Origin of the sequence: Amycolatopsis sp. GM8 (assembly GCF_021653975.1) — a bacterium.
GTDB lineage: Bacteria > Actinomycetota > Actinomycetes > Mycobacteriales > Pseudonocardiaceae > Amycolatopsis_E.
On sequence record NZ_JAJKFK010000006.1, the window covers coordinates 224,027 to 280,938 of the forward strand.

Annotated in this window: 52 protein-coding genes (2 of these 52 running past the window's edge); 33 read left to right on the forward strand and 19 right to left on the reverse strand. The window is 71.1% G+C overall.

Annotated elements, in window-relative coordinates; translation table 11 throughout:
- A protein-coding gene (locus LOZ83_RS27445) for a proteasome assembly chaperone family protein (protein ID WP_236794584.1) crosses the window boundary here: on the forward strand, positions 1-589 show its 3' portion. It extends 320 nt beyond the left edge of the window; 589 of the gene's 909 nt are visible here — the last part of the coding sequence; the start codon falls outside the window, past its left edge; the stop codon is at positions 587-589.
- Positions 590-649: 60 nt separating this feature from the next.
- Here the strand turns inward: LOZ83_RS27445 and LOZ83_RS27450 are convergent, their stop codons facing one another.
- Both LOZ83_RS27450 and LOZ83_RS40550 read right to left on the reverse strand, forming a co-directional pair.
- Positions 650-1,735 carry a glycoside hydrolase family 3 N-terminal domain-containing protein gene (locus LOZ83_RS27450; RefSeq protein WP_236794585.1) on the reverse strand — a complete coding sequence of 362 codons (1,086 nt, stop codon included), beginning with the start codon at positions 1,733-1,735 and terminating at the stop codon, positions 650-652.
- A 25-nt stretch (positions 1,736-1,760) separates the two neighbouring features.
- Complete coding sequence (locus tag LOZ83_RS40550) at positions 1,761-3,134, reverse strand: carboxylesterase/lipase family protein (RefSeq protein ID WP_236794586.1); 1,374 nt, start codon at positions 3,132-3,134, stop codon at positions 1,761-1,763.
- Between the two features lie 64 nt (positions 3,135-3,198).
- Here LOZ83_RS40550 and hmgA point away from each other — a divergent pair, with 64 nt between their 5' ends.
- A complete protein-coding gene (gene hmgA, locus LOZ83_RS27460) occupies positions 3,199-4,509 on the forward strand; it encodes a homogentisate 1,2-dioxygenase (protein WP_236794587.1) in 1,311 nt (436 codons plus the stop codon).
- A gap of 119 nt (positions 4,510-4,628) precedes the next feature.
- Here hmgA and LOZ83_RS27465 read toward each other — a convergent pair whose 3' ends face one another.
- Positions 4,629-5,261, reverse strand: coding sequence for a type IV toxin-antitoxin system AbiEi family antitoxin (locus LOZ83_RS27465; RefSeq protein ID WP_236794588.1), 633 nt, complete (start codon positions 5,259-5,261; stop codon positions 4,629-4,631).
- A gap of 257 nt (positions 5,262-5,518) precedes the next feature.
- On the opposite strand from LOZ83_RS27465, the gene LOZ83_RS27470 reads away from it, so the two are divergent.
- Together LOZ83_RS27470 and LOZ83_RS27475 are read left to right on the forward strand one after the other, a co-directional pair.
- Positions 5,519-6,295, forward strand: coding sequence for a VOC family protein (locus tag LOZ83_RS27470; protein ID WP_236794589.1), 777 nt, complete (start codon positions 5,519-5,521; stop codon positions 6,293-6,295).
- A gap of 2 nt (positions 6,296-6,297) precedes the next feature.
- Complete coding sequence (locus tag LOZ83_RS27475; RefSeq protein ID WP_236794840.1) at positions 6,298-6,804, forward strand: sigma factor-like helix-turn-helix DNA-binding protein; 507 nt, start codon at positions 6,298-6,300, stop codon at positions 6,802-6,804.
- Here LOZ83_RS27475 and LOZ83_RS27480 read toward each other — a convergent pair whose 3' ends face one another.
- Together LOZ83_RS27480 and LOZ83_RS27485 are read right to left on the reverse strand one after the other, a co-directional pair.
- The gene (locus LOZ83_RS27480; RefSeq protein ID WP_236794590.1) at positions 6,805-6,990 is read right to left on the reverse strand and encodes a hypothetical protein; all 186 of its coding nucleotides are present in this window, start codon (positions 6,988-6,990) and stop codon (positions 6,805-6,807) included.
- Positions 6,987-8,819: an amidase gene (locus tag LOZ83_RS27485; RefSeq protein WP_236794591.1), complete on the reverse strand. Its 1,833-nt coding sequence runs from the start codon at positions 8,817-8,819 to the stop codon at positions 6,987-6,989. The genes LOZ83_RS27480 and LOZ83_RS27485 overlap by 4 nt, the downstream gene beginning before the upstream one ends.
- 245 nt (positions 8,820-9,064) lie before the next feature.
- Between LOZ83_RS27485 and LOZ83_RS27490 the strand changes: the two genes are divergently transcribed.
- The 8 genes from LOZ83_RS27490 to LOZ83_RS27525 all read left to right on the forward strand — a co-directional run bounded on the left by LOZ83_RS27490 (position 9,065) and on the right by LOZ83_RS27525 (position 20,157).
- Positions 9,065-11,383, forward strand: coding sequence for a hypothetical protein (locus LOZ83_RS27490; RefSeq protein WP_236794592.1), 2,319 nt, complete (start codon positions 9,065-9,067; stop codon positions 11,381-11,383).
- 243 nt (positions 11,384-11,626) lie between these two features.
- Positions 11,627-12,925, forward strand: coding sequence for a hypothetical protein (locus LOZ83_RS27495; protein WP_236794593.1), 1,299 nt, complete (start codon positions 11,627-11,629; stop codon positions 12,923-12,925).
- Positions 12,922-13,890, forward strand: coding sequence for a glutamate ABC transporter substrate-binding protein (locus LOZ83_RS27500; protein ID WP_236794594.1), 969 nt, complete (start codon positions 12,922-12,924; stop codon positions 13,888-13,890). The genes LOZ83_RS27495 and LOZ83_RS27500 overlap by 4 nt, the downstream gene beginning before the upstream one ends.
- 4 nt (positions 13,891-13,894) lie before the next feature.
- On the forward strand, positions 13,895-15,004 hold the full coding sequence (locus LOZ83_RS27505) for a hypothetical protein (protein ID WP_236794595.1): 1,110 nt from the start codon (positions 13,895-13,897) through the stop codon (positions 15,002-15,004).
- The gene (locus LOZ83_RS27510) at positions 15,001-17,190 is read left to right on the forward strand and encodes a serine/threonine-protein kinase (RefSeq protein ID WP_236794596.1); all 2,190 of its coding nucleotides are present in this window, start codon (positions 15,001-15,003) and stop codon (positions 17,188-17,190) included. The genes LOZ83_RS27505 and LOZ83_RS27510 overlap by 4 nt, the downstream gene beginning before the upstream one ends.
- Positions 17,190-18,170, forward strand: coding sequence for a PP2C family serine/threonine-protein phosphatase (locus LOZ83_RS27515; RefSeq protein ID WP_236794597.1), 981 nt, complete (start codon positions 17,190-17,192; stop codon positions 18,168-18,170). The genes LOZ83_RS27510 and LOZ83_RS27515 overlap by 1 nt, the downstream gene beginning before the upstream one ends.
- Positions 18,167-19,495, forward strand: a complete 1,329-nt coding sequence (locus tag LOZ83_RS27520) for a VWA domain-containing protein (protein WP_236794598.1) — start codon at positions 18,167-18,169, stop codon at positions 19,493-19,495. The genes LOZ83_RS27515 and LOZ83_RS27520 overlap by 4 nt, the downstream gene beginning before the upstream one ends.
- Positions 19,495-20,157: an FHA domain-containing protein gene (locus LOZ83_RS27525; protein ID WP_236794599.1), complete on the forward strand. Its 663-nt coding sequence runs from the start codon at positions 19,495-19,497 to the stop codon at positions 20,155-20,157. Before LOZ83_RS27520 ends, LOZ83_RS27525 begins: the two co-directional genes overlap by 1 nt.
- Before the next feature lie 145 nt (positions 20,158-20,302).
- Here the strand turns inward: LOZ83_RS27525 and LOZ83_RS27530 are convergent, their stop codons facing one another.
- Positions 20,303-20,995, reverse strand: a complete 693-nt coding sequence (locus LOZ83_RS27530; protein ID WP_236794600.1) for a MerR family transcriptional regulator — start codon at positions 20,993-20,995, stop codon at positions 20,303-20,305.
- A gap of 36 nt (positions 20,996-21,031) precedes the next feature.
- The gene (locus LOZ83_RS27535; RefSeq protein WP_236794601.1) at positions 21,032-21,919 is read right to left on the reverse strand and encodes a LysR family transcriptional regulator; all 888 of its coding nucleotides are present in this window, start codon (positions 21,917-21,919) and stop codon (positions 21,032-21,034) included.
- A gap of 79 nt (positions 21,920-21,998) precedes the next feature.
- Between LOZ83_RS27535 and LOZ83_RS27540 the strand changes: the two genes are divergently transcribed.
- Both LOZ83_RS27540 and LOZ83_RS27545 read left to right on the forward strand, forming a co-directional pair.
- On the forward strand, positions 21,999-23,225 hold the full coding sequence (locus LOZ83_RS27540; protein ID WP_236794602.1) for an MFS transporter: 1,227 nt from the start codon (positions 21,999-22,001) through the stop codon (positions 23,223-23,225).
- 89 nt (positions 23,226-23,314) lie between these two features.
- Positions 23,315-25,057 carry a hypothetical protein gene (locus LOZ83_RS27545; RefSeq protein WP_236794603.1) on the forward strand — a complete coding sequence of 581 codons (1,743 nt, stop codon included), beginning with the start codon at positions 23,315-23,317 and terminating at the stop codon, positions 25,055-25,057.
- Here LOZ83_RS27545 and LOZ83_RS27550 read toward each other — a convergent pair.
- Positions 25,030-25,986: a hypothetical protein gene (locus tag LOZ83_RS27550; RefSeq protein ID WP_236794604.1), complete on the reverse strand. Its 957-nt coding sequence runs from the start codon at positions 25,984-25,986 to the stop codon at positions 25,030-25,032. The genes LOZ83_RS27545 and LOZ83_RS27550 overlap by 28 nt on opposite strands.
- Positions 25,987-26,350: 364 nt before the next feature.
- Here LOZ83_RS27550 and LOZ83_RS27555 point away from each other — a divergent pair, with 364 nt between their 5' ends.
- Positions 26,351-28,489, forward strand: a complete 2,139-nt coding sequence (locus tag LOZ83_RS27555; protein ID WP_236794605.1) for a tetratricopeptide repeat protein — start codon at positions 26,351-26,353, stop codon at positions 28,487-28,489.
- Between the two features lie 396 nt (positions 28,490-28,885).
- On the opposite strand, the gene LOZ83_RS27560 is transcribed toward LOZ83_RS27555, so the two are convergent.
- Both LOZ83_RS27560 and LOZ83_RS27565 read right to left on the reverse strand, forming a co-directional pair.
- Entirely contained in the window at positions 28,886-29,305 is a 420-nt protein-coding gene (locus LOZ83_RS27560; RefSeq protein ID WP_236794606.1) for a hypothetical protein, read from the reverse strand.
- A gap of 239 nt (positions 29,306-29,544) precedes the next feature.
- The gene (locus LOZ83_RS27565) at positions 29,545-29,994 is read right to left on the reverse strand and encodes a MarR family transcriptional regulator (RefSeq protein WP_236794607.1); all 450 of its coding nucleotides are present in this window, start codon (positions 29,992-29,994) and stop codon (positions 29,545-29,547) included.
- Between the two features lie 82 nt (positions 29,995-30,076).
- Between LOZ83_RS27565 and LOZ83_RS27570 the strand changes: the two genes are divergently transcribed.
- From LOZ83_RS27570 to LOZ83_RS27580, 3 genes are read left to right on the forward strand one after another with little or no spacing between them, the layout of a single operon-like run.
- Positions 30,077-30,661, forward strand: coding sequence for a class I SAM-dependent methyltransferase (locus LOZ83_RS27570; protein WP_236794608.1), 585 nt, complete (start codon positions 30,077-30,079; stop codon positions 30,659-30,661).
- 22 nt (positions 30,662-30,683) lie between these two features.
- Positions 30,684-31,328 carry a GntR family transcriptional regulator gene (locus tag LOZ83_RS27575; RefSeq protein WP_236794609.1) on the forward strand — a complete coding sequence of 215 codons (645 nt, stop codon included), beginning with the start codon at positions 30,684-30,686 and terminating at the stop codon, positions 31,326-31,328.
- Between the two features lie 17 nt (positions 31,329-31,345).
- Complete coding sequence (locus LOZ83_RS27580; RefSeq protein ID WP_236794610.1) at positions 31,346-32,356, forward strand: 1-aminocyclopropane-1-carboxylate deaminase; 1,011 nt, start codon at positions 31,346-31,348, stop codon at positions 32,354-32,356.
- Positions 32,357-32,360: 4 nt separating this feature from the next.
- On the opposite strand, the gene LOZ83_RS27585 is transcribed toward LOZ83_RS27580, so the two are convergent.
- A complete protein-coding gene (locus tag LOZ83_RS27585) occupies positions 32,361-33,296 on the reverse strand; it encodes an SEFIR domain-containing protein (RefSeq protein WP_236794611.1) in 936 nt (311 codons plus the stop codon).
- Between the two features lie 39 nt (positions 33,297-33,335).
- Here LOZ83_RS27585 and LOZ83_RS27590 point away from each other — a divergent pair, with 39 nt between their 5' ends.
- The 5 genes from LOZ83_RS27590 (at position 33,336) to LOZ83_RS27610 (ending at position 40,476) form a co-directional block, all read left to right on the forward strand.
- Positions 33,336-34,055, forward strand: a complete 720-nt coding sequence (locus tag LOZ83_RS27590; RefSeq protein WP_236794612.1) for a toll/interleukin-1 receptor domain-containing protein — start codon at positions 33,336-33,338, stop codon at positions 34,053-34,055.
- A gap of 4 nt (positions 34,056-34,059) precedes the next feature.
- Entirely contained in the window at positions 34,060-35,643 is a 1,584-nt protein-coding gene (locus tag LOZ83_RS27595; protein WP_236794613.1) for a KGGVGR-motif variant AAA ATPase, read from the forward strand.
- Positions 35,640-36,287: a hypothetical protein gene (locus LOZ83_RS27600; RefSeq protein WP_236794614.1), complete on the forward strand. Its 648-nt coding sequence runs from the start codon at positions 35,640-35,642 to the stop codon at positions 36,285-36,287. Before LOZ83_RS27595 ends, LOZ83_RS27600 begins: the two co-directional genes overlap by 4 nt.
- On the forward strand, positions 36,287-39,346 hold the full coding sequence (locus LOZ83_RS27605) for an ATP-binding protein (RefSeq protein ID WP_236794615.1): 3,060 nt from the start codon (positions 36,287-36,289) through the stop codon (positions 39,344-39,346). The genes LOZ83_RS27600 and LOZ83_RS27605 overlap by 1 nt, the downstream gene beginning before the upstream one ends.
- Before the next feature lie 167 nt (positions 39,347-39,513).
- Positions 39,514-40,476 (forward strand): GlxA family transcriptional regulator, encoded by a 963-nt coding sequence (locus tag LOZ83_RS27610; RefSeq protein ID WP_236794616.1) that lies wholly within the window; start codon positions 39,514-39,516, stop codon positions 40,474-40,476.
- A gap of 14 nt (positions 40,477-40,490) precedes the next feature.
- On the opposite strand, the gene LOZ83_RS27615 is transcribed toward LOZ83_RS27610, so the two are convergent.
- Positions 40,491-40,889: a hypothetical protein gene (locus tag LOZ83_RS27615; RefSeq protein ID WP_236794617.1), complete on the reverse strand. Its 399-nt coding sequence runs from the start codon at positions 40,887-40,889 to the stop codon at positions 40,491-40,493.
- A 415-nt stretch (positions 40,890-41,304) separates the two neighbouring features.
- On the opposite strand from LOZ83_RS27615, the gene LOZ83_RS27625 reads away from it, so the two are divergent.
- Together LOZ83_RS27625 and LOZ83_RS27630 are read left to right on the forward strand one after the other, a co-directional pair.
- A complete protein-coding gene (locus LOZ83_RS27625; RefSeq protein ID WP_236794845.1) occupies positions 41,305-41,478 on the forward strand; it encodes a hypothetical protein in 174 nt (57 codons plus the stop codon).
- Between the two features lie 129 nt (positions 41,479-41,607).
- Positions 41,608-42,045 (forward strand): cupin, encoded by a 438-nt coding sequence (locus LOZ83_RS27630; protein ID WP_236794618.1) that lies wholly within the window; start codon positions 41,608-41,610, stop codon positions 42,043-42,045.
- A gap of 3 nt (positions 42,046-42,048) precedes the next feature.
- Here LOZ83_RS27630 and LOZ83_RS27635 read toward each other — a convergent pair whose 3' ends face one another.
- The 5 genes from LOZ83_RS27635 to LOZ83_RS40555 are packed head-to-tail and all read right to left on the reverse strand — an operon-like array spanning position 42,049 to position 48,065.
- A complete protein-coding gene (locus LOZ83_RS27635) occupies positions 42,049-43,062 on the reverse strand; it encodes a nitronate monooxygenase family protein (RefSeq protein ID WP_236794841.1) in 1,014 nt (337 codons plus the stop codon).
- A gap of 24 nt (positions 43,063-43,086) precedes the next feature.
- Complete coding sequence (locus tag LOZ83_RS27640) at positions 43,087-43,974, reverse strand: Gfo/Idh/MocA family protein (protein WP_236794619.1); 888 nt, start codon at positions 43,972-43,974, stop codon at positions 43,087-43,089.
- 21 nt (positions 43,975-43,995) lie between these two features.
- Positions 43,996-45,672, reverse strand: a complete 1,677-nt coding sequence (locus LOZ83_RS27645) for a cytochrome P450 (protein WP_236794620.1) — start codon at positions 45,670-45,672, stop codon at positions 43,996-43,998.
- Between the two features lie 9 nt (positions 45,673-45,681).
- Positions 45,682-46,869 (reverse strand): cytochrome P450, encoded by a 1,188-nt coding sequence (locus LOZ83_RS27650; protein ID WP_236794621.1) that lies wholly within the window; start codon positions 46,867-46,869, stop codon positions 45,682-45,684.
- Complete coding sequence (locus tag LOZ83_RS40555; RefSeq protein ID WP_236794622.1) at positions 46,866-48,065, reverse strand: cytochrome P450; 1,200 nt, start codon at positions 48,063-48,065, stop codon at positions 46,866-46,868. Before LOZ83_RS40555 ends, LOZ83_RS27650 begins: the two co-directional genes overlap by 4 nt.
- A 250-nt stretch (positions 48,066-48,315) precedes the next feature.
- Between LOZ83_RS40555 and LOZ83_RS27660 the strand changes: the two genes are divergently transcribed.
- Complete coding sequence (locus LOZ83_RS27660; RefSeq protein ID WP_236794623.1) at positions 48,316-49,086, forward strand: class I SAM-dependent methyltransferase; 771 nt, start codon at positions 48,316-48,318, stop codon at positions 49,084-49,086.
- Here LOZ83_RS27660 and LOZ83_RS27665 read toward each other — a convergent pair.
- Positions 49,076-50,242, reverse strand: a complete 1,167-nt coding sequence (locus LOZ83_RS27665) for a cytochrome P450 (protein WP_236794624.1) — start codon at positions 50,240-50,242, stop codon at positions 49,076-49,078. The two genes, LOZ83_RS27660 and LOZ83_RS27665, sit on opposite strands and share 11 nt — an antisense overlap.
- A 183-nt stretch (positions 50,243-50,425) precedes the next feature.
- Here LOZ83_RS27665 and LOZ83_RS27670 point away from each other — a divergent pair, with 183 nt between their 5' ends.
- From LOZ83_RS27670 to LOZ83_RS27700, 7 genes are all read left to right on the forward strand, one after another.
- Complete coding sequence (locus LOZ83_RS27670; RefSeq protein WP_236794625.1) at positions 50,426-52,018, forward strand: AMP-binding protein; 1,593 nt, start codon at positions 50,426-50,428, stop codon at positions 52,016-52,018.
- Positions 52,015-52,830: a ferritin-like domain-containing protein gene (locus LOZ83_RS27675; RefSeq protein ID WP_236794626.1), complete on the forward strand. Its 816-nt coding sequence runs from the start codon at positions 52,015-52,017 to the stop codon at positions 52,828-52,830. The genes LOZ83_RS27670 and LOZ83_RS27675 overlap by 4 nt, the downstream gene beginning before the upstream one ends.
- Positions 52,827-53,243, forward strand: a complete 417-nt coding sequence (locus LOZ83_RS27680) for a PaaI family thioesterase (RefSeq protein WP_236794627.1) — start codon at positions 52,827-52,829, stop codon at positions 53,241-53,243. Before LOZ83_RS27675 ends, LOZ83_RS27680 begins: the two co-directional genes overlap by 4 nt.
- Complete coding sequence (locus LOZ83_RS27685; protein WP_236794628.1) at positions 53,240-53,497, forward strand: acyl carrier protein; 258 nt, start codon at positions 53,240-53,242, stop codon at positions 53,495-53,497. The genes LOZ83_RS27680 and LOZ83_RS27685 overlap by 4 nt, the downstream gene beginning before the upstream one ends.
- Positions 53,494-54,303, forward strand: a complete 810-nt coding sequence (locus tag LOZ83_RS27690; RefSeq protein WP_236794629.1) for a cyclopropane-fatty-acyl-phospholipid synthase family protein — start codon at positions 53,494-53,496, stop codon at positions 54,301-54,303. The genes LOZ83_RS27685 and LOZ83_RS27690 overlap by 4 nt, the downstream gene beginning before the upstream one ends.
- A 129-nt stretch (positions 54,304-54,432) precedes the next feature.
- Positions 54,433-55,263, forward strand: coding sequence for an acyl-ACP desaturase (locus LOZ83_RS27695; RefSeq protein WP_236794630.1), 831 nt, complete (start codon positions 54,433-54,435; stop codon positions 55,261-55,263).
- Positions 55,264-55,346: 83 nt separating this feature from the next.
- A complete protein-coding gene (locus tag LOZ83_RS27700) occupies positions 55,347-56,300 on the forward strand; it encodes a LysR family transcriptional regulator (protein ID WP_236794631.1) in 954 nt (317 codons plus the stop codon).
- A 10-nt stretch (positions 56,301-56,310) separates the two neighbouring features.
- Here LOZ83_RS27700 and LOZ83_RS27705 read toward each other — a convergent pair whose 3' ends face one another.
- On the reverse strand, positions 56,311-56,912 hold the 3' portion of the coding sequence (locus LOZ83_RS27705) for an alpha/beta fold hydrolase (RefSeq protein ID WP_236794632.1). The gene runs 202 nt beyond the window's last position; only the last 602 of its 804 coding nucleotides appear in the window; its start codon lies off the right edge, out of view; the stop codon is at positions 56,311-56,313.

Below are 56,912 nucleotides of genomic sequence, written 5' to 3' on the forward strand. Positions count from 1 at the left end.
TCACGAGTGGGAGCGCTACGCGTCCGCGGTGCGGAGCCTCGTGGAACGGTGGCAGCTGCGGATGGTGGTGCACTTCCACGGGATCCCGATGGGCGCCCCGCACACCCGGCCGCTGGGCGTCACGGCGCACGCGACCCGCGCGGAACTGATCGGCGACTACCAGGCGGTGTTCAACCGGCTGCAGGTGCCGGGCAGCGCGGCCTCGCTGGTGGAGCTGCGGCTCGGTGAGTCCGGCCACGACGCGGGCGGGTTCGCCGCGCACGTGCCGCATTACCTCGCGCAGTCACGCTATCCCGCCGCGGGCCTGACCCTGCTGGGCTCGATTTCGCGGATGACCGGCCTGTCCATCCCGGACGAGGCGCTGGTCGAGTCGGCGCGCCGCACCGACGCCGAGATCGCGCGCCAGGTGGCGGAGTCGAGCGAGGTCGCCGAGGTGGTGGAGGCGCTGGAACGGCAGTACGACGCGTTCGTCGACGCCATGGACAAGAAGAACCTGCTCGCCGAGGAGGTCACGCAGATGCCGACGGCCGAGGAGCTGGGCGCCGAGTTCGAGCGTTTCCTCGCCGAGCAACAGGAGCGTGGCGAGTAGCGAGCGTCGGACTCGGCGTCTCCGACGTCGGACTCGGCGTCTCGGGTGTCGGACTCGCGGTCAGAGGCCCGTGCGCAGGGTGGTGACCCGGTTGACCGACGCGGTGAAGTCGGCCTGGTCCAGCTGGCCGGACTGGACCGCGCTGACGAGAGCGTCGGACGCCGCGTCGCCCTGGGTGGCGTCGCGCGCCGAGCACAGGATGAGGTCCATACCGGCCGCGGCGGCCGACACCGCGCGCTGCCCCGTCGTGCCCTGCAGCGCACCGGCTTCCAGCGCGTCGGTGATCGTCACGCCCGCGAAACCCAGCCGCTGCCGCAGTTCCTGCCGCACGACCGGGCCCGACAAGCCCGCCGGGTGGCTCGCGTCGAGCGCCGGGTACGTCGCCCACGACACCATCACGAGCTTGACCCCGGCGGAAAACGCCGCCGGGTAAGGCGCTTCGTCGACATCCCGCAGCGTCGGCAGCGGCACGTCGAGGGTCACCGGGGCGGCATCGGTGTTCTGGTCCCGGGTCGCCGAGCCGAGGCCGGGGAAGTGCTTGGCCGTCGCCGCCACCCCGGTCCGCTGCTGCGCGCCGATGAACGCCTGGCCCAGCCGCGCGGCCACCGCCGGGTCCTTGCTGTACGAGCGGCCGAAGTGGTCCAGGAAATCACCGTCGGCGCGGTACACGTCCAGCACCGGCGCGAGGTTGACGTTCATCCCGACACCGGCGAGGTTCTGCCCCGCGCCCGTACCGGCCTGGGTCGCGGCCGCGACCGGATCGGCCGCCTGCCCGACCTGCTTCTCCGACAGCGTGGGCTCGCCGGGCAGCCGCCGCACCTGGCCGCCTTCCTGGTCGGTCATCAGCAGCAGCGGCGCCTTGACCGGGCTCTGCGCGTTCGCGTCGTCGAGTTGCCGGATCACGGCGGAGATCTGGGCGGTGCCGGAGATGTTCTCCCCGAAGAAGATCACGCCGGCGGCCTCGCCGGCGCGGATGCGGTCGAGCAGGCTCTGCGGCGGCGTGAGCCCCGGGTACGAGTAGATGACGCGCTGACCGGCCTCCTGGCGCGGCGAAAGTCCTTGCGCGTGCGACGTTCCGCTCAGTGCGAACACCCCGCCCAGCGCGATGGCCAGCATGAGCTGCAGCGAACGGCCAGGAATTCGCATGGCACCCCCCGAAGATCGGCGGCCGTCACCTTACACCGGCGGTGTGACCGGCGCGAGCCCCGCGGTCCGGACCACTGCCCGCCCAGGTGCGACCGAACGAAGCGCGGGGCGAATGTCGTTGCCAGCCAAGGGAAGGAGCGCCGGTCTTGGCGAACGACACCCACGCACCACGGATTTTCCGGCCCAGTTCCGACATTTCGTCCCAATCGGCGCCACCCAGCATGGGCGCGGACATCCAGGAATCCCGGTCGCCCAGCAGGAACGGCAGCTCGATGCAGTGGCACGCGCCGAAGCCCGACGCGGGCGCCGCCCAGTCGAACCGGTAGGTGAACACCCGGCCGCCCGCGGCGGCGAGCGCGTCCGCGAACCGCCGCGACGGCGAGTCGAACATCCAGCGGGTGATAGCGGTCTTCGTCGCGGTCATCCCGGCGCGGCCGAAGGGAATCGCTTCGAGCTGGGCGATTCCGGGCTTGCCGTTGAGGAATGTGTTCATCTCCTCCTTGGCGGTGCCGACGATGACGTCGACCTCGCGGGCCCGGCGCACGGCGGTGGGCAGCCAGCCCGCGACCGTGGGCAGTGGATCGGTTTCCGCGACGGGACAGAAGGGCGGCACCGAGTACAGCCCGCCGGGCCCGGCCGCACGCACGAGTGTTTTCTCTTGCGCGGCAAGGATTTCCGCGATGCTCGCGGTACGCGGGTCGGTGCCGAGGGCGGCGGTGAACAGCCGGGCGACGCGGGCCGCGCGGGCCGGTTTCGCGATCTTCATCGCCATCGGCGTGCTCTGCAGGATCGCCCGGCGGAACAGCCCGTCCGCGGCGGGCGCGGCCATCAGGCAGGCGATCGAATGCGCGCCCGCGGACTGCCCGAACACCGTGACCTGGTCCGGATCTCCGCCGAACGCGGCGATGTTGTCCCGCACCCAGCGCAGCGCGGCGATCTGGTCGAGCAGCCCCAGGTTGCCGGGAGAAACGCCGTCGAGCGTGAGGTAGCCCAGCGCGCCGAGCCGGTAGTTCACCCCGACGACCACGACGTCACCCTCGGCCGCGAGCCGCTGCCCGTCGTAGATGTCGAGCGAACCGGCGCCGGTGACGTACGAGCCGCCGGGCAGCCATACCAGCACCGGCCGCTTCCCATCGTCCGCGCCGGGGGTGACGATCGTCAGGTTCAGGCAGTCCTCACCCTGGCGCTCCACGCGGGGCAGGCCCATCACCGCACCGACGCGGGCCGGCGGCTGCGGGCTCATCTCGCCGTGCTCGGTCGCGTCGCGCACCCCGGCCCACGGCTCGGCGGGCTCCGGCGGCGCGAACCGGCCGGCGCGGGCGTAGGGGACGCCGCGGAACACGGTCAGCCCGGACGGCATGGTCAGTCCGCGGAGCTCACCACTGCTGATCCTCACCACGTCAACACTCTAGATCGCCCCGGGTTGACCGGGCTGGCACGCTGGACCGAGACGAGGAGGGGCGATGACCGGCACGATCGAGACCCCGGCGGGGACGAAACTCGAGTATTCGTCGGGCTTCGGCAACGAACATCACAGCGAGGCCGTGCCGGGCGCCCTGCCCGCCGGGCGCAACTCGCCGCAGCGCGCGCCGCTCGGCCTGTACGCCGAGCAGCACAGCGCGACCGCGTTCACCGAACCTCGCGCGCACAACCGCCGCAGCTGGGTGTACCGGATCCGCCCGTCGGCCGCGCACCCGCCGTTCCGGCCGTACCACGGCGGGCTGCTGCGCAGCGCGCCGATCGAGGACGGGGTGGCGGACCCGAACCGGCTGCGCTGGAACGCGCCGCCGCTGCCGGAGTCGCCGACCGATTTCGTCGACGGCCTGTACACGGTGGGCGCCAACGGAAACGTCCTGCAGCGCACCGGGATCGCCGTCCACTGGTACCTCGCCACGAAGTCGATGGAAGACCGCTACTTCGCCGACGCCGACGGCGAGCTGCTGCTCGTCCCGCAGCTGGGCGGGCTGCTGCTGGCCACCGAGTATGGCAGGCTGCGCGTGGACCCGGGTGAGGTCGCGGTGATCGGCCGCGGCGTGCGGTTCCGCGTCGCGCTGCTGGACGAGCAGGCCCGCGGGTACGTCTGCGAGAACTACGGCCAGGCGTTCACCCTGCCGGAGCTGGGGCCGATCGGGGCGAACGGGCTCGCCAACGCGCGTGACTTCCTGTACCCGGTTGCCGCGTTCGAGGACCGCGAGGAGCCGGTGCAGGTCGTGCAGAAGTTCGGTGGCCGCTTGTGGGCCGCGGACTACGATCACTCGCCGCTGGATGTCGTGGCGTGGCACGGAAATCACGCCGCGTACAAGTACGACACCGCGCGGTTCAACGTCATGGGCACGGTCAGCTTCGACCACCCGGACCCGTCGATCTACACTGTGCTGACCTCGCCGACGGACACCCCGGGCCAGGCGAACGCCGACTTCGTGATCTTCGCGCCGCGCTGGCTGGTCGGCGAGGACACCTTCCGGCCGCCCTGGTACCACCGCAACGTGATGAGCGAGTTCATGGGCCTGGTCAAGGGTGTCTACGACGCGAAGGCGGAGGGCTTCGTGCCGGGCGGGGCGAGCCTGCACAACATGTGGTCCGCGCACGGCCCGGACGCCGAGACGTTCGAGAAGGCCAGCGCGCAGGAGCTGGCGCCGCAGAAGATCGAGGACACGCTGGCCTTCATGTTCGAGACCCGCTGGCCCCTGGTCACCACGGAAGCCGCGCGTTCGGCCGCGCAGCCCCACTACGACGACGTATGGCGCGGCCTCCGCCGCACCTTCACCGGCTAGCCCCGGCGTGTTTGCCCCTCACGTCGGCGTGTTTGCTCGCGGCGTCGGTGAGTTTGCCGCTCCCGTCGCCGGGTTGCGCGCAGCGGGCCAACTCAGCGACGTGGCGGGCCAACACGGCGTCAGATCTGCAGCAGGATGCGGTCCAGGGCACCGAGCCGGCGCTGGGCGCTGGCCAGGCTGTACAGGATGTGCGGGTCGGCCTTGTCGATCAGCGCGGTGATGCCCTCGTCGGCGAGGTCGGGGCGGCCACCGAGCTGGGGGTACGCCGCCAGGTCCAGCAGGGTCTGCTCGATCGTGGTCACCCAGCCGGCGCCGAGCGAGCAGGTGTACCGCTCGATCTTCAGCCGGCGCGCGTCCCGGCGGACGAACGACACCGTGGCCGGGCGGTCGACCAGCCGCAGCGACGGGCGGTTGCGGGTGGTGGCGACGACCCCGACGCCCGGCGAGTCCTCGAAGGCGCCGTGCGCCTGCGCCGCCGACAGGCCCATCAGCGCGACCGAGCGCGGCCCGTCGTCCGCGGCGGCGATGCCCCACGCCGCCGCTTCGAGGTCCGGCTGCCAGCCCTGGCCGATCTTGTCGCTGGCCACGAGCGCGTAGTAGCCGGGCGTCAGCCGGTGCAGCACGCCGCCTGCGACCAGGCGGGCCAGCCCCGCGTGCACCGGTGCGCCGTCGTCGTCCTCCTGTGCGGGCACTACCCGGACCGCCCGGCGCAGGAGGGCGGGCAGCAGGTCAACCATCACTTCTCGTGCCATGTCCATCACCCTCGGTTGAGGTTACGGACGGGCCGGCGACGCTGACAAGTCATCGGATGGACGAACTTGCCGTCACTTCCCGCTGTCACAGCACGGTTTTCGCCACCCACCAAGTCCACAGTGGAGCGATCGGGCGGCACGGGCCGGGTCCGCCTGCGGATCGGGATAGGGGCCTTTAGGCCCTAACCGGGAGCGGGCCCGAAACGCGATTCTCGACGGGGAGGGTGTGCCTGGAAGCGGAAGAGGGTGTTTCTGAGGTGGAGAAGACGGCGTACGAGCCCGGCACCCCGTGCTGGGTCGACCTGGCCACATCCGACGTCGAGGGGGCGTCGCGGTTCTACGCGGAGCTGTTCGGCTGGGAGGTGATCGACCAGGGCGAGCAGTACGGCGGGTACCGGATGGCCCAGCTGCGGGGCAAGGCGGTGGCGGGCATCGCGCCGCTGCCGCGGCCCGGCATGCCGCCGGCCTGGAACAACTACGTGTCGGTCACCGACGCCGACGTGACCACGAAGGCGGTCACCGCCGCCGGGGGACAGGTGCTGATGGAGCCCATGGAGGTTCCCGGCACGGGCCGGACGGCGATGTACGCCGACCCGGGCGGCGCCGCGTTCGGCGTGTGGCAGGCCGGTCCGTTCATCGGTGCCGCGCTGGTCGACGAGCCCGGCTCGCTGGACTGGAACGAGCTGGTCACCCGGCATCCGGACGCGGCGGCGAGCTTCTACCACGCGGTTTTCGGGTGGGACGCCAGCCGGCAGCCGATGGGCGACACCGAGTACACGATCTGGCAGATCGGCGAGGCGGGCGTGGCCGGCATGTTCCCGATGGGCGACCAGTTCCCGGCCGACATGCCGCCGTTCTGGCTCCCGTACTTCGCGGTCTCCGACGCCGATGCCACCGCCGCGGCCACGTCGCGGCTCGGTGGCCGGGTGATGATGGAGCCGGCGGACATGGAGGTGGGCCGGTTCGCCGTGCTGGGCGACCCGGCCGGTGCGTCGTTCGGGGTGATCAGGCTGAACCCGACGGCCGCCCCTTGACCGTGAGTGATGAGTCGAGGGGTGACGCGGTGGCGGCGGCGCCGCAGGCCGAGTCCCGGCTGGACCGGATCGCGCGTGACGCCGCCACCGGCGACCCCGAGCTCGTCGCCAGGCTGCTGGCGGAGATCGCGCCGCTGCTCGTCCGGTACTGCCGGGCGCGGCTGGGGCGGCGCGGCACCTCGTACCGGGAGGCCGACGAGGTCGCCGCGGACGCCGGGCGCGCGGTGCTCGCGGCCGTGCCCGGCTATCACGGCGGCCCGTTCCTGCGGCTGCTGTACGACGTCCTGACCCGGACGGTCGAGGAGCTCGCACCGAGCGGGCTGCCGGCGACCGGGTCCGATCTCACCGGGCTGCTGCCGACGCTGCCCCCGCTGGACCGGGACATCGTGCTGCTGCGCGTGGCCACCGGGCTGTCGGCCGACGAGACCGCGTCGGTGCTCGGGCTCAGTCTCGGGCAGGTGCGGGTGGCGCAGCACCGCGCGCTGAGCAAGCTGCGCGCGATGCTGTGATCACGGCTTGCCGATCTCTTCGTCCGCCGGGTCGTAGGGCAGGAACGAGGTGCCGAGCTTGGCGTGCCAGCCGACGGTGAGCAGTTCACCCTCCGCACCCGTGGGATTCTGCGGGAGGAACCCGATGTCGGCGGGCGTGCCGAAGGCGACGGTGAGGAACCGGGCAGGTTCTTGGACTCCGCTCATCGGCCCAGCGCCTCCCGGACCGCCTGCTCACCGAGCACCGGGTCGTTCGACGGGCCCTCGTCCGGGACCGCGCGCGGCGCGAGCTTCGGGGTCGCCGGGAACGCGGGGTCGGCCGGGGCCGCCGTGTGGTACTCGGGGTAGCGGGCCTGGTAGTCGATCATGGCCTGGACGATCTCCGGCTCGGAGAACCGCGGGCCCCAGAACTGCGCCGACACCGGCAGCCCTCCCGCGGAGCCCGCCGGGAAGCTGACCATCGGCCAGCCCAGCGCGTTCGGCACCTGGTAGTAGGCGCGGAACACCGGGAACCCGGTGCCGCCACTGCGCTTGCCGATCACGTCGCCGAGGGTGAACACGAGCATGAAGTCCACACCCGAGTCCCGCAATGCCTTGGTGTAGTTGGCGATCAGCTTCCGGCGCCGCTGCTCGCCCTCGTATCGCACGGATGCCGGGATCCCGCCGTTGAACCGGTTCGCGGCGGCGAAGCTCGCCGTGGTCTCGCCGGGCGCGCGCCGGCCGTACTGGTTCGTGAGCGTGGCGATCGCGTCCGCCGACGGGATGCCGCTCGCGCAGAAGTCCGCGATCGCGTCGACGTACCGGACCTCGTACCGGTTCGCGTTGACCACCGCCGCCGACGGGGACACCGGTGAACCGTCCACTGTGGCCAGTACATCGGCCGAGGAGTAGTACGGATTCTGTGCCGGGTCGGTCATGTCGAGGCCGGGGAACTGGATCACCTTCGCGCCGAGACCGGTCAGCTGGGACACCAGCCGGTCGAACACCTGCCGGTGCCCGGCGCCGTAGACCGACTGCGGCGCGACGCCTGTCTTGATGCTGCCGCCGACGTTCATCCAGTCCGTCTGCGGGATGCCGATCGTCAAGCCCTGCAAGGGTTTCCGGCTCGTTCGCGGGACGAGCGGGAGCGCCGGGAACGGGTTCGGCGCGGACAGCGTCTGCGGGTCGTTGACCCCGTCCGGGCCGAGGATCGTGCTCAGGATCAGCGCCGAGTCGCGCGCCGACCGGGAGATCGGGCCGAGCACGTCGTAGCCGGGGGAGAGCGGCATCAGCCCGGCGATCGACACCGTGCCGAGGGAAGGCTTGATGCCGCTCGCGCCGTTGGCCGCCGACGGGCAGATGATGCTCCCGCCGGTCTCCTCGCCGATGCACGCCGCGGCGAGCCGGGCCACGGGTGCGACTCCCGAGCCCTGGCTGGAGCCGCCGGGCACGTAATCGGGGTTCCAGGCATTCCCGGCGAACGTGCCGGTGATCGAACCCGAGAACGCCGAGCAGATCGTGCTGCCCAGCAGGACGACCCCGGCGGCACGCAGCCGGCCGACCGCGGTGGCGTCCTGGAGCGCGAGGTTGCCCGCGAACGCGGGGCTGCCATCCTGCGCCGCGAGTCCCTTGATCCCGACGGAATCCTTGATGCCCATGGGAATCCCGCACAGCGGCGAGATCGCGTCGCCGTGGCGGCGGTAGGCGTTCAGCTGCTGGTCGGCCGCCCGTGCGGCGGCCAGCGCGCCGGCGGCGTCGATCCGCACGAACGCGTTGTACCCGCCGTTGTCGCCGTAGACCTCGAACGGGCCGTTGAGCCGCGCGATGCGGTCCAGGTAGGCGCGGGTGAGCTCGACACTCGAGGTCCGGCCGGTGCGCAGCATCGCGGCCAGCTCGGTGATCTCGTAGTCGACCAGCCGGGGCCGGTGCGGGATCTGGCCGGGGGCGGGCAGGAACGACGGGTCGGCGGCGGCCGTGCCACCGGGGGCCAGGGTCAGTGCGGTGCCGGCCACGGCCGTGCCGAGCACGGCCCGCCGGGTCAGTCTCGCGGATTCCACCAGAACGCCTCATTTCACTCCGGGACGCGGGGAAAAACAGGCCGAACGCTAAGCGGAATTCATTACGGCCACGTTTCTCCCGCTTACGATCAGATTTCCGGATCGGTCATGATCGTTACGCCGTTCGGCCGAATCTTGTTTTGCTGCAAGGATCCGGCGTAGGGTGGCGGTCGGATGATGAAGATCGCCATTGTTTCCCGGCAACCATTTCTCCCGTTCCCCCGTTGTTTCGGACAGGAGTGCTGATGCGTCGATTAGTGCTGCCCGGAGTGCTGCTTTCGGCACTGCTGGGGCTCGCCGTCGTGCAGCCCGCGCGGGCGGCCGAGCCGTGGTCGGTCACGCCCGTCGCGGGCGGGTACCGGGTCACGCTGAACCTCGCGGCGCCGCTCGAGACGCGGGACGCGCTGCCGGAACTGGCGATCGACGGCGTCTCGGCCGGGTTCGCCCAGGAGTCGCCGGACGGGCGCGCGCTGACGGTCGTCACGACCGATCCCGCCGCGGCCGACCCGGCATCGGTGCAGGTCGCGTGGAACGGCGAAGTGCCGGGCACGCAGCCGGCCACGACGTCGCGCGGCGGCGGGAAGCCGCGGCCGGGCACCCCGGTGCCGGCCGACCCGTCCGCACCGGGCCGGTTCCCGGTGAGCCGCGCGGACTACGACTTCGGCGACAGCGCGGTCACCCTGCCCGGTCTCGGCGGCCGGGTCGCGGAGGAGCGTGCCGCCGTCTGGGTGCCGTCCGCGCCCGGGCCGCGCCCGGTGGTGCTTTTCTTGCACGGCAGGCATTCCGCGTGCTGGAACCCCGAGACGAGGGCGACCGACAACACACATTGGCCGTGTATCACCGGTTTCCAGCCGATCCCTAGCTTCCACGGCTACGACCAGTCCGCGCAGGTGCTCGCGAGCCACGGCTACGTCGTCGTGTCGATCAGCGCCGACGGCATCAACGCGCAGGACAACCCGTACAGCGACGACGCGGGCACGACAGCGCGCGGCCAGCTCGTGCTCGACCATCTCGACCTGCTGGCGAAGGCGAACCTCGGGATCGCGCCCGGGATGAGCAAGCTGTTGCGCGGCAAGCTCGACCTCGGCGACGTCGGCCTGATGGGGCACTCGCGCGGCGGCGAAGGGGTGGTGAAGGCCGCGCTGCTGAACGCGGCGCGCCCGCATCCGTACGGCGTCCGGGCGGTGCTGCCGCTCGCGCCCATCGACTTCGGCCGCGAGACGCTGCCGGACGTGCCGATGGCCGTGATTCTCCCGTACTGCGACGGGGATGTGTCCAACCAGCAGGGCCAGCACTTCTACGACGACTCGCGCTACGCCGACACCGATGACGGCGTGATGCGCTCGTCGGTCATGGTGCTGGGCGCGGACCACAACTTCTTCAACACCGAGTGGACGCCGGGTGTCGCGGTCGCCCCGGCGAACGACGACTGGTCGAACCAGAGCGACCCGACGTGCGGCACCGCCTCACCGACCACGACCCGGCTGGCCGCGGCCGACCAGTACCAGGTCGGCGTCGACTACATCGCGGGCTTCTTCCGGCTGGTGATGGGGCACGAGACCGCGTTCTCGCCGATGTTCGGCGGTGGCACCGCGACCGTCGGCGCGGCCACCGTGCTGCAGGAGAGCCAGTCCCCGCGGCGCTTGGACGTGGCGCCGTTGCAGGGCCCGGCGTCCGGCGTGCACACGCCGTTCGGCGAGTACTGCGCGAGCATGGCCGGAAGGTCGCCGCAGAGCGGGCTGCCCTCGTGCACACAGTCCACGTCCACCGCGCGCTTCCCGTCGTTCACCGCGGCCAACTACGGGCCGAACGTGACCGCCACCCCGTTGCTGCACCTGAGCTGGACCGCGCCGCGGTCGATGACCATCGATGTCCCAAGAGGACAGTCCGATGTGGCCGGTTACGACGCGCTGACCGTCCGGGCCGCGCTCGACGACGTGAGTGCCTCGGCGGACCTGACGCTGACCGTGGTGGACGGCTTCGGCCGCAGCCAGTCGGTGGCGGTGTCGGAACTCGGCGGCGCGCTGGATCCCCTGCCCGGCACCGCGACCGCGCTGCTGCCGAAGACCTGGCTGCTGACCGTGCGCTGGCCGCTCTCGCAGCTGAAGCGGGTGAACACGCACGACATCCGGAAGATCGTGGTGTCCACGGCGAGCCCGGCGGGCGGGGTCTTCCTGTCCGACCTGGCGTTCCAGAGCTTCGCGGTGGGCGCGGGCGGGCCGAGCCGGCTGCCGCAGGTGTCCATCGCGGACGCGGCGGCCGGTGAACACGACGGCACCGCGACGGTGACGCTGCGGCTTTCGGATCGCAGCCGGGAGCCGGTGGTCGTGAACGTGCAGGCGCTGGCCGGGACCGGCACGCAGGTCGTGAACGGCGCGCAACAGGTCGTCATCCCGCCGGGGCGGACGAGCGCGCAGGTCCGGATCCCTGTGGTCGACGACGCGGTCACCGAGCCGGCGGCCGACACTGTGTACAAAGTGTTCGCCGTGGACCCGGTGAACGCCGTGGTGGGCCAGAACTTCGCCCACCTCACCGTGCGCGACGACGAGGCACCCGCGGCCTAGCGCCGGTTGTGCGGGCCGGCCGGGAGGGCTCCCGGCCGGCCCGCAATACGCTGCGTACATGAGGCCCGTGGCCGATCAGGATCCGCCGAATCGACTAATTCGATTACATATAGGCACCAATGTCGCCGCAAACTGGGCTCAGTCCCTAGCGCGATCGGGTGAGTCGACGATTGTTGCGGGCACAGTTTGGTTTCGCGGGGAGGGTGGGGTTGTGGCGAGCCGAGGCAAGTCGAAGGGCCGCGGATGACCGCGATTCTCACCAGCAGGCCGGTCCGGGAAGCGAGTGCGCTCGCGCGGACCACGCCGGGGGTGCTGACCGCGCTCGCGCTGCTCCTCGTCGTGGTCGCGTTGCTGGCCGGGTTGTTCACCTCACTGAGCGTGCTCGCGCGGGGGAGGGCGATCGACGATCTCGCGACCCGTAGCGGCCCGCTCACCGCGGCCGCGCAGGAGATCTACCGTTCGCTGTCGGACGCCGACGCGACCGCCACCGGCGCCTTCCTCACCGGCGGGCTCGAACCCGTCGCGACCCGCCAGCGCTACGAGGCGGACGTCGCGCAGGCGGGCAACGCGCTCGCGATCGCCATCGCGGCACGGGATCCGGCGGACGTCACGGCGCAGGACAGCCCGCTGGGCACCCTCGCCCGGCAGTTGCCGGTCTACACCGGACTGGTCGAGACGGCGCGTGCCGACAACCGGCAGGGCCTGCCGCTCGGCGCCGCCTACCAGCGCGAAGCGTCGAACCTCATGCGCACCCAGCTGCTGCCCGCGGCACAGACGCTCTACCGCGGTGAGGCCGACCAGCTCGCGGCCGACCAGGACAGCGCGACCGCCGTGCCGTGGGCGGAGATCCTGCTGGCGCTCATCGTGATCGCGCTTCTCGTTGTCGCACAAGGGTTCCTGCGGCGGCGCACGAACCGGGTGTTCAACGCCGGGCTGCTGGTCGCCAGCGCGGCCGCGGTCGTGTCCCTGGTGTGGGTGCTGGTCGCGACGGTGTCCGCGACGAACAACACCTCCGACAGCCGCACGAACGGTTCCGGGCAGGTGGATGTGCTGGCACAGGCCAGGATCGCGACGCTGAACGCCCGCGCGGACGAGACGCTGACGCTCGTCGCGCGCGGCGCTGGAAGCGCTTACCAGGATGACTACGTGAAGGTCACCGGGCAGCTGACCGGCCTGCTCGACCGGGCCGGCGCGCTGGCCACCGATCCCGAGGTGGACCGCGACGTCCAGGCCGCCAAGGCGGACGCGCAGACGTGGGCCGGGGCGCACGCGGGCATCCGCGCCGCCGACGACCAGGGCGACTACGTGACCGCCGTGCAGCGCGCCACGGACGCCGGACCCGCCGGCGCGGCCGGCGTCTTCGACCGGCTCGACCGGGATCTGCAGGGCGCCATCGACCGCACCCGCGACACGTTCGGCGCCGAGGTGAACGACGCCAGCCGCAGCCTCGCCGGTGCGATGGCCGCGGTGACGGTGCTCGCGGTCGTCGTCGCGGCTGGCTCCGCGCTGGGCATCTGGCGACGGCTGAGGGACTACCGATGAAACGTCTGCTTGCCCTGGCACTCGCCGCGCTGGTCCTCAGCGGCTGCGCCGTGTCCACGACGACGTCCGTGCCGACCGTGCCCGCGCAGGTGCCGACGCCCGGCGGTGCCGCCACCGCCGCGGCCGGTGCGCCGCCCGCCGCCGAGCAGTGCCCCGACCTGCTCGCCAGCCCGCGCCCGCTCACCCCGATGCCCGCGCCGGGCCAGATGCCGGCCGGGTCGACGATGGCCAAGATCGCCCAGCGCGGCAAGCTCGTCGTCGGTGTCGACCAGAACACCCTCAACATGGGTTTCCGCGACCCGTTCAGCGGGCAGATCCAGGGCTTCGACATCGACATGGCGCGCGCGGTCGCGCAGGCGCTGTTCGGCAACCCGGACGCGATCCAGTTGCGGGCGCTCACCTCGGACCAGCGGATCCCCGCGCTGCAGCACGGTGACGTGGACATGGTGGTGCGCACCATGACGATCACCTGCGACCGCCGCCAGCAGGTGACGTTCTCCTCGGAGTATTACGAGGCGCAGCAACGGATCCTGGTCAAGAAGAACTCCGGGATCAGCGGGCCGGATCAGCTCGCCGGGAAACGGGTGTGCGCCACGAAGGGCTCGACGTCGCTCGCCACCCTGCAGGCGTTGCCGCAGAAGCCGGTGACGGTTTCGGTCGCGGACTGGACCGACTGCCTCGTGCTGCTGCAGCAGGGCCAGCTGGACGCTGTGTCGACCGACGACGTGATCCTCGCCGGGATGGCCGCACAGGACCGCTACACCGAGGTCGTCGGCGCGTCACTGGCGGCGGAGCCGTACGGGATCGCGCTGCCGAAGGGCGACGTCGAGATGGCGCGGTTCGTCAACGGCGTGCTGGACCGGGTCCGCGCGAGCGGCACCTGGGCGGCGTCCTATCAGCACTGGCTGTTCGGGCTGCTGCCCGGCCCGGTGCCCGCCCCGCCCGCACCGCAATACCAGGACTGATGCCGTGCTGGACACCGATGAAGCCGATCGTGCGCTGGCGGAACTGGGCGCGGACAGCGACCGGATGGCCGAAGCGCTGGTCGCGATGGACGGCCATGCCGGTCACCGGTTGCTCAAGGGCGCGGACCTGACCGGTGTGACAGCCCGCCGCTGGGCGGAGGCCAGCGCGGCGATGAGCGTGCTGTGGGAACAGTTCGCGCGCCATCGTGACCTCGTCGAGCACGCCCGCGAGATCCGGGCCCGCAAGGCACGGCCCGGTCCGCCGGAGCTGACCGAGCTGACCACGGCGCTGGGTGGCGAGCTGGCCGAACTGGCGACGAGCATGAAGAAGTCGCTGTCGACGATCACCCAAGTCCTCGACGCGGCGGAGAAATCCTGGCAGGAGACCGCCGAGCGGCTCGATCCGCTGGACACGCGGGTCCGCTCGGCGCAGGCGCTCGCCGAGTCGCTCGGCGTCGAGGAGCCCCGGCTCGCCCGGCTGATCGCGGAACTCGCCGGGCTGCGGCAGAGCGCGCTGTCCGATCCGCTCGCCGCCGACGTGCGGGTGCCCGAGCGGCTCGCCGCTGAGCTGGCGGACGTCCAGGCCACGCTGGACGATCTGGTCGCCGTCCGCGACGATTTCGCGGACCGGCAACAGGAACTGGAGGCCGTCGTCGACCGCATCGCGGCCGTCGAAGCCGAGGTCCGCACCGTCCAGGCGACGGTGCTGGAGAAGATCGCGTCGCCGGATCTCACCCCGCCGGGCAAGGCGATCCCGGCCCTGCGGGCCCGGCTGACGGAGCTGGCCGACATCTGGCAGGCCCGCCGCTGGCAGGCATTGTCCCGCAAGATGTCCACATTGGACCGTGACGCGCAGGCCGCGCTCGACGACGTGCGCGCCCAGCTGGCGTTCGCCACCGGGCTGCTGGACCGCCGGCTCGAACTGCGTGGCCGGCTCGACGCGTACCGTGCCAAGGCGCGGCAGCTGGGGCATGTCGAGGATCTGGACCTGGCCGGGCTGCACGCGACGGCGTATCAGTTGCTGTACACGATTCCGTGCGATCTGCGCGCGGCGACGATCGCGGTGCGGGATTACCAGCGGGCACTGCAGGAACGCAGGGAGGAGCGAGGATGAGCGCTTGTCCGCGCGCCGGGTGCGGCGGGACGATCGAGGACGGCTTCTGCGACACCTGCGGTCTCGAACCGCCGGCGGGAAGCCAGCCGGGAAGCCTTGGCCCGGCCACGTCGTCGACCGGGTTCTCCGCGCCCACCAACGTCTCGTGGAGCACGCCGGTCGACTCCTCGGCCTCGCGGCCGGCCCGCGGGTCGGCTCGCGCCAGCAGCCGGAACATGCTGGGGCGCGGGGTGATCGACGTGCCGAGCGTGCCGCGCCGCGACCCGCGCGAGGCCGTGCTCACCGACCCGCAGGTGCCGGAGAACAAGCGGTTCTGCAGCGCGTGCGGCGCCAAGGTCGGCCGCGGCCGCGACGAGAAACCCGGCCGGGTGGAAGGGTTCTGCCCGCAGTGCGGGCACGGGTTTTCGTTCACGCCGAAACTCGCGCCGGGCGAAGTGGTGCAGGACCAGTACGAGGTGCTGGGCTGCCTGGCGCACGGCGGGCTGGGCTGGATCTACCTCGCCGCCGACCACCGGGTCGCCGACCGGTGGGTGGTGCTCAAGGGCCTGCTCGACACCGGGGACGCGGACGCGATGGCCGCCGCGATCGCCGAGACGAAGTTCCTCGCGCAGGTCGAGCACCCGTCGATCGTGCGCATCTACAACTTCGTCGAGCACCGAGGCACCGGCTACATCGTGATGGAGTACGTCGGCGGCACGTCGCTCAAGGACATGATGAAGCAGCTGCGCGAGCAGGGTGAGCCGACCGCGTGCCTGCCGATCACCCAGGCCATCGCGTACACCCTGGAAATCCTGCCGGCGCTCGGGCACCTGCACGGCAGCGGCCTGGTGTACTGCGATTTCAAGCCGGACAACGCGATCCAGGTCGAGGACCAGCTCAAGCTCATCGACCTGGGCGCGGTCCGGCACATCACCGACCAGACGAGCGCGATCTACGGCACTTCCGGTTACCAGGCCCCGGAAATCGGCAAGGAGCTGCCGTCACCGGTGTCCGATGTGTACACCGTCGGGCGCGCGCTCGCGGTGATGACCTTCCCGTTCGACTTCCACCACGCCTACCGGGAAACGCTGCCACCGCCCGAGGAAGTGCCGCTGCTGGCGCAGTTCGAATCGTTCCACCGGTTGCTGCTGCGCGCCACGCACGCCGACCCGGACCAGCGGTTCGGCTCGGCCGAGGAGATGCGCGATCAGTTGGAGGGCGTGTTCCGCGAAGTGGCGGCCACTGTGGACGGTCAGCCACGGGCCGGCACGTCCACGGAGTTCACCGCGGAGCGCCGGACGTTCGGCGTGCCGGGCGCGCCCGAGCCGGGCGAGGTCGCGGCCGCGCTGCCGGTGCCGCGGGTGGACCTGACCGACCCGGGCGCCGGTTTCCTTGCCGCACTGGCGGAAAGCGATCCCGAAGCGCTCGTCGAAGAGCTGTCGGACGCGCCGGTGCAGAGCGTGGAGATCAAGCTGCGCCTCGCCCGCGCGCAGATCGACGCCGGAAAGCCCGCCGACGCACGGAAAACGCTCAATACCACGAAGCTCGGCATCGGGGACTGGCGCGCCGAGTGGTACCGCGGCCTCGCCGCGGTCGCGGAGGGCAAGCCGCACCAGGCGCGGCAGTCGTTCGAGACCGTCTACGACCTGGCGCCCGGCGAGGTCGCGCCGAAGCTCGCGATCGCGGCGTGCGCGGAGGGGTCGGGGGAGACCGGGGACGCCGACCGGTACTACCGCACGGTGTGGCGGACCGATCGCACGTTCATCAGCGCTGCCTTCGGCCTGGCCAGGGCTTTGCTGGAGAAGGGAAACCGGGTGGAGGCCGTGGACGTGCTGGAATCCGTGCCGGAGACGTCGAGCAACTACCTGGCCGCGCAGCTGGCCGCGATCCAGGCGCGCACCGGGGCTTCGGCACTGTCCGAAGAGGACCTGGTGACCGCGGGCGAGCGACTGTCGCGATTGGACCTGGACGAACACCGCCGCGCGCTGGCTTCCCGCGACTTGCTGACCGCGGCGCTGGACTGGGTGGGCGGGAACGCCAACGGAGGAGGGAACGGATCCGTGCTGGGCTGCCGGTTGAGCGAACCTGATCTGCGGAAAGGGCTGGAGACCTGGTATCTGCGCCTCGCGCGCCAGGCCACCGGGCGGCGCGACCGGATCGCGCTGGTCGACCAGGCCAACCGGATCCGGCCGAGGACCTGGTTCTGATGGCGCTTTCCTGCCCGGACTGCGCCCAGCCGGTCACCGCCGAGGACCGGTTTTGCGAGAACTGCGGGCTGAGCCTGATGCGGCGGCGAACCGCCGAAGGCGGTCCACTTCGGACACCGCGAGGGTCGTGTGCGAGCTGTGGTGGAACCGTGGACGCCGAAGGGTTCTGTGAGCAGTGCGGCCGTGCGCAGCCCGCGCCGCGCGACCTGATGGAGTTCGACCTCGGGTTCGCCGCCGGCGTCAGCGACCGCGGTCAGGTGCGCGTGCGCAACGAGGACTCGCTCGGCTGTGCGATCCTCGGACCGCGGGACGCGCCGACCGCCGTCGTCGTCATCGTGTGCGATGGCGTCGGCTCGACCGAACGCGCCGACCAGGCGTCGCAGACGGCGGTGGATGCCGCGCTGGCGCGGATCGTGGACTGCCTGGAAGCCGGCAAGGACCCGTACGAGTCCACAGTGGACGGATCGGCAGCCGCGTTCGAAGCCGTGCGGCTGCTGGCCGAACCCGGCTCGCCGGACCTCGCGCCGTCGTGCACGCTGGTCTCGGCCGTGGCCACTGACGAGGGCATCACCGTCGGCTGGATCGGCGACAGCCGGGCGTACTGGCTCAGCGCGGACGGTTCCCGCCAGCTGACCGTCGACGACACCCTGCACGCGCAGCTGGTCGCGGCCGGGATGACCGTCGAGGAAGCTTCCGCCGAGGCGAACGCGCACGCGCTCGCGCGGTGGGTGGGCGCGGACGCCGAGCCGGTCCTGCCGCAGGTCGCCGGTGTGCCGGCGGGCGAGCGGGGCACGCTCATCGTGTGCAGCGACGGGCTGTGGAACTACCTGCCCGCGGCGGAAACCATTGCGGCCCAGGCGAAGGGGAGTCCGGCCGAGATGGCCGCGAAGCTCACCGCGGCCGCCAACGAACTCGGCGGCGGCGACAACATCACGGTCGTCGCCGTCCCGTACCCGTTCGATCGTCAGGGGACACCATGAGCGAATTCCAGGTCGAGGTCTACCAGAACGAGTTCCTGCCGCAGGGAGCGTCCGAGGTCAACGCGATCGTGACGGTGACCTCCACCTCCGGCGGCGCACCGGCGCAGGAGGTCACCACCGCGGCCGAAGTGATCATCGTCGACTGCTCGGGCTCGATGGATCACCCGCGCACCAAGATGTCCGCGGCCAAACGCGCCACGGCGGCGGCGATCGACACGCTGCGCGACGGGGTCACGTTCGCCGTCATCGCCGGCACCGACACGGCGGAACTGGTGTACCCGCGGCGGCTCGGCATGGTCGCCGCGGACGCGGCGACGCGCGCCGAGGCGAAGCAGGCCGTCAGCCGGCTGCACGCCGACCGCGGCACGGCGATGGGGGAGTGGCTGCTGCTCGCGAAGGACGTCTTCGCGACCCAGCCCACCGCGCTGCGGCACGCGATCCTGTTGACCGACGGGAAGAACGTGCACGAGCGGGCGCACAAGCTGGAGCGGATCCTCGGCGAGGTGTCCGGCCAGTTCGTGTGCGACTGCCGCGGGGTCGGCACCGACTGGGAGGTCCGCGAGCTGCGCAAGATCGCGGACACGCTGCTGGGCTCGGTGGACATCGTCGCCGAGCCGGAGGATCTCGAAGCGGACTTCCGCGCGATGACCGAAGCCGCGATGGGCAAGGAGGTCGCGGACGTCGCGCTGCGCGTGTGGACGCCGCAGGGCGCGACGGTGAAGTTCGTCAAGCAGGTGGAACCGTCCCTTTTGGACTTGACGGCGCGGCGGGCGGAGTCCGGGCCGCGCAGCGGGGACTACCCGACCGGCGCGTGGGGCGCGGAGAGCCGCGACTACCACGTGTGCGTGCAGGTGCCGCCCGCGTCGATCGGGGACAAGATGCTCGCCGCGCGGGTCAGCCTCGTCGCCGCGGGCTCCGGCGACGTGCTCGGCAAGGGGCAGGTGCTCGCGGTCTGGACTGACGACATGGCGCTGTCGACGAAGATCAGCCCGGAGGTCGCGCACTACACCGGTCAGGCGGAGCTGGCGTCGGCGATCGAGGAAGGCCTGGAGGCGCAGCGGAAGGGGCAGATCGAGACGGCGACCGCGAAGCTGGGCCGGGCGGTCGCGCTCGCGAACTCGTCCGGGCACGAGGACACCGCGAAGCTGCTGGCGAAGGTGGTGGACGTGGTCGACCCGGTGCGCGGCACGGTCCGGCTCAAGCGCCAGGTGAGCGCGGTCGACGCGATGACGCTGGAAAGCCGGTCGCAGGTGACCAAGCGGGTCGGGAAGCTCCCTGGCGATGCTGCCGACGGTGCCGATGGTGCTGACGGGGGTGCGGCCTGATGCCGATCTGCGCCCAGGGCCACGAGTCCGCCGACGACGAGTTCTGCGACGTGTGCGGGCTCGCGTTCGAGCGGGCCGCGCCGGTGGCCGTCGCCGAAGCGGAGCCCGCGCCGCCGGCCGCCCCACGCCCGTGCCCGTCGTGCGGCGCGCAGCTGGATGGGCGGTTCTGCGAGAACTGCGGCGCGGACTCACTCGCCGAGCCGGTGCCCGCGCCTGTGTCCGCGCCGGTTCCGGTTCCGGCCGCGCCGGTCGCTGCCGCGCTGACCTGGTCGGTCGTGGTGTCGGCCGACGAGCGGTACTTCCGCGCGGTCAAGGCGGACGGTGGCCCGGACGCCGACCCGATCGAGTTCCCGCCGTTCTGCCCCGAGCGGAGCTTTCCGTTGGTGGGCGAGCAGATCACGATCGGCCGCCACAGTCACACCCGCGGTATCTCGCCCGACATCGACCTCACCGGACCGCCCGAGGACATCGGCGTCTCGCGGCTGCACGCGCTGCTCGTCCCGGCGGGCGAAGGCTGGTCGGTGGTGGACATGAACTCCGCCAACGGCACCACGGTCAACTACGGCCGCACCCCCCTCAAACCGAACACCCCCCACCCCCTCACCGAAGGCGACCGCATCCACGTCGGCGCCTGGACCACCCTCACCCTCCACCGCACCTGACCCCCGCGAGTCCGACCCTCACGTCGCCGAGTCCGACGCTCGCTGCGCGTGTTTGCTCGCCACGTCGGTGAATTGGCGTGCTGCGTCGGTGACTTTGCGCGCCGCGGGCAAACTCACCGACGTGAGGGGCAAACATGGCGCGCGGTCAACGCTCCAGGTACGCCGAGAGGGCGGCGGAGGCGCGCAGGCGCCGGAGGCTGCGCTCGTTCAGCTCCTGCTCGCGCTTGGCCAGCTCCGCCCGCACGCGGTCCGGGCGGCCCTGCGGGCCCAGCTCCGCCAGTACCGCCCGCACGACCGGGAACGGGTGGTTTCCCCGCCGCAGCAACGCGATCACCTCCGCCTTCCGCAGCTCGTCCTGGCCGTACAGCCGGTAGCCGGTGCCGTCTTCGCGGTCCGGCGCGAGCAGGCCGCGCTGCTCCCACAGACGCAGCACCGGCGCGCGCACCCCGACGACGTCCGCGACCTCACCGATCCGCAGCGGCTGCCGTGGCCGCCCGGTCGCCGGGCCGTTGCCGAGCGTGTCGAACGCGCCGAGCACGCGGGCGATGCCGGCCCGCTCGCGGTCCAGCTCGGCATGGCTCGCGTCGACGGTCGCGAGCACCGTCGCCAGATCCCGGGCGTGCACGGCGCGCATGATCGTCCGGGTGCGCTCCCAGCCGTGCCCCTCGGCGAGCTGCCGCACGATCAGCAGCGCCTCGGAGTGCGCGTCGGTGAACACCCGGTACCCGCTCGCCGTCCTCGCCACCGGCGGCAGCACCCCGAGCTCGACGTAGTTGCGGACCTGCTGCACCGAAACGCCCGCCATCCTGGCCAGGTCGGTGATGCGCAGCTTTGCCACGCAGGTCAGGGTACGACTTCGGCACCTGAGGAAAGCTCACCGTTTGACCGACCGCCGCAGCTCGGCCATCAGCGCCAGTGCCGGGCGGGACAGCGGCCGTGACGCCGAGCTGGCCAGCGACACGTTCCACGTCGGGGCCTCCCCGCTGACCGGCACGACGACCAGTTCGGGGTGCAGCGCGGCCACGCTCTCCGGCAGGAACCCGACGACGTGTCCCTGCCGGATCAGCGCCGCCGTCGTGGTGTAGTCCGGCGTCTCCAGCGGTACTGACCGGCCGAACCCGAGCCGGTCGAACGTGAGATCGGCGCTGTCACGAGTGCCCCAGCCTTCGGGGAAGTCCACGAAGATCTCGTCGGCCAGCTCCTCCAGCCGTACCGGTCCGGCGCCCGCGAGTGGATGGTCTGGACCACAGGTCAGCAGGAGCACCTCGTCGGTCAGCACCTCCACCGACAGCCCCGCCGGCGGGCGGCGCGGGAACGACGCGAGCGCCACGTCGGTGGTGCCTTCGAGCAGCGCGCGCACATGGCCGCGCGAGCCGGACGGCGAGTACTGGACCCGGACGCGGACGGCCGGGTTCGCCCGGTGGAAGCGGCCGAGCACGCCGGCCACGTCGACGCCCGGCGTGGCGACCATGCTGCCCATCACGATCGAGCCGTGCAGTTCGCCCTGCTGTTCCTGCACCGAGTCGTGTGCGGCGCGGGCGGCCGCGAGGGTGGCCCGCGCGTTCGGCAGCATCGCCGCGCCCGCGCCGGTCAGCCGCACGTGCCGGCTGTCCCGGTCGAACAGCGACGCGCCGACCTCCCGTTCCAGCGCGCGGATCGCCGTCGACACCCCGGACTGCACGACCCGCAGCCGCCGGGACGCCTTGGTGAAACTCAGCTCCTCGGCGACCGCGACGAAGTACTCCAGCTGCCGCAACTCCACGTCAGCAATCTATTTCGGTGATAGCTGCATGCACAAACATTCGTTGGACGTGATGACTGGGCGGGCGGACAGTGGAGGCGTGACAACGAGCAGCGATACCTGTGGGAGCCTGCCCGCCGTGGCGGTCGAGGGTTCCCGGCGGCACGGCCGGGGCTTCTGGCTGGTCGCCTACACGTTCGCGGTGACGATCGCGTTCTCGTCCGCACCCGCGCCGCTTTACGTGCTGTACCAAGCGAAAGACGGTTTCGGCTCGTTCACGGTCACGCTGGTCTTCGCCGCCTACGCGGTCGGCGTGATCGCCAGCCTGTTCCTCGCCGGGCACATCTCGGACTGGGCCGGGCGGCGGCGGGTGCTGGTGCCCGCGGTGCTGATCAACGTGGTCGCGGCGGTGATCTTCCTTGCCTGGTCCTCGGTGCCGGCCCTGCTCGTGGCCCGGTTCGTGTCCGGCATCAGCATCGGCATGCTCACCGCGACCGCCACCGCGCATCTGGCCGAGCTGCACCTGGCCGCGCGGCCCGGCGCCTCGCGGACCCGCGCGGACCTCGTCGCGACCGCGGCGAACCTCGGCGGCATCGGCCTCGGACCGCTGGTCGCGGGCCTGCTCGCGCAGTACGCCGGCGACCCGCTGCACGTGCCGTACCTGGTGTTCCAGGCGCTGATGCTGATCGGCGCGATCGCGGTGACGCTCGTGCCGGAAACCGTCGAGGTGGCCCGGGTGAAGTACCGGCCGCAGCGGGTTTCGGTGCCGCGCGCGGCGCGGGGCCGGTTCTTCGCGGCCGGTGCCGCGGCGCTGGCGCAGTTCGCGGTGTTCGGCCTGTTCACCTCGCTGGCGCCGGCCTTCCTGGCGAACGTGCTGCACCAGCATTCGCACGCGCTGGCCGGGGCGGTGTCGTTCGCGGTGTTCGCCGCGGGCGCGATCTCGCAGATCCTGCTGGCCCGCGCGGGGTTGCGGCGGCAGCTCGGACTCGGGCTCGGGCTGCTCGTGGCTGGGATCGTCGTGTTCACGGCCGGGGTTCAGGTGCCGAGCCTGGCGCTGTTCCTCGTCGGCGGGGTGCTCGCGGGTGGCGGCGCGGGCGCGGCGTTCAAGGGTTCGGTGAGCATCGTGCTGTCCCTGGCCCCGCCCGAGGGCCGCGGCGAGGCGCTAGCGGGCCTGTTCCTCGCGGCGTATGTCGGGCTGGCCATCCCGGTCGTCGCGCTGGGCCTCGCGACGCAACTGGTCTCGCTGCGGGTCGCGCTCGCCGGGTTCGCCGTGCTGCTGCTGGCCATCCTGGCCGTGGTCGGCCGCCGCCTCTTCGCGACGACCTGACCGCGCCCCGGCGCGTGCCGGCGAACTGTCATGTTTGTGTCCGGTTCTCGTCGATCCTTTTCGCGCCGGGATCAGGCATCGTGGCAGGGGTGAACCGGGTAGTACAGCTATGGCCCGCGGCGGAGCACGAAAGTCACCTCGCCGCCGCGGTCAGCGAGGCCGCCGAACTGTTCGAAGTGGACACTCACGGCCTGGAACTCGCTGATGCCGCACGGATTTTCGGCGAGCGTGCACCCAAGGATGTGCGGTGGACGGTGGCGGGCGAGGACCTCGGCCCGGCGGCGATCGAGCCCGGCCCGCTCAGTCGCCCGGCTCGCGTGGTCCTCGACTTCGTCGCCGCGCTCGCTCCCGCGCCGATCACCGCGGACCTGCTGATGTCCGGCGTGTCGGGCCTGCTCGGGCCACGCGCGCCGATGCTCGTCGCGGACGCGCTGACCGAACTCGCGGAGTTCGTGCGCCCGGTCCCCGGTGAAACCCCGGCATGGCAAGCGGTTTACCGGTTCGCGCCACCCGGGGACAGCGTGCGGCGGGCCGCGTCGATCCTCGAACGGCTCCTCGCCGAGCCGGTGCGGCTGGAGATCTACCGCCACGCCCTGGAAGTCGCCGGGCATCCGGCCGCCGCCGAGCAGCGGCCCGGACTCCTGCGCGCCGTTGCCCGCGGCTACGAACAACGCGGCGACACCCCGGCCGCCGCGCAGGTCTGGCGGCTCGTCGCGGACGACGGCGATCCCGAGGACGTACTCACCGCCGCGCGCCTGGACGTGCGAACCGGCGACCCACGGGCCGCGATCCACCGCACGGCGCGCCTCATCCAGGACGCCCGGCGTGCTCGCGACGTCCGCACCGAACACCGCGCCCGGTTCGTCGCCGCGACCGCGCACGACGCACTCGGCTCGTATGCGTGCGCCGACAAGGTCTTTTACCGGCATCCGCTCGTCACGTCGCAGGGACCCGAGCCGGTGTGGCTCGGCGCGGAGGAACGCCGAGAGGTCCGGCTCGCCCGCGTCCAGGCGCTGCGGGTTCGGGGCGAATACGGCCTGGCACGCGAACTTCTCGACGCGGTCCTGCCGGAAATCCGCCGCGCGCAACCGTTCGGCAGCCACCGGGGGGATTGGCCGCTCGCGACGCTGGAAGACGCGCGGCTGCTCCTGCTGGCCGGGGACATCGCCCGGTCCCGCGAAGTGGCGGGCCTGCTCGCCGACCGATTCGCGCGCGCCGGGTGGTCGCGCCACCGCCTGGCCCGGTCGGCCGTCGCCGTGCTCACCGAGGGGGAGCACGAGGTCGGGCAGGCCCGCCACGCCGCCGCCGAATCCGCCGCCTGGTTCGGCGAAGACGATCCCCAGACGCTGGAGCTGCGGATCATCGAGGCGCACGCGCTCAGTGACGACGGGCAGGGCGGCGAGGCGATCGCGCTGCTCGCGGACGTCGAGGCGCGGGCCGGGTCCTGGCTCGGCGCCGAACATCCGCTGACGCTCAAGGCACGGCAACGGCGCGCGCTCGCCCGGATGCGCCTGCGCGACTGGGAAACCGCCGCGCGGCTGTTCGAAGAACTCGCGCCTCGCCAGGAACTGGCGCTCGGCGCCGGCCACCCCGACTCCCGCCTGACCCGGCTGGAACTCGGCGTCTGCCTGGCCAGGCTGAACCACGTGCGGCGCGCCAGGCCGCTGCTGGCCGAAGCCGTGAAAGCACTGCACGAACACGACGGTCCCTGGCAGCACTGGGTTTCCGCCGCGAGAGCCGCCACCGAACTCGCCGGGCTGCCGGGCCCGGTCGCGCGATGGTTCACCCGCGCGCGGCCGCGGGCTCAGCCGGGCTGCCAGCCGATGCCGTAGGAGCGGGCCGGCTGCAGGTTCTCGAAATCGGCGCCGACCTCGAAACCGTCCAGCGACAACGGTTTCCGGACCGGCAGCGGATCCTCGGCGTCCTTCGAGAACTCCCCGTCGATCCGCCAGATCCGCAGCGGCGGCGGGATCCGGTCGAACCGGACGTTCAGCCGGAACCGTTCGCACGGGAATTCCGGGGTGCAGCAGTAGAACGGGGAGATCTTGGGGACGTTGATCCGGAAGAAGAACTCGTGCCGGTCGCCGACGCCGAGCACCCGCGGCGGGCGCAGCTGGAAACCGACGCGGCTCGAGGAGAGGATCCGCGCCGAGTGCACCTCGCCGCCGCGGAGCACCTCGATGCCCACGTCCTTCAGGTCCACCGGCCCGGGCCGGCCCAGCACGCGGCCGAGCGAGATGCCGTGCTCGATCTCCGCCAGATCCGGCACGTGGCTGACGATCTCGCGCTTCTCGAACACCTCCGCGCCCGCCCCGTCGGGGATGAGGTCGACATCGAGTGCCGTGGTGTGCCAAGGACTTTCCGGCCGCGGAGGGGCGGGCGCGGAGGTCGCCGCCAGCTCGGCGAGCAGGTAGACGACCTCGTCGGCGCGACGCTGCATCGTCCGCATGTCGCGGTCGGCTTCGCGGCCCAGCTCCTCGAGCCGGTGGGTGTACAGCTTGCCGGCGGTCGCGCCGAACCCGAGCACCGCCTGCGCGATGGCGTGATTGCCCTCCGGCAGGCGGGTGATCAGGTCGCCGAGCGTGCGCACGAGCTTTTCGCGGACCGTGCCGGGCGGGTCCGTGTCGAGCACCCCGGCCACGCGGCGCAGCGGCGGGCCCGCCGTGTCCGGCAGCGCTTTGGCCTGGATCCCCAAACCCTTGCGTACCTTTTTCAGCTCCGAGACCAGCGCTTCGATCTCGTCCCGCGCGTTCAGGCTCAACGACTCACTCCTGCCTCGGCTCGTCAACCGGGCAGTCTACCCAGCGAGCCCGGTCCGGAGCGATACCCGCGGCCCCGTTTCCCATAGCGGGAAACGGCGCCGGTGAACCGGGGTTTCCTTCGTTTCCTGGAACAGGAAACGGGAAACTCCTTTTTTCTGACCCCTTCGCGGATTCACGATTAATGGGCCGGAGCGAATTCCGGCGAAATCCGCACTGAAAGGGGTGAATTTGTCATGCACACGCACTTCGTGATCATCCTGGAGCTGCTGAGCGCACTGTTCGGCTGAGAAATCCCTGCTCCGGCCGGCGGATTTCCCGCCGGCCGGAGTTCCTTTTCCGGTCCATCTGAGGGAGAATCGAACCATGTCGGAACTGGGTCCGGAATTGCGGCGGCGGCGCGAGTCGACCGGCCTGTCGCTGAGTGCACTGGCGGAACTGGTGCATTTCACGAAAGGCTATCTGAGCAAGGTGGAAAACGGCCGTGCCCGGGTGAACCGGGGTGTCGCCGAGGCCTATGACAAAGCGCTGGGCGCCGGTGGCGAGCTGTGCGCGCTGGTGCCGGAGGAGGCGCCGGGGCGCGATCCCGGGATCGTGGGCCTGCCCGGCCGGACCCGGCATTTCGTCGGCCGTGAAGCCGAACTGGCGGCACTGGCGACGGCCTTGAGCCATTCCGACGACGTGCGGGTCTGCGTCGTGCACGGGATGGCGGGTGCGGGCAAGACCGCGCTGGCGGTCGCCGCCGCCCGCCGCGCCGCACCCGGCTTCCCCGACGGCTGCCTGTTCTTCGACCTGCACGGGCACACGCCGGGCGTGCCGGAGCTCTCGCCCGCGGAAGGCCTGCAGCAGCTGCTGCTCCTGCTGGGCGTGCCCGGCGACCAGGTGCCGCCCGGGGTGGACGGCCGGGCGAACCTGGTGCGGGACAAGCTGTCCGGCCGCCGCATGCTGCTCGTGCTCGACAACGTCCGCACCGCCGCGCAGATCCTGCCGCTGATTCCGGCCGAACCGGCGTGCCGGGTGCTCGTGACCAGCCGCGGCCGGCTGCCGGCGCTGGACGACGCGTGGCACCTGCCGGTCGGGATGCTGTCGCGGGCCGACGCGCTGGCGCTGTTCGGTTCGATCAGCGGGCGGTCCGGCGGTGACATCACCGGTGAGATCGTCGGGCTGTGCGGGTTCCTGCCGCTGGCGATCCGCATCGCCGCCGCGCGGCTGGTCGCGGGCGGCTGGAGCGCGGAGCGGCTGCGGGACCGGCTCGCGGCGACCACGCTGGCCGCGCTCGACGACGGCGAGCGGAGCGTGGCCGCGGCGTTCACGGTCTCGTACGAGGCGCTGCCCGCGGAGCAGCGACGGTTGTTCGGGCTGCTCGCGCTGCACCCGGCCACCGCGATCGACAGCGCGGCCGCCGCGGCGCTGGCCGGCAGCGAGGTGGACACCCTGCTCGACCGCCTGCACGACGCGCACCTGATCACGCTCGACGCGGACGGCCTGGTCGACCTGCACGACCTGATGCGGGCCTTCGCGGCCCGGTACGCGCTGGCCGGGATCAGTGCCGGGGAACGGGCGTCCGCGGTTTCGCGGCTCGTGGAGTACACGGCGGGACTGCTGGTCGCCGCAGACGAACTCGTGGAACCGCATCGGTTCCGGCCCGAGATCGACTGTCCGCGCCCGGCCCGGCTGCCGTTCGGTGACGCCGATGACGCGCTCGCCTGGCTGCGCGCGTGGTGGCCGGCGATCGCCGGGGTCGTCGAGCTGGCCGGCCAGTACGGGCGGCCGGAACGGTGCTGGCAGATCGCCTTCGTGCTACGGGCCTTTTTCTTTCGTGACAAGCTTTTCGAGCCTTGGCTGCGGACGCACGAGTGTGCGCTGAAGGCGGCCGGTCCGGGGGCCGCCGGGTTGATCCTCAACAACCTCGGCATGGCGTACGTGGAGCTCGGCGAACTGGACCGGGCGGCCGACTGTCACCGCCGGGCGCTGGCGCGGTGCACGGAGGCGGGCGACGAGCGTGGTGCGACAGATGCGTTGTCGAGCCTCGCCTGGGTCCGGCTCTACCAGGGCGATCCGGCGGCGACGGTGCGCGATCTGACCGCGTCGCTGGGGGTGTACCGGGCGGCCGGGCGGACCCGGAACGTGGCGATCACCCTGCGCGGGATCGCCCTCGCCGAGACCGAACTGGGCGGCTTCGCCGATGCGCTCGAGCACGCGGCGGAGGCCCGGCGGCTGGCCGCGCTACCCGTCGAGACGCTTATGGCGGTGAACTGCCTGGCGTGGATCCACTTCCGCGCCGGCGATCTCGACGCGGCCGAGGCGCACTACCGCGAGGCGGTGGAGCTGGCGGTGCTGGCGGTCAGCGACTACGAACGCGCCCGGGCGCTCACCGGCCTCGGCAACGTAGCCGCCGCCCGCGGCGAGCCCGCCGCCGCCGCCGACCACTGGGCCGCCGCGGATGCGCTCGGCGTGCGCCTGGAGCCACGGGTACTCGGTGAGGCACGGGCCCGGCGTGGGTGATTGCTCGGTGGGGCGGCGGTCGGTGGTGGCTCGCTCTCGGCGTGCTGTGAGCCTGGGGGTGGTTGGCGGGGTTCGGGGGTGCGGCGTGGATGGCTGCTCGGCCTGGACGTGGGTTGGAGCCGCGGGTGCTTGGCGCGGCCGGGCGTGGCGGAGGTAGTTGCTCGCTACGGGCGTGCGTGAGCCGGGGTGCCCGGTGAGGTCCGGGCCCGGCGTGGGTGATTGCTCGGCGGGTTCGCTGTCGGAAGGCCGCTGCTCCCACTTGGCATGCATGAGCAGAGCGCGGCGAGGTCCGGGGTGCGGCGCAGGTGACTGCTTGGCGGGCCCGCTGTCGAGAGGCGCTGCTCGCGCTCGGCGTGCGGGACCTGCGACTGCTCTCCCTAGACGTGCGCGACCAAGTCAGCGCATCCGCGGGCGGGGCGGCGGTTGCTGCTGCCGGTGAGCCGGCGGGGGCGGGGCGCCCGCGGGGTTGCGGCGCGGCGGGGGAGGTGGCTGCCGCTGGGCGGCTGGGGGTGGCTGCCGCTGGGCCTGGGTCCGGGCCGGCTGGGCCTGGGGCGGCTGAGACCGGGCCGGCTGGGCTCGCGTCGGCTGCTGCTGGCGGGCGGCGGGTGCCCGGCGCGGCGGGGGCGCGGCCGGGTCGCGGCGGTGCACCCACACCTCGAGCCCGACGATCGCGACCGCCAGCAACCCCATCGCGATCGCGCCCGGGATGAAGCCGCTGACCCCGCACAACCCGGCCAGCGCGAGCGCCGGAATGATCGCGCAGAGCGCGAACGGGTCGATCCGGGACAGGGAGTAGCGGGACCTCGACTGGCCCATGGTGCTACCTCCCGTATCGGCTGCCGGACGATCAACGTCGAAAGTGTACCGGGATGGCGGATCGAGGTCGCCGGATCAGTCCTGGATCACGAGCGGAAGGCCCCACCCGGGTATATTTCATCTCTTTTCGACCACGGCCGAGTCGGCGGGCGATCGAGCACCTCGCCGAGGACCGCCGATCGGACGCCGGTGACACGAGCTGAGCGCGTCATTCGGCCAGAACCCCCAGGCCGAGGCGGCTAGCCGTGGTCGAAGCCGTGGGATCCGTCGAGTTCGCGGGCGAGCGCGCGCAGGCCGAGCAGCAGCGCGCGCCGCTCCTCGGCGGTCATCGCGCCGAGCATCCGCTCGTGCCGTTCGCGCCACGTCTTGCGCAGCCGGGTCGCGACGGCGGAGCCGGGCTTCGTGATCCGCACCAGGAGGTTCCGCCGGTTCTGCTCGTCCCGCTCGCGCGTCACGAGTTGCTTGCGCTCCAGCGCCGAGCACAGCCGGCTCACCCGGCTCTTGTCCAGGTGCAACTGCCCGCTCAGCTGCTGCTGCGTCACCTCGCCGGCGCCGAGCAGTTCGACGAGCACGATGCCCTCGGTCATGGTCATCGCCGCCCCGGCGTCGTCCACCGGCTGCTCGCCGTGCGTCGCGACCAGCCGCATGACCCGGGTGAGCAGGGGCTCCAGCGGTTCGGTCCCGGTCACTGACACCTCCATGGTTGATAGCGGCAACTGTTGACGCTAGCATCGGTCACAGTTGCCAATGTCAACCATGATAGGAGTGATCATGCGCAAGGTGTTGCACCGGATCGGGCAGAGGCACCTGTTCGCGAACGGGCACGCGTACGACCGGCACGCCGGCAAGACGTTCCGCGGCCTGCACCGGCAGGTGGCCGAGGATGTGGCCGCGGCGGCGCCGGAGGGCGGGCTGGTCCTGGACGCCGGTTGCGGCACCGGCCGGCTCGCGGCGGAGATCGCGGCCCGGCGCCCCGACCTGCGTGTGCGCGGTGTGGACCTCGAACCCGGCATGGTGGAGACCGCCATCGAGCGTGCGGAAGGGGCGGGCATCGCCGACCGCGTCCAGTTCACCGTCGCGGACCTGGCGGACCTACCGTTCCCGGACGACTCGGTCGATCTGATCGTTTCCACCGCGAGCATGCACCACTGGGCCGACGTGCCCGCGGTCGTGTCGTCGCTGGACCGCGTGCTGCGCCGCGAAGGTCCGATGTGGATCTACGACATCCGCTGGGTGCCGGCCGGGCAGGTTCGCTCGACCTCGGCGAAACATCGCCGCCGGATGGTGCGGACGGTCGTGCGCACCGGGTCCTTCCCGCTGGCGCTCTTTCAGCGTCTGGACAGCTCAGCAGCTTGACTTCCAGTCACTGGAATCTAACATGTTAGATGTGTTGGAACCAGTTGCTCGTCCACTCCTGCGCGACACCGCGCACCGGTTGATCCGTGACGCCATCGTGCGGGGCGAGATCGCGCCGGGCGCGGTGGTGCGGGATGCCCAGCTCGCCGAGCAGCTCGGGCTGTCCCGCGCGCCCGTGCGCGAGGCGCTCGCGCGGCTGGCGGACGAAGGGCTCGTCCGCACCAAGCCGCAAAGCCATACCCGGGTCACCCCGATCGACACCGTCGAGGTGCGGGACGCGGCGGCCGTGGTGCGGGCGATGCACGAGGTCGCCGTGCGCGCGGCCGTGCCGGTGCTGACTCCCCGGCAGATCAGCGACATGCTGGCCGCCAACCGGCGGTTCAACGTCGCCGTGCGCACCGGGGACGTCGATGCCGCGCTCGCCGCGGACGACGAGCTGCACGACGTGCCGGTGCGCGCCTGCGGAAACCGTGCGGTCGCCGCCACGATCGATCGCTATACGCCGGTCATCCGCCGCCTGGAGCGGGCGCGGTTCAGTGCCCCGGCGGCGAAGGAGTCGGTCGCCGCGCACCGGCGGCTCATCGAGGCCTGCCGGACCGGTGACGCGGACGAGGCCGTGCGGGTCACCACCGGGATCTGGCACGAACTCGAACAGCTCGCCGACTGACGAACGGAGCACTTCCCATGTCCCTCGACGCGTTCGAGCGCTACCCGTTGCTGTTCGGCCCATCGCCGGTGCACCCGCTCGACCGGCTCGGCGCGCACCTCGGCGGCGCCGCGATCTGGGCCAAGCGGGAGGACTGCAACTCCGGAATCGCCTACGGCGGCAACAAGACCCGCAAGCTGGAGTACCTAGTCGCGGACGCGCTCGCCCAGGGCTGCGACACGCTGGTGTCGATCGGCGGCGTGCAGTCCAACCACACCCGCCAGGTCGCGGCCGTCGCCGCGCGGGCCGGCCTGAAATGCGTGCTGGTGCAGGAAAGCTGGGTCGACTGGCCCGACGCGGTCTACGACAAGGTCGGCAACATCCTGCTGAGCAGGCTCGCCGGCGCCGATGTCCGGCTGGTGAAGGCCGGCTTCGGGATCGGCTTCAAGGAAAGCTGGGAGCAGGCGCTGCGCGAGATCGCCGACCGTGGCGGGAAACCGTACGCGATCCCGGCCGGCGCGTCGGACCATCCGCTCGGCGGGCTCGGCTTCGCCCGCTGGGCGCACGAGGTCGCCGCGCAGGAACGGGAGCTGGACGTCTTCTTCGACACGATCATCGTCTGCTCGGTGACCGGCAGCACGCAGGCCGGCATGATCGCCGGGTTCGCCTCGCTGGGCGGCCGCGCGCGCCGGGTGCTGGGCATCGACGCCTCGGCGAAGCCGGGGGAGACCCGGGACCAGATCGCCCGGATCGCGCGACAGACCGCCGCGAGCATCGGCGTGGACCGCGAGCTGCGCGACGATGAGATCGAACTGGACGAGCGCTTTCACGCCGGCACCTACGGCATCCCGGACGAGTCCACAATGGACGCCATGCGGCTCGCCGCGCGGACCGAGGGGATGATCACCGACCCGGTGTACGAGGGAAAGTCCATGGCGGGCCTGATCGATCTGGTCAGCCGCGGCGAGATCAGCCGCGATTCCACCGTGCTGTACGCACATCTGGGCGGGCAGCCCGCGCTCAACGGCTACAGCGCGCTGTTCTCGTGAGCCACTAGAACAACGTCGGGTCTCCCCAGGCCAGTTCGGCCGCTCTTCCCGTGCCACCGGAATGCGACGGTGAAGGACCGGCGCCGGGGCGGGACATCTCCAGCCGCAAGCGTTCCGCGCCCGTGAGATCCACGTCGATCGTCGCCGGTTTGCCCCGCGAGACCGTCGCTTCAGCCGCTGGGCGGCCGTCGACGACGACCCGGAAGATCCCCACCTGGTACGGCTCGGCGGCGTCATCGAGCACCCCGGCCACCGACGTGAGGCGCACGTACTTGCCGTCGAGCTCCAGTTCGACGGAACCCTGTGCCTTGCCCCGCAACACGAGGCCGTGCTCGTAACGCGTGCCGCCGATGTCCGCGACGTCCCGCCCGATCCCGGGCTTCTGTTCAGGCCAGGATATTTCGTCGGTAAGCGATTTCAGTAAGCGCTTTCCGGTGCCGGGCCACAGCCCCCGTTCGGGCATGGGATGCGCGCCCCTGCCGGTGATCGCGGCGATGAGGCCCGCCACGCTCTCCTCGTCGATCCGGTCGATCGAGTACCGCGTGGTGGAGTAGGTGTTGAGAAACGACGGGATCTCCTCGATCGACCGGCCCGGCAGCACGACCGGCAGGATCCGCTCCGTCGCCTCCCGCAGGTTCTTGGTGAGCATGTCCCGCAGGCGCGCCGCCTCGAACTGGGCGCCGCGGCCTTCGTCCGGTGGCGCGGTTCCCTCGGCCCGGCGTTTGTACGCGGGGGAGGCGATGGCCAGGATGTAGTCCGCCTTGTCCAGGTGCTCGATCGCCCACAACGACCAGTCCATCCGGATGTTGTCATCCCATTGGTCCAGCCGCACGTCGAGGCCGATCCGGGTGCGCAGGAACGTCGCGAAGGTCCGGACCTGCCTGACGTGCTCCGGGGTGTCGTGTGAATAGGTGACGAACACGAGCGGCGCCTCGGTCATGTAACGCATTGTCGCCGACACCGGCCACCCATCGCGTGAATGTCCAGTTTTTGTCTTCTTTTCCGGGGAGAACTGCCCGGATTCTGTCCAGTTTTTGTCAACTGGAATGTCTTTTTTCGGCGCGACTCGTGGATCTACTATCAGACCGGTCTGGGGAGAGCGTTCGAGGGAGCGATGACACGCGTGTACGAGTACGACGTGTTCATCAGCTACCAGCGCACAGGACGCCTGGTTCCCGCCTGGGTACGCAATCATTTCCACCCGCGGCTGTGCGAGCTGCTGGACGAGAACCTCGCCCGCGACGTGAAGATTTTTTTCGACGGCGACGTCCAGGGTGGTGGAAAATGGCCGTACGAGTTGCGGTCCGCTTTGCAACGCACCCGCATTCTGGTCGCGGTGTGCTCGCCCAAGTACTTTCTCAACGAATGGTGTCTCGCGGAGTGGCATTCCATGGCGAAACGCGAGGAGCTGGTGATACCGGACCGGCCGCAGGGACTGATCTATCCGGTGATCTTCAACGACTCCGAGAACTTTCCGGCCTACGCGCACGAACGGCGGATGCGCAGCCTCAAGGAGTGGAACCAGCCCTACGAACACTTCCAGGTCGCCCCGGCCTACCTGGATTTTCACCGCGAGATGGAGCGGATCGCGACCGAGTTGACCGACCTGTTCGAGCAGGTCCCGCCGTGGCGGCCCGATTGGCCGGTCGAGACCCCCGAGCCAGGTTCGCTCGGCCCTTCCCGACTGCCGAGGTTCTGACGCGATGGTGGGCAGCGTTGTCACGTTCTACTCGTACAAGGGCGGCGTCGGGCGGAGCTTCACCACGGCCAACATCGCGGTCCTGCTGGCGCGCTGGGGATACCGCGTGCTCTGTCTCGACTGGGACCTGGAAGCGCCGGGCCTGCACGAATACTTCCGGCCGCTGCTGGGCGCCGAACCCGCGGCGGGGGTCGTCGATCTCGTCGACGATTTCCTGGCCGGCCGGGTCCGGCCGGCCGCGCACGCGGCGCGGCTGACCGGGGCGGGCGCGCTCGACCTCATCGCGGCCGGGCGTGCCGACTCCCGCTACGTCGGCCGGGTGCAGGAGATCGACTGGGAACGGTTGTACGAGCGGGGATTCGGCGAATACCTCGAAGAATGCCGGGAACAATGGATCACCGACTACGACTTCGTGCTGCTCGACAGCCGGACCGGTGTCTCGGACATCGGCAGCATCTGCACGGCGCATCTACCGGACCGGCTCGTCGTCCTGTACACGGCCAATTTGCAGAGCGTGCGGGGTGCCGTCGACATCGCCCGGCGCGCGAACGACGCGCGCGACCGCCTGCCGTATGACCGGCCGCAGCTCACGGTTCTGCCGGTGTTGTCGAGATTCGACTCGCGCGAGGAGTACAGCCGGGCGGAGGAGTGGCGGCGCATCTGCCTCCAGGAAACCAAAGGTCTGTACCACGATTGGCTTCATCAGACGGTGTCGCCGGACGCGATGGCCCGGCACCTGACCCTGCCCTACGTCTCCTACTGGAGCTTCGGCGAGCAACTGCCGGTCCGCGAGGAGACCGAACCCGGCTCCGACCAGATCAGCTATGCGCTGGAAACGATCGCCGCGGTGATCGCGCACGACTTCGATCGCACCGATCTGCTGGCCGAAAACCGGGACGCCTACGTCGCCGCCGTCCGCTCGAAGAAGCGCGAGTTCCGCCAGGACATCCGGATCAGCACACCACGGTCCACTGTGGACATCGCAACCGATCTGGTGAAATGGCTGAGCGAGCTCGACGTGCACGCGACGCTTTCCCTGTCAGGCAACCGCACCATGCTCAACCGCGCCGAGGACGATGCCCGGCACCTGTGCCTGCTGGTCGACCGGGAGCTGAGCCGCTGGCAGTCGGCGGAGCTGGAACTGTTCCTGCACCGGACGCTGGGCCAGGACCGCCGGGTCATCCCGGTGCTCACCGCCGGCACGGACGCCACGGCTCTGCCGGGCTACTTCGGGAACCTCCGCTACCTGCGGCTGGGCCCCGCGCGCGGCCCGGCGAACGTGGCGCGCGACATCGTCGACCAGCTCAACGGCACCGCCACCGCCGAGCCCGACGTGCTCGCCCTGTTGCGGCGAACCGCCGGTGCCCGGCTGCGCCCGGTGATGTGGCTGCTGGTGGACGAGATCGTCCGCGACCTGCCCAGGGCCGACGACGCGACGGCACAGGACCTCGCCGCCGACCTGGCCCTGGTGATCCGGCCTCGCGGCGATGACGACGGCCGCACGCCGGTACCCCCGGCCATCCGGACCGCGATTGAAAGCGCTGTCAAGGCGCTCGAAACATCCATCGAGCGAAAGGAACTCGGATGACCGAAAAACGACTGGGACACAAGCAGACCGCGGTGGTCTTCACCCTGATGGCGCTCGCCCGCGAAGTGTCGAATCCCGAGCTGCAGGCGATCGTGGGCTTCACGCTCGACGGCCAGGACCGCCGCCGGTTGAACGAGCTCGACCTGGTCGCCAGCCACAAGCAGGGACGGTCGTTCGCGCACGAGCTGACCGAGCGCGGGTGGGCGTGGTGCGAGGGCGAGCTGGGCCAGGAAACCCCGCCGTCGCCCCGGCCTCGCAGCGTACTCAGCGTCGCGTTGTACGTCCTGCTTAGTGGTGTAGACCAATACCGGCGGCGGGAAGGCCTCCGGCTGGCCGACATCTTCGCGCCCACCTCGGACGTGACCGCGGAGGAGACGCCGGAGGACATCGAGAGCCGGATCCGCACGGCGTACCGCAAGCTGGCCCGGTCACCGCGGGACTGGGTCGGCCTGGCAGAGCTGCGAACGGAACTCGGTGGCGCACCCGCTCAGGACGTCGACGCCGTGCTCAAGGAGCTGAACCGGGCCGGGCAAGTGCACCTCGTGCCGGAGTCCAACCGGAAAACGCTTACTCCGGCCGACCGCGAAGCGGCCATCCGGGTCGGTGGTGAGGACAACCATCTGCTGTCCATCGAGGTGTCCTGATGGAACCATTGGCGGCGCTGCGAACGCTGCGCCTCGACTGGGCCGACACCCCTGATCATGTCTGGCGGGATTCCCCGTACCACGTCGACGACCTGCACCCCGAAGTCGCCAACGCGATCGACGTGGGCATCCGCGACGCCGCCGGCAGCGACGGTCCCAGCCCGATCGGCCTGGTGCTGCAAGGGCAGAAGGGCGTCGGCAAGACCCACCTGCTCTCGCTCGTCCGCCGGCGGGTGCACCAGGCGGGCGGCTACTTCTTTCTCGACAACCTCAGCGGTGGCAACGTGTTCTGGGACAACACCGCGGATGCCTTGCGGTCCGGGCTGTTGCGGCGCGACGACTCCGGTGGCTCCCAGCTGTCCAGCTTCCTGCTGCGCGCGTGCCACCGGGCACAAGCCGACCAGCGGGTCACCGCGACCATCCTCAATGGACGCCGGCTCGCCCGGTCCGATGTGGACACGTTCGTCGCGGGACTGCGCCGGATCGACGAGCAGGTCGCGGTGGAATGCGCCGATGTCGCGCGGGCGCTGGTGCTCTACAACAGCGAGGACACCAACGTCAACCAGATTGGCGCGGACTACCTCGAGGGATACGAGGAGACGAAGAAGGGCGAGCGGGCCAAATGGGGGATCCGGCCCCGGCTGAAGCCCGCGCTGGGGCAGGTCCACGACATCACCCGGCTGCTGGCGCTGACCGGGCCGGTCGCGATCGGGGTCGACCAGCTGGACACGCTGATCGGACGTTCTTCCCAGAGGACCACGAATTCCGGGCCGGTCGAGGACGAGGACCTGCTGGTCGCGCAGATCGCCGACGGGCTGATGGGGTTGCGCGAGGTGACCCGCAGGACGATCACGGTGCTCGCATGCCTGCCCGTCACCTGGACGCAGATCAAGGAGAAGGCCGCGGACACCGTGCCCGACCGGTTCCGCGAGACGTTGATGGTCGGCCGGGTGACCGACGCGGCACTGGGGCGCGCGGTCGTCGAACGGCGGCTCGGCGTCGCGTACGAGGGCATGGGATTCGTGCCACCGCACCCGGCCTGGCCCGTGGCGGACTCGGCCTTCAACGGCACCTGGGAGCCGTACGCGCCGCGCGAACTGCTCAAACGGGTCGGCGCCCATATCGACAACTGCCTGCGCGTCGGGCAGGCCTACGAGCTGACGTCGTTCGGAGACGACGGTTCGCACGCGCCGGCGCCGGTGCCCACTGTGACGCCCGGGCGATTCGCCCAGCTGGACAAGCGGTTCGAGGAGCTGAAAGCACGGGCCGACACCACGAAGCTTCTCGATCAGGAGGTCGAGGGCGAGGTGATGCCCGAACTGCTCGACGCGGCACTCCGGGCCTGGATCATCGAAGTCGGCAACGACGCCATGGAGTGGAACTCGGAGTCGGAGAACGGCAGCAGCCACGTGCACGCTCTGCTCACCCGCACCATCAACGAGGCCGCCGACGTGGAGGAGTACTGGGCGTTCCGGGCGATCACCGTCAAGGACCCGCGTTCGGCGTTGTCCCGCCTGCGGAAGACGCGATCGGCGACAGGACAGCGCCAGGGCGGGGACACCCAGCATCTGATCGTGCTGCGGCATCGGGAATGGCGAGGGGAGAAGACCAGGCTGGAGCTCGAGGACTTCCGGGACAAGGGCGGGCTGCAGGTCGTGCTCACGCCGTCGGATGTGCGCACTTTCTGGGCGCTCGAACAGATGCTGTCCGAAGTGGACACCGAACTGCACGAGTGGCTGATCGACCGGCGCCCCGCCGGGCGGTCGGATCTGCTTTCCGCGGTGATGCCAAAAAAATCCACTGAGCGCAAGCCCGACAAGGGACCGCCTTCGGCGGACGGGCGGATCACGCTCGGCACGGTGGACGAAAAGCCATTGCGGATCGAGCTTTCCGCGTTGCGCAAGCACGCCGCCGTGTTCGCGGGGTCCGGCTCCGGCAAGACCGTCCTTTTGCGACGGATCATCGAAGAATGTGCCCTCAACGGGGTTTCCGCCATCGTCCTCGACCCGAACAACGACCTGGCCCGGCTCGGGGACGCCTGGCCCGAACCGCCCGAGGCGTGGGCGCCAGGAGACGCGAAGCTGGCCGAACGGTACCTCGCCGGGACCGACGTGGTGGTCTGGACCCCCAACCGGGCGAACGGGCGGCCGCTGGCCTTCCAGCCGTTGCCCGACTTCGCCGGGGTCCTCGACGACGAGGACGAGTTCACCCTCGCCGTCGAGGTGGCCGTCGCGACCATCGCCCCGCAGGTCGGGCTCACCGGAACCGCGCGCGGCGCGAAGATCGGCCGCGCCGTGCTGCGCGAGGCGGTCCTGCACCACGCCCGGACCGGGTCCCGCAGCCTGCCCGGGCTCATCGAGGTGCTCGCCGACCTGCCCGAGGACGTCAGCATCCTCAACGATGGCAAGCGCATCGCCGCGGGCCTGGCCGAGACGCTCAAGGCGGCGACGATCAACGACTCGCTGTTCGCGGGCGGCGGGGAACCCGTCGACCCAGGCACGCTGCTCACCCCGGCCGAGGGCAAACGCGCCCGAGTGTCGGTGATCAGCTTCATCGGGTTGCCGGCGGAGGAGCAGCGGCAGAACTTCGTCAACCAGCTGCAGATGGAACTTTTCGCCTGGATCAAAAGGAATCCCGCGGGCGAGCGCCCGCTCGGCGGCCTGTTCGTGATGGACGAGGCGCAAACCCTGGCCGCGTCCGGCACCCTCACCCCGAGCACCCGCAGCACCATCGTGCTCGCGTCGCAGGCGCGCAAGTACGGGCTCGGGCTGCTGTTCGCCACGCAGGCCCCGAAAGGCCTGCACAACCAGGTGGTCGGCAACGCGATGACCCAGTTCTTCGGGCGGCTCAACAGCCCCGCGCAGATCGCCGCCGCGAACGAGATGGCCCGCGCGAAGGGCAGCCCGGTCGCCGACATCTCGCGGCTGGAACGCGCCCAGTTCTACGTCTCGGCCGAGTCCTTCGGCTTCCGCCAGATCACCACGCCGCTGTGCCTGACCCACCACCCCAGCAGCCCGCTCACCGTCGAAGAGGTCATCAAACGCGCCCGCGATGATTGAGAGTGTTGTGAAAGTGGCTTGCGTGGCGGTGCGGGTGGCGGAACCTGAGGCGGTGCGAGCTGAGTCCCCACACAGGGAGGAAGAGACCGAGCCCCAGGATCCCGGACGTCCGGATTCCGGGGGTTCCTGTCCACCGGACACGGTGACGCCGATCGTACGGTGAGGGCATGACTGGGCGGCGTGTCGTGGTTGTCGGGTTCGATGGGATCGAGCTCGTCGACGTTGCCTGCGTGACGACCGGGTTCGACTACGCCAACCGGATGGGCGCCGACCCCGCGTACGAGGTGCTGTTCGCGACGCCGGTCGGGCGGCCGGTGCGGTGCGACTCGGGGCTCCAGTTGCACGGCCAGTCCCGGCTCGACGGGATCGAGGGCCGGATCGACACCATGGTCATCTCCGGTGGGCTGGGGCACGAGGCCGCGGCGGCGAACCAGCGCCTGCTCGGCCAGGTCCGCCGGCTGGCCGGGCTGTCCCGGCGGATCGCGTCGGTGTGCACCGGCGCCACCGTGCTCGCCGCCGCGGGGCTGCTCGACCACCGCCGCGCCACGACGCACTGGTACGAGGCGACGCGGCTCGCCGAGCGCTACCCGCGGGTGCACGTCGACCCCGCGCCGATCTACGTCCGCGACGGCCGGATCGCGACCTCGGGCGGGGTCACCGCGTCACTCGACCTGGCGCTCGCGTTCGTCGAGGAGGACCACGGGGCGGAGATCGCCCGCCGGGTCGCCGTCGGCATGGTCACCTACCTGCAGCGGCCCGGGAACCAGGCGCAGATGAGCCTGTTCACCAGGATCCCGCGGTCCGAGCACGCCGTGGTGCACCGAGTGATCGACCACGTGGTGAGCCACCTCGACGGCGATCTCAGCGCCGCCGGGCTGGCCGCGCTGGTGAGTGTCAGCGAACGGCACCTGAGCCGGTTGTTCGTCGAGCATGTCGGCCGGACACCGTGGCAGCTCGTGCGCGACGCGCGCCTGGAAGCCGCTTCGCAACTGCTCGCCGGGACGCGCGAACCGCTGACCGCGATCGCTCGCCGGTGCGGTTTCGCCTCGGCCGAGTCGCTGCGGCAGTCGTTCGTCGCGCGGTTCGGCATCCCGCCGTCCCGGTTCCGCGCGGTGCACGCGCGGCGCTGACCCGCCGGGAGCCGTCAGAACTCGTCGGCGCCGGAGAGCTGGTGTTCGAGCGCGTCCGCCTGGGCGACGATCGCGGCGAGCGGACGCGCGAACTCCTCCTGCAGGTCCAGCGCACCCAGCGGCACCGTGTGCTTGATCAGCGCGACGCCGTCCACCACGGCCGCGCCGCCGACGGTCACCGAGCCGGCGAGTTCCAGCAAGCGGCGCAGGTCGATCTTGTCGGCCCAGCCGACGGCGGAGGAGATCTCCGCCCACGACGTGCCGTCTTCGCCGGGCAGCAGGTGCACGGTGACCTGCTGCGTGCGGCCGTTCTCGGTCTCGAGCTGGAAGCGCAGCCAGCCGTCCCGGTCTTCCAGCACCTCGTACCGCAGGCGCACGTAGTTGATCACGTCGGTCCAGAGCCCGTCACCCATGCGCGCAAGCTTAGCTGGGGGTTGTTCCGGCTTCCCCGCGCTTGTCCGATTCGCCGCCGCGGGTCGAGGGACCCCGGTGACCGGGCGCCTGCGGGGTTCCGGCGGGCGCGGCCGCCGGCGGTGCTGCCGCCCCCGTCGCGGCAGCCGACACCAGCGAGTCACACCTGGCTTTACGCGTCTCCGCAGTTCAGTGTTACGGAAAATGCGGGGCAACCACCCGATCGAGCGCACGGCCGGGGTGGGGTCAACTATCTGTACGCCCCGAGGGCGGTCGCCGTCGCCTTGGCGATGAGATCGTCGCTGGTGGGGGCGTCCTTGGTGGACCGGTCGGACAGGATCACAAGGACGATGGGCGCGTTCCGGCGGCCAGATCACCGCGATGTCGTCGCGCGTTCCGTAATCGGCGGTGCCGGTCTTGTCCGCGACCGGCCAGTCCGCGGGTACGGCCGCGCGGATCAGCACGCCGGTCCCGGCGTGTTTCGCCGTGATCGGTGAGTTGGGTACGACGTCGGCCTGGCTGAACATCACCGTCCGCGCCAGTCCGTCGACCGGGCTGCGGCGCGCGCCGCGAACCGGCGGAGGTGGGTGATGGGCATGGACGCAGTGTCCCGGAAACCGTCCACAATAGACGAAACAGCGGTGGCGGTGACCGAAAAGGACACTGACACTGCCCGCACGGCCACTGCCGGCGCCGCCGGGGAGCCATTATCGTGCTCGCATGCACAAGACCGTACGAATCGCCCTGAGCGCGGTGGCCGTGGCCGGCGTGACGGTGGTCGCCGTGCCGGGGACCGCGAGCGCGACCCCCGGGCGCGGCGTCACCGCCGTCACGATCTTCGACAAGACCATCGGCGACACCGAGTACGTGCTGAAGGAGATCACCCTCGCCCCCGGCGGCAGCACCGGCTGGCACTACCACCCCGGCCCGGTGCACGGCCTGGTCAAGCAGGGCGTGCTGACGCACAACGAGTCCGACTGCGGCGTCGATGGTCTCTACCACCGCGGCCAGCCCATCAGCGAGGAGAGCGGCCCCGGGTATGTCCACATCGGACGGAACCTGGGCAGCACACCCGTTGTGCTGGAAGTGTTCTACCAGGACCCCGTCGGCAGCCCGCTGGCCGTTGACGTGCCGAACCCCGGCTGCGACTTCGACTGACCGTCACAGCTTCGCGGTGAGGCGGCGGAGGATCGCCGCCGCCGGCTCGGCGGTGGCGTGCCGGTACCCGGTGCCCGCCCACAGGTGCAGCCGGTCGCTGTCGCCGGCCGCGGCCGCCGCCTTGCGCAGCGGGCTGGTCAGGTGGTGCAGCGCGGGATAGCCCAGCGGCGCGACCTCGTCGTAGCGGTCGGTGAACGCGTTCGCCAGGCCGCGCGCGGGGCGGCCGGTGAAGGCGTGCGTCAGCACCGTCCGGTCCCGCGCGGGGTCCGCGAGCGCGGTCCGGTGTGTCTCCGACACGCCGCTTTCGTCGGACCGCAGCAGCACGGTGCCGACCATCGCCGCCGCGGCCCCGGCTTCGAGGACCTCCACGACCGCGTCGGCGGTCGCGATGCCGCCCGCGGCGATCAGCGGAAGATCCGTCACCCGGGCGATTTCGCGGACCAGGCCGGCGAGCGGGACATCCGCCGGCAGCCGGTCCGGGGTGAGGGTGGCGGAGTGCCCGCCTGCCGCGATCCCCTGCACACAAAGGAAATCCACGCCCGCGTCAGTGGCTTGGCGTGCCTCGGCGGCGGAGGTGACGCTCTGCCCGGTCAGCGTGCCCGCGGCCCGCAGCGCCTTGAGGACCGCCGCGTCCGGGATGCCGAACGTGAACGTCGCCGCCGGGACCGGGTCGGCGAGCAGCAGGTCGATCTTGTCGCGCCAGTGGTCGTCGTCCTCGGTGCGCGCGATCCCGCCGAGGTCGATGCCGTAGTCGTCGGCTTCGCCCTGCAGCTCACGCGCGTACCGGTGGTAGCTCGCGTCGTCGATCGGGACCGGGTTCGGCGCGAACAGGTTGACCCCGAAGGGCGCCCGCACCTCGGCGAGCCGCCGCCCGAACGCCTCGGCGGTCTGGTACCCGGCGGGCACCAGACCGATACCCCCGGCCGCCGCGGCCGCGGCGACGAGCCGGGGCGTCGTCGGGCCCCCGGCCATCGGCGCCGCCACCACGGGCACCGACAGGCCGAGACCCGCGAACATGCTGTGCACCAGACCCTCCTCCGCTCAGGAGTCGCTCAGCGCGCCTTCGAGCAGTTCCTGCAGGAACAGCCCGCGCCGGGCGTCGAGGGGATGCGGGCGGCGTTCGCGGACGGCCTCGGCGAACTCGCGCATGATCGTCTGCTGCACGTCGGCGAAGTCGTTGAGCGCGTAGCCGGGTGAGTCGACCAGCGACATCGGGCCCGCCTCGGTGATCACGAGGCAGTCCAGCACCTGGGCCGGCACGGGCGTGGTGATCGACAGCGCGGCCTGGCTCAGCACCTCGTTCTCGTGCCGCACGGTGAGCGCCACCCACTTGGTCGGGTCACCGACCGCGCGGACCCTGGTGATCGGCCCGACCGCCGCGTCGAGCAGGTCGAGCACATGCGGGCCGAGGTCGAGCAGCGCGCCGCGCTCGACCCGCCATGGCGTCGCGAACATCGACCCGGGCCGCGAGCCGCCACCGAGATATTCACCGATCGCCCCGACCGGGCCGGCGGCGCGCGTCGCGCTGATGAACGCGCGCACCGATTCGCGGTAGCGGTTGGTCAGCACGACCTGGCTGATCACCCCGGCGTCAGCCACCGCGTCCGCGACCCCGCGGGCTTCGGCGAGGGTGAACCCGAGCGGCTTCTCCAGCAGCAGATGCCGCCCGGCCGCGGCGGCCAGCGGCGCGTACCGGGCCTGGATGTCCGGCGGCACCGCGAACGCGACGGCTTCGCAGTGGTCGAGCAGTTCTTCGAAGCTGGCGGCGGCCTTCGCCTGGTACTTCGAGGCGAGCTCTTCGGCCGCTTCCGGCCGTCGCGCCCACACCGCGGCCAGTCGGGTGCCGGGCCCGTTGTGGATCATCGGGGCGTGGAACACCCCGGCCCACGGCCCGGCACCGACGAGGCCGATCGTCAGAGGTTCGGTCATGCCTGCACGGTAGCCCCGGGACTAGGAGAAGCGCACCGGGAAGCGGTCGATGCCACGCAGCACGAGGTTGCGCCGGTACGGCAGCTCATCGGTCGTCATCGTCATGGTGAGCCCGCGGCTGATCAGCTCGTGCAGCACGACCTCCATCTCCAGCCGTGCCAGCGGCGCGCCGAGGCAGTAGTGGATGCCGAGGCTGAAGGTGAGGTGGCGCTTGACCGGCGCCGAGCCGGCGTAGCGGGTGATGTCGAACGTCTCGGGGTTCTCGAACGCCTCCGGGTCGCGGTTGGCCGAGCCGAACAGCAGCACGACCCCGTCGCCCGCGGCGAACTCGTGTCCCGCCAGCGTCGTCGGCGTGTGCGCGAGCCGGGTGGTCATGTGCACCGGCGAGTCGTAGCGCAGCATCTCCTCGACGGCGGGCCCGGCCAGCTCCGGCTTGGCGCGCAGCAGCTCGTACTGGCCGGGATTCCGGATCAGCGCGAGGATCCCGTTCGCGACCAGGTTCACGCTCGTCTCGTGCCCGGCCACCAGCAGCGTGACGCAGGTCGCGAGCATCTCGTCCTCGGTGAGCACGTCGCCCTGTTCCTCGACCGCGGCGAGCCCGCTGATCAGGTCGTCCTGCGGGTCCGCGCGCCGCTGCCGGATCAGGCTGCGGAAGTAGTCCACGAACTCGCGCGCGGCCTGCGTGCGGGCTTCGCGTTCTTCCTGTAGCAGCAAGGGATCCGGGTCGAACCCGCGGGCCAGCGCACGCGACCAGCGCTGCAGGTTGGGGTGGTCTTCGGCGGGTGCGCCGAGCAGCTCGGCGATGATCGTCAGCGGCAGCGGGTAGGCCAGCGAGGTGATCACGTCGGCTTCCCCGGTGGTCACCATCGCGTCGAAGAGCTCCTTGACGAGCGCCTCGATCCGCGGCCGCAGCGCGGAAATCGTCTTGGGCGTGAACGCCTTGCTGACCAGGCCGCGCAGCCGGGTGTGGTCCGGCGGGTCCATCCACAGGAACGACGTCGGCAGGTCGACGTGCTCGACACCGGGGTGGAACAGCTCGGCCTCGTGCGCGTGGCTCCAGTTGTTGTCCTGCAGCACCGCCGCGCAGTCCTCGTAGCGGGTCACCAGGTGCACGCCGAGCGGGGTGGCGATGACCGGCTTCGTCTCGCGGGCCGCGGCGTAGCGCGGATACGGGTTCGGCCAGTGCTTCGGGTCGAGCGCGTCCAGCGCGGCACCCGGGTTCGCCGGCGCCGGAGCGTCCTCAGTGGACGGTCCGTTCGGCGGGAACACCATGCACGTCGTGGTGCCGTGCGCGATGAGCTTGCCGCGCGGGTCGGTGACCCGGCCTTCCGCGGTCGCGGTCCGCTTGCCCACGTGCACGACCTTCGCTTCGCACGTGAGCTGGTCACCGTCGAGCGCGACCGGGCGGATGAAGTTGACCTTCAGCTCCAGCGTCGTGTACAGCGCCCCCTCGGGGATCGCGGTGAAGACCGAGCTGCCCATCGCGGTGTCGAGCAGCGTGGCGATCACGCCACCGTGCACTGTGTACAGTGCGTTGGCCGTCGCCGGCGAGGGCTTGAGCGTCCACACGGTCCGGCCCTCTTCGAGGGTTTCCAGCAGCACGCCCAGCGAGTGGCCGACGCCGATGCCGGACTCGACCCCGTATTCCACCAAGGACTTCAGCTCGCGCAGCCGGCGCTGCAGTGGTGTCTCGGTCATCATTCCCTCTCAGCGCAGGCGGACGGGCAGCGCCCGCATCCGCCGGATGGAGACATTGGGCAGATACGTCAGGTCCTCGGTGACCAGCTCGATGCCGGGCGCGCGCCGCACGAGCGCGTCCATCGCGATCTCCACCTCGAGCCGCGCCAGTGCGGCACCGAGGCAGAAGTGGATTCCCTTGGCGAAGCTCAGATGTGCGGGCGCGGGGCGGGTGTAGCGGGTGAGATCGAGGCGGTCGGGATCCTCGAAGGCTTCGGGGTCGCGGTTGGCGGATGCCAGCAGCAGCACGATTCCGTCGCCGTTGCCGAACGCGTGCCCGGCGAGTTTCAGCGGCCCCTGCGCGACGCGCGCCGCGATCTGCACCGACGGCTCGTACCGCGCCAGCTCCTCGATCGCGTGCGGCGCCAGGTCCGGCGTCTCCCGCCACAGCGCGAGCTGGCCCGGATTCCTCAGCAGGGCAAGGGTTCCGTTGGCGATCAGGCTCACCGTGGTCTCGAACCCGCCCGACAGCAGCAAAGCGAACGTGTTGAGCAGTTCGGACTCGGTGAGCACGTCTCCCTGCTCCTCGACCGCCGCCAGCGCGCTCACCAGGTCATCGGCCGGTTCGGCACGCCGTTTCGCCAGCAGGTCACGGAAATATGCCTTGCCGTCCTGCATCGCGTGCGCGCGAGCGTCCCGTTCGGACGGTGACAGCAGCGGGCCCGGGTCGAGCCCGCGGGCCAGCGCGCTCGACCAGCCGCCGAACAGCGGCCGGTCCCGCGCGGGCACGCCGAGCATGGCGCAGATGACGCGCAGCGGCAGCGGGTAGGCGAACGACTCGACCAGATCCGCCTCGTCGGCGGCCAGCAGCTCGGTGAGCAACTCGTCCACAGTGGACTCGATGAGCGGGCGCAGCCCGGCGATCATCCTCGGCGTGAAAGCCTTGCTGACCAGTCCGCGCAGCCGGGTGTGGTCCGGCGGGTCGAGGAACAGGAACGGCAGGTGCTCGTGCGAGAGCTCGGGCGCGAACGGGTTGAAGCCGTTCGCGTCGGCACGGCCCCATTTCGTTTCGCTGAGCGCGGCGGCACAGTCCTCGTAGCGGGTCACCAGGGAAACGCCGCCGGGCAACTGGTACAGCGGGGTGGCTTCGCGGAGCGCGCGGTACTGCGGGTACGGATCCGCGCGGTACTCCAGGTCGAAGCCTGCGAACGCGGTCATTTCCGCAGCCGAACCGGCAGGGTGTCGAGACCGTGGATCGCGACCGTGTCCCGCCAGACGGGTTCGCCGGCCAGCGCGAGATCCGGCGCGCGCCGCAGCAGCGCGTCGATCGCGAGCTGCACTTCGAGTTTCCCGAGATGCGAGCCGAGGCAGTAGTGCACGCCGCCGCCGAACGACAGCGGCCGCGGCGGCGGTGCCTGCCCGGCGAAGCGGGCGATGTCGAGCCGGTCCGGATCCTCGTATGCCTCGGGATCGCGGTTCGCGGCGGCCATCACGACCACCACGCCTTCCCCGCGCGGCAGGGTCCGGCCGTCGAGTTCCTTGTCCGCCAAGGCAACGCGGTGGGTGAACTGGATGGGCGGCTCGTAGCGCAGCAGCTCGTCGGCGCCGGACGACGCGAGTTCGGGCTGCGAGCGCCACAGCTCGATCTGGTCGGGATTGCGCAGCAGCGCCACGGTGCCCTTGCCGATCAGGTCGGTGGCCGTCTCGTAGCCGCCGATCAGCAGGCCGACGGAAAGGCCACGTAACTCGATGTCGCTGGCGGTGCCGGCTTCGAGCGCCGCGGCCATGTCGCTGAACATGTCCTGCCGCGGGTACCTGCGCCGGTGATCGATCTGTGCGCCGAAGTACGCCTCGAACTCGGCCTTGGCGACATCGCGGCGGGCGAGTTGTTCCGGTGTCTGCAGGATGTCCGGGTCGGTGCCGTGGACCAGCGCCATCGACCAGTCCATCACCTGGCGGTAGTCCTCGCGCGGGATGCCGAGCAGCTCGGCGATGATCGTGAACGGCATCGGCCGGGCGAAGGACTCCATCAGGTCCACTTCACCGGCCGCGATCGCCTTGTCCAGCAACTCGGTCACCAGGCGCTCGACCCGCGGCCGCAGCCCCGTGGTGTGGCGCGGGGTGAACGGCCGGTTGACCAGCCCGCGCACCCGGGTGTGCTGCGGCGGGTCCATCCGCACGATGCCGCCCGGCACATCGTCGGGGGCGACCCCGGGCCGCAGCGGGTTGATGCCGTCGTCGTAGCCGTGCCCCCACTCGGGATCCGACAACACGGCGGAAACCTCGGCATACCGGGTCGCGATGTGCACGCGCGGTTTGAGCGGGAACAACGCGGTGTGCTCGCGCAGGGCGGCGTAGCGAGGATACGGATTGGACCGGTGAGCGGGGTGGAAGGCGTCGAACACGACCGACACGGCGAAGATCCTCTCCTCGGCCCGTTACCAAGCCGACCTGAAAGTAGGCCAAGCAGACCAACTGGCAGCCGGCCTACGTTTCGCCGATCGCCGTGACTGCCGGTCGGCTTGGTAACCAGCGGCGCAGTACCTGTCTCCTTCCTAGCGATAAGATCGCTTGCACCGCACGGATTATCGGAGCGTCGAATCCCGCCATAGGAACGGGCGGCGCGTCATTGCCCGCGCGGCGCGGGCGGGATACCGAGGACGCGTGCCGAACTACATTCTGGACCAGAGTTTTCCGAGTGAACGAGACCGGCTCGACGCGATGGCGCGCAACTGGGATCCCGGTACCCTGCACATCGTCGGGGAGCTGGGCATCGGCAAGGGCCACCGGTGCCTGGAGGCGGGTGCGGGCACCGGTTCGATCGCGCGTGCCCTCGCCGGAATCGTCGGGCCCGGCGGGCAGGTGCTCGCCGTCGACCGGGATACGAGGTTCCTCGACGACCTGCCCGCGCCGGCGGAGGCGCTGAGCGCCGACCTGATGACAGACGACCTGCCGCCCGCCTCATTCGACCTGGTGCACGCACGGTTGCTGGTCGCGCACCTGCACCCGCATCCGGTCGCGCTGGAGCGGCTCGCGGCGGCGGTCGCGCCCGGCGGCTGGCTGCTGGTCGAGGAGGTCGACTGGACCTACGCGGACCGGTCCGAACCGGACGAACCCGTGCACACCGCGATGGTCGCGGCGCTGACCGGGGTGATGACCGGGTTCGACACCACCTACGGCCACCACCTGCTCGGCGACATGCTGGACCTCGGGTTCACCCAGGTGTCCGCGCAGTTCCGCGGCACCCAGTCGCGGCACGAACGATCCTGGCTGCCCTGGCAGCTGCTCGTCGAGCAGTTCCAGGACCAGATCGTCCACAAAGGACTCATGTCGGCCGGCGACGTGGACCGCTGGTGGGCGGTCACCCGCGCGCAGGCGCACCTCGTGGCCGGGCCGGCGTTGTTCGCCGTCCGGGCCCGTCGCCCTACCAGCTGACGGGCAGCGCCTGCAGGCCGTACACGACGGAATGCGAGTGAAAACGCAGGTCCGCCATGGGCACCGCGAGCCGCAGCGCGGGGAAGCGGCGCAGCAGCGCGGGAAAGACGATGCCCAGCTGCATCCGCGCGAGCGGCGCGCCGATGCAGTGGTGGATGCCGTGCCCGAACGCGATGTGCGCGGGGACCTTGCGCTCGGGGTCGAACCGGTCCGGGTCGGCGCCGAGCGCGTCGTCCCGGTTGGCCGAGGGCAGTGAGCACACCACCCAGTCACCGGCCTCGATGCGCTCGCCGCCGAGTGTGACGTCCTCGCGCGCCACCCGTGGAATTCCCGAGTGCACCACGGACAGGTACCGCAGCATCTCCTCGATCGTCGCGTCGATCCGGTCGTCGTGGTCGCGCACCGCGGCGAAGTAGCGGGGATGCCGCAGGAGTAGCAGCGTGCCGAGGGAGATCATGTGCGAGGTGGTGTCGTGCCCGGCCAGCAGCAACAGGTCCGCGATACCGACGAGCTCGGCGTCGCTGAGTTCGGTCCCGTGCTCGCGCACGAGCATGCCCAGCAGACTGTCGTCCGGATCGGCCCGCTGCGCAGCGACCAGTTCGACCATGTACGCGCGCGATTCCGCGAACGCCGCGGTGCGCTCCTGGAGACTGGCCTGGAAATCGGTGCGGCGCACGCCGCGCCGCTGGAAGTCCGCGCGGTCCGCGAACGGCACGCCGAGCAGTTCGCAGATCACCAGTGCCGGGATCGGCAGCGCGAACGCGGACACCAGATCCGCCGGGGGACCGGCCTGTTCGACGGCGTCGAGGTGCTCGGCCACGATCGCCTCGACCCGTGGCCGCAGCTGCCGCATCCGCTTGACGGTGAACGCCGGCGCGAGCCTGCGGCGCAAGGTGGTGTGCCGCGGCGGGTTGTAGGACAGCAGCATGCCGGGCGACGGGCCGTCCGCGCTCTCGCCCGGCTTCGCGACGAAGGCGTTCGGGTGACTGGGAAATCGCGCCGGGTCGCCGAGCACCGCACGGGCGTCGTCGTAGCGTGTGACGAGCCACGCGGTGCCACCGGTGACGAGGCTCACTCGCGAAACGGGACGTTCGCGGCGCAACCGCGCGAGTTCCGGCACGGGGTCGAATTCGGTTCGCCGGATGTGTACGGGCATGGTCGGTGTTTCGGCCATTGCGCGGAGTCTGCTCGACCCGGATGAACGGCCGCTGAACCGGTGCTGACATTTCCCGCGTTCACCGTGGATCCCGATTGATCGATAGGCGCTTGCCGATTTCCGTTGCCTTCCGGAATGTTCTGCCGGAGATTGGCGGTGCCGCAACTCGATGGGGGTGAGGTCGTGAATGGGACGCTGCCGGGACGGTTCGACGAGGCCGCCGATCGTTACCCGGATCAGGTCATCTCGCTGCCGAGTGAGCAGGAAACCCTGACCTACTCGGAACTCCAGGACTCGTCGCGGCGGATGGCCGCGGGACTCGCCGCGGCCGGTGCCCGCGAGGGCGACGCGATCGGCGTACTCGCCCCGAACTGTGCCGCCTTCCTGCAGGGCGTGCTCGCGGCGGGCCGGATCGGTGCCGCCGCCTGCCCGATGCCACTGCCGATGGGCATGCGTGACCTGGCGGGCTACCTGCGCCGCACACAGGCCATTGTGGACAGAGGGCGGGTCGAGTACATCGTCACCGTGCCCAAGCTGCGGGTGGTGACCGACCAGCTCACCGGCGTGTACGCGTTCGACGCCGCGGACCTGGTGCGCCACGACCACGCCCCGCTGGCGGGTGCGCGGGAGAACCAGACGGCGGTGCTCCAGTTCACCTCGGGCAGCACCGCCGCGCCGAAGGGCGTGGTGCTGACGCACCGGAACGTGGTGTCCTGCGCGGATTCCATCAGCGAGGCCATCAAGATCACCGAAGCCGACGCCTGGGGCAGCTGGCTGCCGCTGTTCCACGACATGGGCCTGTTCGGCACGGTCACCGGGCTGTTCAACGGGATCCCGCTCAACGTGTGGTCCCCGGTCACGTTCGTGAAGAGCCCGGCCGGCTGGCTGAACCAGTTCCTGGCCACCGGCGCGACGATCTGCGCGATGCCGAACTTCGGCTACGACTACCTGCTGGCCACCGTGCCGGAGGACCGCGAACTGGACATGTCGCACTGGCGCGTCGCGTTCAACGGCGCCGAGTCGATCTCCGTCCGCTCGGTGAGCGCGTTCGTGGATCGCTTCGCCCGCGCGGGTTTCCGGCCCGAGACGATGACCCCGGCGTACGGGCTCGCCGAGGCGACCCTGGTCGCGACGCTGCCTCCGCTGGACCGCGGACCGGTGTACGAATGGGTGGACCGCGCCGCGCTCGCCGCGGCCGGGAAGGCGTTTCCGGTGGCGGAAGGCTCGTCGGCCCGCGGGATCGTGGGGCTGGGCCGCGCCGTGCCGGGGATGCGCGTGCGGATCGCCGGCGGCCGGCCCGAGGGTGAGGTCGGCGAGATCGAGGTGACCGGCGCCGCGGTCACCAGCGGCTACCTCGGCCGTCCCGACGGGCCGTTCACCGCCGACGGCTGGCTGCGCACCGGTGACCTCGGCTACCTGCGCGACGGTGAGCTGTTCTTCACCGGCCGCAGCAAGGAAATGATCACCGTGCGCGGCGAGAACGTGTACCCGCTGGACGTCGAGGCGATCGCCCAGCTCGTTCCCGGTGTCTACAAAGGACGGTGTGTCGCGTTCGTCGACGACGAGCGGATCATCGTGTGCGTGGAAACCGCGCTGCGCGACCCGGCCGAGCGGCAGCGCCTGACCGACGACATCGCCGGGCGCTGCTCGGTCGAGCTCGGACTGTCCGGTTTGGACGTCAAGCTCGTCCCGGCGCGCACGATTCCCCGCACCACCAGCGGCAAGCTCCAGCGTCTGGGCATGCGTGAGCTGTACAAAAAACAGGAGGCATCGTGACCACCGCACCGGACATGGACCAGATGCACAGCCTCGGTGTCTTCCGGCACTACGACCGCAGCCACTGGCGGCTGGACGAGGTGCCGCTCGACGAGGTCGACAAGAGCCTGGTGAAACCGGAGTACATCACGCTGGTGAAGAGCGCGGTGATGGGCGAGTCCAACGTGATCGCCGCTGTGCACGGGTTCCTCAACGAGTTCGCCGACGACTACGACTTCTCCGCGTTCGCGGTGATCTGGGGCTACCAGGAAGTCCAGCACCACTACGCGTTCACCTCCTGGCTGCAGGCGATCGGGGAGAAGGTCGACAACCGCGCGGTGGCCGCGATGCGCGCCCCGTACGACCCGGGCACCACCCCGTCGGCCACGCTCGCCACCAACATCATCTCCGAGCTGACCGTCAACCACGTCTACCGCGCGGTGTCGGCGTGGGTCGACGAGCCGGTGCTCAAGGACCTGCTGCTGCGCGCCAGCCGCGACGAGGCCGGGCACGCCCGCGAGTTCCGGCACTTCGCCGCGAAGCGCCTGCAGGAGCACCCCGACGAGGTGCCTTCGGTGCTGGAGACGCTGTACTTCTACACGGCCGACGAGAAGATCAAGCACCCGGTCGGCGTGTTCAAGGCCGGGCTGGCCGAGCTGTCCGACGCCGAGACCATCGACACCGGGTTCGAGCTGTTCCTCGACACCGTCGCGGACACCGGCGAGCTGGACGAGCTGCAGGGCAAGATCCGCCGCACGTTCGCTTCGCTGACCGGGTACGACCTGTCGACCAACCGCGCGGTGCGCCGCGCGCTCGCGACGGCGCTGGGATGACCGCGACCGTGCCCTGGGCGGGCCGCGCGGATCACCACTGCTTCGGCTGCTCGGCCGCCAACCCCGTCGGGCTCGCGCTGGAGTTCACCGATCACGGGGACTCGCTGAGCACGGAATTCAAGCTGGACAAGCACTACGAGTCCTACCCGGGTGTCGTGCACGGCGGGATCCTCGCCGTGATCTGCGACGAGACGATGGGCAACCTCGTGGTGATGCGGCTCGGCGTGCCCGCGGTGACCACGTCGATGCGGACGCGCTACGTCGGCGTGGTGCGGGTCGGTGCCCTGCACCGCTGCGTCGCGCGCGCCGAGTTCGGCGACGGCCTGGTGCGCACCAGCGCCGAAGTACTCGACCCCGACGGTGTCGTCCTCGGCACCGCGACCGCCACCTACCGACCGAGGAGCGATGTATGACCGCCGATCTGGACAAGTCCGTGTCCACCACCGTCACCGAGATCGTCGCCGCCGAACTGGGCCGCGCGCCCGGCACCCTGACCGGCGACACCGACCTGCGTGCCGTCGAGGGCGCCGACTCGATCAAGGTGCTGCGGATGATCGCGAAGATCGAGCAGACCTACGACATCGAGCTGGAGGACGACGACATCTTCGGGCTCACCACGATCGACCAGGTCATCGCGGTCGTCGACAAGGCACTGGCGCAGGGATGACCGCCGCGACCAACCAGCACTACGACCTGGACCCGGAGCTGTTCGCGCGGTTTCTCGACCCGCTGCGGAAGTACTCGTCGGGCCTGTTCGAGGCCGACGTCACGACGCTGGAGCAGGCGCAGCGGCGGAAGCTGTCGTTCGTGGCCGGGCAGCTGCGGCTGATGGGCGGCGAGCGGCTGCTCGACGTCGGCTGCGGCTGGGGCTCGCTGCTGCTGTTCATGGCAAAGGAGTACGGCTGCCGGGTCACCGGGATCAGCCCGGCGGCGAACCAGCACGAGTACATCGCGTCCCGGGTTTCCGCGCTGGGCCTGGAGAAGCTGGTGACCACCGAGGTCGCGTCGTTCGAGACGTACGAGCCCCAGGCGCGCGGGTACGACGCGGTGACCATGCTGGGTTCGGTCGTGCACATCCCGGACCTCGACGCGGTGTTCGCGAAGATCCGGCGCGCGCTGCGCCCGCGCGGGCGGCTGTACCTGTCGGAGAGCTGCTTCCGCAACGCCGCGATCCGCGACGGGTTCGACGAGCGGCCGGGCACGGAGTTCGTGCGCAACAGCATCTTCGGCAACGGCGAGCTGCGGCCGCTGTCGGAACTGGTCGCCGGCGCGGAGTCGGCCGGGTTCTCGGTCAGCGCGGTACACGACCTGACCGACGACTACCGCCGCACGATCGACTGCTGGATCGACAACCTGCGCGCCCAGCCCGAGAGCCCTCAGCGCGCGGATCTCATGCACTACCTGGAGATCGCCAACGCCGGCTGGGGCTACACCACGAAGCACTACGCCCTGGTCTGCTCGAAGACCCGCTGACCCGGCGTGTTTGCCCGCCACGTCGGTGAGTTTGCGCCGGGCGCGGCCAACTCACCGACACGGACGGCCAACACGCCCGCGCGGGCGGCGAACACGCCGCGCCACGAGGACACGCACAAGGAGAGGGCCATGAACGTTCTTCCCGCGCAGGACATGGCGGACGCGGTCGGGAAGTACTTCGCGACCGCGGCACAGGCGCGTGAGTGGAATGTCGAGACCACGATGGACTGGGCCGCCGCGGACGCCGGGCGGCTCACCGAGGGCCAGCTCTCGGCGGTCGAGTTCATCACGATCATCGAGGACCACCTGCCCGGCTACTTCTCCCTCTACACCGGGAACTTCCCGGTCGACGACTCGGTCGAGCCGGAGCAGTACGAGCACAACCGTGAGCTGTACCACTTCACCGTCCGCTGGGCGGCCGAAGAGGACACCCACGCCCGCGCGCTCACCCGGTACCAGGCCGCGTCGGGCATGCGGGACGAGGCGGGCGTGCGCAAGGCCCTGATCGAGCCCGGCCAGGGCCGGTTCGAGCTGCCGTTCGACCACCCGGTGCAGTACTTCGCCTACGCGCTCGTGCAGGAGAAGGCCACCCAGATCTACTACCAGCAGCTCCGCGCCGTCGCCGGGGACCCGGTGCTGGCCGACGTGCTGACCAGGCTGTCCCGCGACGAGGCCCGGCATTTCACGTTCATGGCGGACGTGGTCGCGGCGTACCTGCGGGTGCAGGGCGACGCGGTGCTGGACCCGATCCGCGAGGTGATCGCCGACTTCCGGATGCCGCTGGCCGGCACGATCCGCGGCTACTGGCGGTGGGCGCTCAAGATCGCGGACACCGCCCGATACGATCACACCGATGCGTACGAGCACCTCATCAAGGTGATGAACCGGGCGGTGGACACCCCCAGCGAGCGGCTCGGCGAGCTGGTGGGCTTCGTCGACGCTTGCCGCACCATTGCCTAACTGTCCTCGTCCCGATGCCCGATGGTTCACCGGGTGTTCTCCAGCGTGCATGAGGCTGAAGGTAATTCGGGAGGTCGGAACACATGGAGTTCAGGCATCTGGTGTCATTCCTGGCGATCGCTGAGGAGCTGCACTTCGGCAGGGCGGCCGCGAGACTGCATCTCACCCAGCCATCGCTGAGTCAGCAACTGCAACGCCTGGAACGCACGCTCGGTGTCGAGCTGGTCGCGCGCACCTCGCACGAGGTGCGTCTGACCTCGGCGGGACGGGCGTTCGAGGTCGAGGCGCGTGCCATCGTCACGCAGGTGGACAAGGCCGCCCAGTCGGCCCGTGAGGCCGCCGCCGGGCGTACCGGGACCGTCCGGGTCGGCTACAACTTCCCCGCGGGACAGCACATCCTGCCCGCGACCCTGGCCAAGATGAACGCCGAGTTCCCGGACGTGATGGTCCGGCTCGAGGAGAAGCGCACCGGGCCGCAGCTGCAGGCGCTCGCCGACGGCGAACTGGACATCGCGCTCGTCTACGGGCGCCCGGTGACCAGCGACTTCCAGTACAAGCGGCTGCTGCGGCTGCCGATGATCGCGGTCGTCGGGCAGAACCACAAGTGGGCGGGGCGGCCCGGGGTGCCGTTCGCGGAGCTGGCGCACCAGCCGTGCATCCTGTTCGGCCGGGAGCAGTGCCCGGCCATGTACGACGCGATCCTGTCCGCCGCCGAGCGCACCGGGATCCGGCTCAACGTGGCGCACGTGGTGGACGATCCGGGCGCGACCGGGATCCTGGTGTCGGTCAAGCCGCTGGTCGGGTTCGCCTCCGCGTCGCGCGGGATGCTCGCGGGCGCGCCGATCGGGGGAGTGCGGCCGGTGCCGGTGCCGCTCTACCAGCCGGTGCCGATGATCGACCTGTACGTCGTGTGGCGCGACGGCGAGCCGAGCCGGCTGCAGACCGCGTTCCTGAAGTGCCTGGAGGCGGTCGGCCCGTTCGACGTGCCGGCACTGACCCGGTTCGACCAGTCCGGCCCGGAGGCCAAGACGGCCTGATCGGGCCGTTTCAGGCGTCCGCGAGGAACTTCTCCAGCAACGCGGTGATCGCGGCCGGCTGTTCGAGGCTGCTGGTGTGCCCGCAGTCGGGGACGACGCGCAGCTCGGCACCGCGGATCGCGGCGGCGATCCGTTCCGACTCGGCGACCGGTGTGGAGACGTCGTCCGCGCCCACCACGACCAGCGTCGGCACCGTGATGGCGCACAGCTCGCCCGTGACCGGCTGCCGTTCGGTCACGCCGAACACCGCGTCGCGTACGGCGCCGCGGTCCATCCGGGAGACCCGCCGCACCCACTCGTCGATCATGGCCCGGCCGGCGGGATCGGCGCGGAACTCCGGCCCCCACAGCAGCGGCTTCACCTGGCTCATCAACGCCTTGATGCCGACCACCTGCTGGACGCGGGCGAGCAGCCGCTGGCGGCCGGACTTCTTCGGCCCCTCGGCGGTCGCGCTGGTGTCGAGCAGGGTCAGCGAGCGCAGCAGCTCCCCGTGCCGGGCGGCGAGGCGCTGCCCGATGAACCCGCCCATCGACAGGCCGACCCAGTGCACCGGCGCGAGCTCCAGCTTCTCGATGAGCGCGACCGCGTCGCCGGTGAGGGTGTCCATGTCGT

Coding starts and splice junctions, on each gene's coding strand:
- LOZ83_RS27450 (WP_236794585.1), bottom strand. CDS start 1,735: ATGCGAATTCCTGGCCGTTCGCTGCAGCTCATGCTGGCCATCGCGCTG.
- hmgA (WP_236794587.1), top strand. CDS start 3,199: ATGACCGGCACGATCGAGACCCCGGCGGGGACGAAACTCGAGTATTCG.
- LOZ83_RS27465 (WP_236794588.1), bottom strand. CDS start 5,261: ATGGCACGAGAAGTGATGGTTGACCTGCTGCCCGCCCTCCTGCGCCGG.
- LOZ83_RS27480 (WP_236794590.1), bottom strand. CDS start 6,990: ATGAGCGGAGTCCAAGAACCTGCCCGGTTCCTCACCGTCGCCTTCGGC.
- LOZ83_RS27490 (WP_236794592.1), top strand. CDS start 9,065: ATGCGTCGATTAGTGCTGCCCGGAGTGCTGCTTTCGGCACTGCTGGGG.
- LOZ83_RS27495 (WP_236794593.1), top strand. CDS start 11,627: ATGACCGCGATTCTCACCAGCAGGCCGGTCCGGGAAGCGAGTGCGCTC.
- LOZ83_RS27500 (WP_236794594.1), top strand. CDS start 12,922: ATGAAACGTCTGCTTGCCCTGGCACTCGCCGCGCTGGTCCTCAGCGGC.
- LOZ83_RS27510 (WP_236794596.1), top strand. CDS start 15,001: ATGAGCGCTTGTCCGCGCGCCGGGTGCGGCGGGACGATCGAGGACGGC.
- LOZ83_RS27515 (WP_236794597.1), top strand. CDS start 17,190: ATGGCGCTTTCCTGCCCGGACTGCGCCCAGCCGGTCACCGCCGAGGAC.
- LOZ83_RS27520 (WP_236794598.1), top strand. CDS start 18,167: ATGAGCGAATTCCAGGTCGAGGTCTACCAGAACGAGTTCCTGCCGCAG.
- LOZ83_RS27525 (WP_236794599.1), top strand. CDS start 19,495: ATGCCGATCTGCGCCCAGGGCCACGAGTCCGCCGACGACGAGTTCTGC.
- LOZ83_RS27555 (WP_236794605.1), top strand. CDS start 26,351: ATGTCGGAACTGGGTCCGGAATTGCGGCGGCGGCGCGAGTCGACCGGC.
- LOZ83_RS27560 (WP_236794606.1), bottom strand. CDS start 29,305: ATGGGCCAGTCGAGGTCCCGCTACTCCCTGTCCCGGATCGACCCGTTC.
- LOZ83_RS27570 (WP_236794608.1), top strand. CDS start 30,077: ATGCGCAAGGTGTTGCACCGGATCGGGCAGAGGCACCTGTTCGCGAAC.
- LOZ83_RS27575 (WP_236794609.1), top strand. CDS start 30,684: ATGTTAGATGTGTTGGAACCAGTTGCTCGTCCACTCCTGCGCGACACC.
- LOZ83_RS27580 (WP_236794610.1), top strand. CDS start 31,346: ATGTCCCTCGACGCGTTCGAGCGCTACCCGTTGCTGTTCGGCCCATCG.
- LOZ83_RS27585 (WP_236794611.1), bottom strand. CDS start 33,296: ATGACCGAGGCGCCGCTCGTGTTCGTCACCTATTCACACGACACCCCG.
- LOZ83_RS27590 (WP_236794612.1), top strand. CDS start 33,336: ATGTCCAGTTTTTGTCTTCTTTTCCGGGGAGAACTGCCCGGATTCTGT.
- LOZ83_RS27595 (WP_236794613.1), top strand. CDS start 34,060: ATGGTGGGCAGCGTTGTCACGTTCTACTCGTACAAGGGCGGCGTCGGG.
- LOZ83_RS27600 (WP_236794614.1), top strand. CDS start 35,640: ATGACCGAAAAACGACTGGGACACAAGCAGACCGCGGTGGTCTTCACC.
- LOZ83_RS27605 (WP_236794615.1), top strand. CDS start 36,287: ATGGAACCATTGGCGGCGCTGCGAACGCTGCGCCTCGACTGGGCCGAC.
- LOZ83_RS27610 (WP_236794616.1), top strand. CDS start 39,514: ATGACTGGGCGGCGTGTCGTGGTTGTCGGGTTCGATGGGATCGAGCTC.
- LOZ83_RS27615 (WP_236794617.1), bottom strand. CDS start 40,889: ATGGGTGACGGGCTCTGGACCGACGTGATCAACTACGTGCGCCTGCGG.
- LOZ83_RS27630 (WP_236794618.1), top strand. CDS start 41,608: ATGCACAAGACCGTACGAATCGCCCTGAGCGCGGTGGCCGTGGCCGGC.
- LOZ83_RS27635 (WP_236794841.1), bottom strand. CDS start 43,062: ATGTTCGCGGGTCTCGGCCTGTCGGTGCCCGTGGTGGCGGCGCCGATG.
- LOZ83_RS27640 (WP_236794619.1), bottom strand. CDS start 43,974: ATGACCGAACCTCTGACGATCGGCCTCGTCGGTGCCGGGCCGTGGGCC.
- LOZ83_RS27645 (WP_236794620.1), bottom strand. CDS start 45,672: ATGACCGAGACACCACTGCAGCGCCGGCTGCGCGAGCTGAAGTCCTTG.
- LOZ83_RS27650 (WP_236794621.1), bottom strand. CDS start 46,869: ATGACCGCGTTCGCAGGCTTCGACCTGGAGTACCGCGCGGATCCGTAC.
- LOZ83_RS27665 (WP_236794624.1), bottom strand. CDS start 50,242: ATGCCCGTACACATCCGGCGAACCGAATTCGACCCCGTGCCGGAACTC.
- LOZ83_RS27680 (WP_236794627.1), top strand. CDS start 52,827: ATGACCGCGACCGTGCCCTGGGCGGGCCGCGCGGATCACCACTGCTTC.
- LOZ83_RS27685 (WP_236794628.1), top strand. CDS start 53,240: ATGACCGCCGATCTGGACAAGTCCGTGTCCACCACCGTCACCGAGATC.
- LOZ83_RS27690 (WP_236794629.1), top strand. CDS start 53,494: ATGACCGCCGCGACCAACCAGCACTACGACCTGGACCCGGAGCTGTTC.
- LOZ83_RS27695 (WP_236794630.1), top strand. CDS start 54,433: ATGAACGTTCTTCCCGCGCAGGACATGGCGGACGCGGTCGGGAAGTAC.
- LOZ83_RS27700 (WP_236794631.1), top strand. CDS start 55,347: ATGGAGTTCAGGCATCTGGTGTCATTCCTGGCGATCGCTGAGGAGCTG.